This window comes from Burkholderia plantarii (genome assembly GCF_001411805.1).
Classification (GTDB): Bacteria; Pseudomonadota; Gammaproteobacteria; order Burkholderiales; family Burkholderiaceae; genus Burkholderia; species Burkholderia plantarii.
In genome coordinates, this window is sequence record NZ_CP007213.1 from 1373758 (window position 1) to 1430172 (window position 56415).

48 protein-coding genes and 1 pseudogene (1 of these 49 only partly in view) are annotated in these 56415 nt (G+C 70.5%); 26 read left to right on the plus strand and 23 right to left on the minus strand.

The genetic code is table 11. From position 1 onward, the window contains the following. The first annotated feature begins 474 nt into the window (after nt 1-474). From bpln_RS23165 to bpln_RS23180, 4 genes are all read left to right on the plus strand, one after another. The gene (locus bpln_RS23165; protein ID WP_055140121.1) at nt 475-1431 is read left to right on the plus strand and encodes a LysR family transcriptional regulator; all 957 of its coding nucleotides are present in this window, start codon (nt 475-477) and stop codon (nt 1429-1431) included. 166 nt (nt 1432-1597) lie between these two features. Next, complete coding sequence (locus bpln_RS23170) at nt 1598-2791, plus strand: CaiB/BaiF CoA transferase family protein (RefSeq protein WP_042627597.1); 1194 nt, start codon at nt 1598-1600, stop codon at nt 2789-2791. Nucleotides 2792-2817: 26 nt separating this feature from the next. After that, a complete protein-coding gene (locus tag bpln_RS23175) occupies nt 2818-3753 on the plus strand; it encodes a hydroxymethylglutaryl-CoA lyase (protein ID WP_055140122.1) in 936 nt (311 codons plus the stop codon). 195 nt (nt 3754-3948) lie between these two features. Continuing rightward, complete coding sequence (locus bpln_RS23180) at nt 3949-5283, plus strand: MFS transporter (protein ID WP_055140123.1); 1335 nt, start codon at nt 3949-3951, stop codon at nt 5281-5283. A 325-nt stretch (nt 5284-5608) separates the two neighbouring features. Here the strand turns inward: bpln_RS23180 and bpln_RS23185 are convergent, their stop codons facing one another. Next, entirely contained in the window at nt 5609-6775 is a 1167-nt protein-coding gene (locus tag bpln_RS23185) for a metallophosphoesterase (protein WP_055140124.1), read from the minus strand. Nucleotides 6776-7150: 375 nt separating this feature from the next. After that, complete coding sequence (locus tag bpln_RS23190) at nt 7151-7735, minus strand: malonic semialdehyde reductase (RefSeq protein ID WP_055140125.1); 585 nt, start codon at nt 7733-7735, stop codon at nt 7151-7153. A 154-nt stretch (nt 7736-7889) separates the two neighbouring features. Here bpln_RS23190 and bpln_RS23195 point away from each other — a divergent pair, with 154 nt between their 5' ends. Next, entirely contained in the window at nt 7890-8486 is a 597-nt protein-coding gene (locus bpln_RS23195; RefSeq protein WP_042627602.1) for an alpha-ketoglutarate-dependent dioxygenase AlkB family protein, read from the plus strand. A 243-nt stretch (nt 8487-8729) separates the two neighbouring features. Further along, nucleotides 8730-9344: a thioredoxin fold domain-containing protein gene (locus tag bpln_RS23200; RefSeq protein ID WP_226993767.1), complete on the plus strand. Its 615-nt coding sequence runs from the start codon at nt 8730-8732 to the stop codon at nt 9342-9344. A 342-nt stretch (nt 9345-9686) separates the two neighbouring features. Here the strand turns inward: bpln_RS23200 and bpln_RS23205 are convergent, their stop codons facing one another. Next, nucleotides 9687-10121 carry a universal stress protein gene (locus tag bpln_RS23205; RefSeq protein ID WP_042627604.1) on the minus strand — a complete coding sequence of 145 codons (435 nt, stop codon included), beginning with the start codon at nt 10119-10121 and terminating at the stop codon, nt 9687-9689. Between the two features lie 480 nt (nt 10122-10601). Between bpln_RS23205 and bpln_RS23210 the strand changes: the two genes are divergently transcribed. From bpln_RS23210 to bpln_RS23220, 3 genes are all read left to right on the plus strand, one after another. Continuing rightward, on the plus strand, nt 10602-12089 hold the full coding sequence (locus tag bpln_RS23210; RefSeq protein ID WP_042627605.1) for an amidase: 1488 nt from the start codon (nt 10602-10604) through the stop codon (nt 12087-12089). Nucleotides 12090-12375: 286 nt separating this feature from the next. Beyond that, nucleotides 12376-13161, plus strand: a complete 786-nt coding sequence (locus bpln_RS23215; protein WP_055140126.1) for a hypothetical protein — start codon at nt 12376-12378, stop codon at nt 13159-13161. Between the two features lie 202 nt (nt 13162-13363). Beyond that, nucleotides 13364-14236, plus strand: a complete 873-nt coding sequence (locus tag bpln_RS23220) for an arylamine N-acetyltransferase family protein (RefSeq protein WP_042627607.1) — start codon at nt 13364-13366, stop codon at nt 14234-14236. Between the two features lie 158 nt (nt 14237-14394). Here the strand turns inward: bpln_RS23220 and gcvA are convergent, their stop codons facing one another. Beyond that, a complete protein-coding gene (gene gcvA / locus bpln_RS23225; RefSeq protein WP_055140127.1) occupies nt 14395-15312 on the minus strand; it encodes a transcriptional regulator GcvA in 918 nt (305 codons plus the stop codon). A 186-nt stretch (nt 15313-15498) separates the two neighbouring features. On the opposite strand from gcvA, the gene bpln_RS23230 reads away from it, so the two are divergent. Continuing rightward, complete coding sequence (locus bpln_RS23230; RefSeq protein ID WP_042629349.1) at nt 15499-16275, plus strand: SDR family NAD(P)-dependent oxidoreductase; 777 nt, start codon at nt 15499-15501, stop codon at nt 16273-16275. Between the two features lie 447 nt (nt 16276-16722). On the opposite strand, the gene bpln_RS23235 is transcribed toward bpln_RS23230, so the two are convergent. After that, nucleotides 16723-17205: an Lrp/AsnC family transcriptional regulator gene (locus tag bpln_RS23235; RefSeq protein ID WP_042627609.1), complete on the minus strand. Its 483-nt coding sequence runs from the start codon at nt 17203-17205 to the stop codon at nt 16723-16725. 291 nt (nt 17206-17496) lie between these two features. Between bpln_RS23235 and bpln_RS23240 the strand changes: the two genes are divergently transcribed. After that, nucleotides 17497-18183 carry a LysE family translocator gene (locus bpln_RS23240; protein ID WP_055140128.1) on the plus strand — a complete coding sequence of 229 codons (687 nt, stop codon included), beginning with the start codon at nt 17497-17499 and terminating at the stop codon, nt 18181-18183. A 114-nt stretch (nt 18184-18297) separates the two neighbouring features. Here the strand turns inward: bpln_RS23240 and bpln_RS23245 are convergent. The 8 genes and pseudogenes from bpln_RS23245 to bpln_RS23280 all read right to left on the minus strand — a co-directional run. After that, nucleotides 18298-18504: pseudogene (locus bpln_RS23245) on the minus strand (4-oxalocrotonate tautomerase); the annotation flags it as partial. 94 nt (nt 18505-18598) lie between these two features. Next, nucleotides 18599-19384 (minus strand): class II aldolase/adducin family protein, encoded by a 786-nt coding sequence (locus bpln_RS23250; RefSeq protein ID WP_055140129.1) that lies wholly within the window; start codon nt 19382-19384, stop codon nt 18599-18601. Next, nucleotides 19362-20486 carry an urea transporter gene (locus tag bpln_RS23255; RefSeq protein ID WP_055140130.1) on the minus strand — a complete coding sequence of 375 codons (1125 nt, stop codon included), beginning with the start codon at nt 20484-20486 and terminating at the stop codon, nt 19362-19364. Before bpln_RS23255 ends, bpln_RS23250 begins: the two co-directional genes overlap by 23 nt. A 551-nt stretch (nt 20487-21037) precedes the next feature. Continuing rightward, nucleotides 21038-21835, minus strand: a complete 798-nt coding sequence (locus tag bpln_RS23260) for a hypothetical protein (protein ID WP_055140131.1) — start codon at nt 21833-21835, stop codon at nt 21038-21040. A gap of 315 nt (nt 21836-22150) precedes the next feature. After that, the gene (locus bpln_RS23265) at nt 22151-23089 is read right to left on the minus strand and encodes an alpha/beta fold hydrolase (RefSeq protein ID WP_055140132.1); all 939 of its coding nucleotides are present in this window, start codon (nt 23087-23089) and stop codon (nt 22151-22153) included. Further along, nucleotides 23089-23985 carry a metal-dependent hydrolase gene (locus tag bpln_RS23270; RefSeq protein WP_042627615.1) on the minus strand — a complete coding sequence of 299 codons (897 nt, stop codon included), beginning with the start codon at nt 23983-23985 and terminating at the stop codon, nt 23089-23091. The genes bpln_RS23265 and bpln_RS23270 overlap by 1 nt, the downstream gene beginning before the upstream one ends. Beyond that, complete coding sequence (locus bpln_RS23275) at nt 23982-24908, minus strand: SDR family NAD(P)-dependent oxidoreductase (RefSeq protein ID WP_055140133.1); 927 nt, start codon at nt 24906-24908, stop codon at nt 23982-23984. Before bpln_RS23275 ends, bpln_RS23270 begins: the two co-directional genes overlap by 4 nt. 15 nt (nt 24909-24923) lie before the next feature. Beyond that, nucleotides 24924-26522, minus strand: a complete 1599-nt coding sequence (locus tag bpln_RS23280; protein ID WP_055140134.1) for a flavin-containing monooxygenase — start codon at nt 26520-26522, stop codon at nt 24924-24926. A 445-nt stretch (nt 26523-26967) separates the two neighbouring features. On the opposite strand from bpln_RS23280, the gene bpln_RS23285 reads away from it, so the two are divergent. Both bpln_RS23285 and bpln_RS23290 read left to right on the plus strand, forming a co-directional pair. Further along, nucleotides 26968-27942: a LysR family transcriptional regulator gene (locus bpln_RS23285; protein ID WP_055140135.1), complete on the plus strand. Its 975-nt coding sequence runs from the start codon at nt 26968-26970 to the stop codon at nt 27940-27942. A gap of 160 nt (nt 27943-28102) precedes the next feature. Then, the gene (locus bpln_RS23290; protein ID WP_042627619.1) at nt 28103-28297 is read left to right on the plus strand and encodes a YqaE/Pmp3 family membrane protein; all 195 of its coding nucleotides are present in this window, start codon (nt 28103-28105) and stop codon (nt 28295-28297) included. A 166-nt stretch (nt 28298-28463) separates the two neighbouring features. Here the strand turns inward: bpln_RS23290 and bpln_RS23295 are convergent, their stop codons facing one another. Next, nucleotides 28464-28943, minus strand: a complete 480-nt coding sequence (locus bpln_RS23295; protein ID WP_042627620.1) for a nuclear transport factor 2 family protein — start codon at nt 28941-28943, stop codon at nt 28464-28466. Between the two features lie 518 nt (nt 28944-29461). Between bpln_RS23295 and bpln_RS23300 the strand changes: the two genes are divergently transcribed. Together bpln_RS23300 and bpln_RS23305 are read left to right on the plus strand one after the other, a co-directional pair. After that, nucleotides 29462-30799, plus strand: a complete 1338-nt coding sequence (locus tag bpln_RS23300) for an MFS transporter (RefSeq protein ID WP_042627621.1) — start codon at nt 29462-29464, stop codon at nt 30797-30799. Nucleotides 30800-30856: 57 nt separating this feature from the next. Beyond that, nucleotides 30857-31444: a LysR substrate-binding domain-containing protein gene (locus bpln_RS23305; RefSeq protein WP_244486989.1), complete on the plus strand. Its 588-nt coding sequence runs from the start codon at nt 30857-30859 to the stop codon at nt 31442-31444. Between the two features lie 73 nt (nt 31445-31517). Here the strand turns inward: bpln_RS23305 and bpln_RS23310 are convergent, their stop codons facing one another. Together bpln_RS23310 and bpln_RS23315 are read right to left on the minus strand one after the other, a co-directional pair. Further along, a complete protein-coding gene (locus bpln_RS23310) occupies nt 31518-32582 on the minus strand; it encodes an Ldh family oxidoreductase (RefSeq protein ID WP_055140136.1) in 1065 nt (354 codons plus the stop codon). 127 nt (nt 32583-32709) lie between these two features. Beyond that, nucleotides 32710-34281, minus strand: coding sequence for a UxaA family hydrolase (locus bpln_RS23315; protein WP_171907280.1), 1572 nt, complete (start codon nt 34279-34281; stop codon nt 32710-32712). A gap of 137 nt (nt 34282-34418) precedes the next feature. On the opposite strand from bpln_RS23315, the gene bpln_RS23320 reads away from it, so the two are divergent. Next, nucleotides 34419-35381 (plus strand): LysR family transcriptional regulator, encoded by a 963-nt coding sequence (locus bpln_RS23320; RefSeq protein ID WP_042627628.1) that lies wholly within the window; start codon nt 34419-34421, stop codon nt 35379-35381. A gap of 56 nt (nt 35382-35437) precedes the next feature. Here bpln_RS23320 and bpln_RS23325 read toward each other — a convergent pair whose 3' ends face one another. After that, nucleotides 35438-36145: a hypothetical protein gene (locus tag bpln_RS23325; protein ID WP_055141187.1), complete on the minus strand. Its 708-nt coding sequence runs from the start codon at nt 36143-36145 to the stop codon at nt 35438-35440. A gap of 619 nt (nt 36146-36764) precedes the next feature. Here bpln_RS23325 and bpln_RS23330 point away from each other — a divergent pair. The 3 genes from bpln_RS23330 (at nt 36765) to bpln_RS23340 (ending at nt 39279) form a co-directional block, all read left to right on the plus strand. Then, nucleotides 36765-37874, plus strand: coding sequence for a lactonase family protein (locus bpln_RS23330; protein ID WP_042627629.1), 1110 nt, complete (start codon nt 36765-36767; stop codon nt 37872-37874). Nucleotides 37875-38201: 327 nt separating this feature from the next. Continuing rightward, nucleotides 38202-38765 carry a GNAT family N-acetyltransferase gene (locus bpln_RS23335; protein ID WP_042627630.1) on the plus strand — a complete coding sequence of 188 codons (564 nt, stop codon included), beginning with the start codon at nt 38202-38204 and terminating at the stop codon, nt 38763-38765. Nucleotides 38766-38877: 112 nt separating this feature from the next. Beyond that, the gene (locus bpln_RS23340; RefSeq protein ID WP_042627631.1) at nt 38878-39279 is read left to right on the plus strand and encodes a VOC family protein; all 402 of its coding nucleotides are present in this window, start codon (nt 38878-38880) and stop codon (nt 39277-39279) included. Between the two features lie 37 nt (nt 39280-39316). Here the strand turns inward: bpln_RS23340 and bpln_RS23345 are convergent, their stop codons facing one another. Continuing rightward, a complete protein-coding gene (locus bpln_RS23345; RefSeq protein WP_042627632.1) occupies nt 39317-40483 on the minus strand; it encodes a porin in 1167 nt (388 codons plus the stop codon). Between the two features lie 266 nt (nt 40484-40749). Here bpln_RS23345 and bpln_RS36010 point away from each other — a divergent pair, with 266 nt between their 5' ends. The 3 genes from bpln_RS36010 to bpln_RS23355 all read left to right on the plus strand — a co-directional run bounded on the left by bpln_RS36010 (nt 40750) and on the right by bpln_RS23355 (nt 43915). Then, the gene (locus bpln_RS36010; RefSeq protein WP_148654138.1) at nt 40750-40953 is read left to right on the plus strand and encodes a hypothetical protein; all 204 of its coding nucleotides are present in this window, start codon (nt 40750-40752) and stop codon (nt 40951-40953) included. A gap of 97 nt (nt 40954-41050) precedes the next feature. Then, on the plus strand, nt 41051-41674 hold the full coding sequence (locus tag bpln_RS23350) for a hypothetical protein (RefSeq protein WP_148654139.1): 624 nt from the start codon (nt 41051-41053) through the stop codon (nt 41672-41674). A gap of 756 nt (nt 41675-42430) precedes the next feature. Then, entirely contained in the window at nt 42431-43915 is a 1485-nt protein-coding gene (locus bpln_RS23355; RefSeq protein ID WP_055140138.1) for a SulP family inorganic anion transporter, read from the plus strand. 197 nt (nt 43916-44112) lie between these two features. On the opposite strand, the gene bpln_RS23360 is transcribed toward bpln_RS23355, so the two are convergent. After that, nucleotides 44113-45186, minus strand: a complete 1074-nt coding sequence (locus bpln_RS23360; protein WP_082465407.1) for a sulfonate ABC transporter substrate-binding protein — start codon at nt 45184-45186, stop codon at nt 44113-44115. A 161-nt stretch (nt 45187-45347) separates the two neighbouring features. Beyond that, the gene (locus bpln_RS23365; RefSeq protein WP_055140139.1) at nt 45348-46241 is read right to left on the minus strand and encodes a MerR family transcriptional regulator; all 894 of its coding nucleotides are present in this window, start codon (nt 46239-46241) and stop codon (nt 45348-45350) included. Between the two features lie 335 nt (nt 46242-46576). On the opposite strand from bpln_RS23365, the gene bpln_RS23370 reads away from it, so the two are divergent. After that, nucleotides 46577-48130: a methyl-accepting chemotaxis protein gene (locus bpln_RS23370; protein ID WP_055140140.1), complete on the plus strand. Its 1554-nt coding sequence runs from the start codon at nt 46577-46579 to the stop codon at nt 48128-48130. Nucleotides 48131-48244: 114 nt separating this feature from the next. On the opposite strand, the gene bpln_RS23375 is transcribed toward bpln_RS23370, so the two are convergent. After that, nucleotides 48245-49903 (minus strand): ATP-binding domain-containing protein, encoded by a 1659-nt coding sequence (locus tag bpln_RS23375; RefSeq protein WP_042627637.1) that lies wholly within the window; start codon nt 49901-49903, stop codon nt 48245-48247. 215 nt (nt 49904-50118) lie between these two features. Beyond that, nucleotides 50119-50973, minus strand: coding sequence for a helix-turn-helix domain-containing protein (locus bpln_RS23380; RefSeq protein ID WP_042627638.1), 855 nt, complete (start codon nt 50971-50973; stop codon nt 50119-50121). Nucleotides 50974-51533: 560 nt separating this feature from the next. Here bpln_RS23380 and bpln_RS23385 point away from each other — a divergent pair. Next, entirely contained in the window at nt 51534-52862 is a 1329-nt protein-coding gene (locus bpln_RS23385; protein WP_042627639.1) for an NAD(P)/FAD-dependent oxidoreductase, read from the plus strand. Between the two features lie 329 nt (nt 52863-53191). Then, complete coding sequence (locus tag bpln_RS23390) at nt 53192-53968, plus strand: hypothetical protein (RefSeq protein ID WP_042627640.1); 777 nt, start codon at nt 53192-53194, stop codon at nt 53966-53968. Between the two features lie 13 nt (nt 53969-53981). Here bpln_RS23390 and bpln_RS23395 read toward each other — a convergent pair whose 3' ends face one another. After that, complete coding sequence (locus bpln_RS23395) at nt 53982-55358, minus strand: hypothetical protein (protein WP_148654140.1); 1377 nt, start codon at nt 55356-55358, stop codon at nt 53982-53984. Nucleotides 55359-55882: 524 nt separating this feature from the next. On the opposite strand from bpln_RS23395, the gene bpln_RS23400 reads away from it, so the two are divergent. Continuing rightward, nucleotides 55883-56415 carry the 5' portion of a DUF4118 domain-containing protein gene (locus tag bpln_RS23400; protein WP_055140142.1) on the plus strand. 259 nt of this gene lie beyond the right edge of the window, so 533 of the gene's 792 nt are visible here — the first part of the coding sequence; it begins with the start codon at nt 55883-55885; its stop codon lies off the right edge, out of view.

Genomic DNA, 56415 nt, shown 5'->3' on the forward strand with positions numbered 1-56415 from the left:
TTCGGCCGGCGGCGGAGGCAACGTGCGCATGGATCTCACGCGCTGCTGCGCGAAAACAGCTGGTGGAGATTGTGTCCAAGCGCAGACTGGCTGTCAACGACGCAGCGGGGCGCCCCGGAGCGCCTTCCGGTCGGCGAAACCAGGCCGCCGCCGCACTGGATCCGTGCGGCCGCCGGACCGGATCGACAGGCGCGCTGCCGCTGCCCGGCGGCGTTGCCGTTTGCGGCCGCGGGCCGTGGAGCCTCGCTGGCGCCAGTGCATGCCGCTCGCCGGCGGCGGGACGTCCGCGGGCGTCCACCACACGGCCGTGGCCCGCGAGGCTTCGTGCCGGCGCACGCCGCTTCGTATCGGATCGGGCCGCGCCGATCCCCGGGCGCCCCGGCGCCACCTCGCCCGCGCGCGCCGCAATGCCGGCACAATACGCCATCGCTCACGGCACGAACCCCGCATCCGCATCGGAATCCGAACCGCCCCATGCTGCTCAAGACCCTCCTGCGGCGTCTCGATCTGACCACGCTGCAACTGTTCCTCGCGGTCCACGAGGAAGGCACGCTCACGCGCGCGGCCGAACGCGAGGCGATCGCGGTCTCGGCGGCCAGCAAGCGCCTGCTCGAACTGGAGCAGGTGGTGGGCGCGGCGCTGTTCCAGCGCAACGCGCGCGGCATGACGCTGACGCCGGCCGGCGAAACGCTGCTGCACCACGCGCGCCGCGTGATGCGCGACATCGAGAACATCGGCGCCGAGCTGGCCGGCTATGCGAGCGGCGTGCGCGGCTACGTGCGGATGTCGTCGAACCTGTCGGGCATCGTCGAGTTCCTGCCCGAGGACTTGCGCGCGTTCCAGGCCGAGCACGAGCGCGTCAAGCTCGACCTCGAGGAGCGGCCGAGCGGCGGCGTGATCGAGGCGGTGGACGACAGCCTGGTCGAGATCGGCATCTGTTCCGAAGACGCCGACGCGCGCGACCTGCACGTCGAGCACTATCGCCACGACACGCTCGTGATCGTCGCGCGCGACGATCATCCGCTCGCCGCGCACGCGCGGCTGCCGTTCGCGGCCACGCTCGACAGCGATCACGTCGGGCTGCACGTGTCGAGCTCGATCAACATGCGCACGCATCTGGCCGCGCGCCAGGCCGGGCGGCCGCTGCGGCTGCGGATCCACGTGCCGGGCTTCGACGCCGTGTGCCGGATGGTGCAGGCCGGGATGGGCGTGGGCGTGCTGCCGAGGAAGGTCTACGAGCTGATGGGGCGCCCGCTCGGCCTCGCCGCGATCGCGCTCGACGACGGCTGGGCGCGGCGCCGGCTCGTGCTGGTGGTGCGCGACGTGGCTTCGCTGTCGCCGGTCGGGCGGCTGCTGTTCGAGCACCTGCGCACGATCGAGGCGCGCGAGGCCGCCGCGGCCGGCACGGCGTCCGACGATGCGCCGCGGTAATTCGATTCGGTAGACGGGGGCGGCCGACGGCGCGTGCCGTGCCGCCCACCCACGCCCGCCGAGCCTTCGCGGTTCGCGAACGCTCGTTGGCGAAATGCGGTTGGACGTTCGCCGGGCGGCAACCCTACGCTGTGCTCCATCAACGAATCAATCCGGAGACAGCAACATGAGTGGCCCGCTTCAAGGGATCCGCGTGATCGAGATCGGCACGCTGATCGCCGCGCCGTTCGCCGCGCGCCTGATGGCCGAATTCGGCGCCGAGGTCATCAAGATCGAGGCGCCCGAAACGGGCGACCCGCTGCGCAAGTGGCGCAAGCTGCACGAGGGCACCTCGCTCTGGTGGTATCTGCAGTCGCGCAACAAGAAATCCGTCTGCGTGAACCTGAAGTCGGCCGAAGGCGCCGACGTGGTGCGCCGCCTCGCGGCCGAAGCCGACGTGGTGATCGAGAACCTGCGCCCCGGCGCACTGGAGAAGCTCGGTCTCGGCTGGGACGCGCTGCACGCGCTGAATCCGAAACTGACGATGGTGCGCATCTCGGGCTACGGCCAGAGCGGCCCGTATCGCGATCGCCCCGGCTTCGGCGCGATCGGCGAGGCGATGGGCGGGATCCGCTACACCACGGGCGAGATCGACGGCGCGCCGGCGCGCGTGGGCGTGAGCCTCGGCGATTCGCTGGCCTCGCTGCACGGCGTGATCGGCGCGCTGATGTCGCTGCTGCGCGTGAAGACCGGGCAGGGCGAGGGGCAGGTGGTGGACGTCTCGCTGGTCGAGAGCGTGTTCAACCTGATGGAGAGCCTGGTGCCCGAGTACGACCTGCTCGGCCACGTGCGCGAGCGCAGCGGCGGCGCGCTGCCGGGCATCGCGCCGTCCAACACCTACCGCACCGAGGACGGCGCGTTCGTGGTGATCGCCGGCAACAGCGATCCGATCTTCCGCCGGCTCATGCAGGTGATCGGCCGCCCCGAGCTGGCCGACGATCCGGCGCTCGCGCACAACGACGGCCGCGTGAAGCAGACCGCGATGCTCGACGCGGCGATCGGCGCCTGGACCTCGCATCACGCGATCGACGACGTGCTGGCCGCGCTCGAGCAGGCCGAGGTGCCGTCGGGCCGCATCTACTCGGTGGCCGACATCGTCGCCGATCCGCACTACCGCGCGCGCGAGATGCTGATCCCGGCCACGCTGCCGGGCGGCACCTCGGTGACCATGCCGGGCATCGTGCCGAAGCTCTCCGACACGCCGGGCGGCGTGCGATGGCAGGGGCCGGCGCTCGGCGAGCACACCGCCGGCGTGCTGGCCGGCATCGGCTACGGCGACGACGAGATCGCGCGACTGCGCGCGCAGGGAGCGATCCGGTGAGCCACTTTCTCGACATACCCGGCGGCATGCCCGCCGACACGTTGGTGGTGCAGGAAGTCGCGCCGCGCGACGGCCTGCAGATCGAGCCGAAATGGGTGGAGACGGCCGACAAGATCGCGCTGATCGACGCGCTCTCGACGCTCGGCTTCACGCGCATCGAGGCCGGCTCGTTCGTCTCGCCGAAGGCGATCCCCGCGCTGCGCGACGGCGACGCGGTGTTCCGCGGCATCCGCCGCGTACCCGGCGTGACCTACGTGGCGCTGATCCCGAACGCGAAGGGGGCGGAACTCGCGCTGGCCGCGCGGGCCGACGAACTGAACCTCGTGATGTCGGCGAGCCAGACGCACAATCGCGCCAACCTGCGGATGAGCTGCGAGCGCTCGCTGGCCGGCTTCGCCGATATCGTCGGCCTCGTGCGCGGCGAGCGCGTGTCGCTGAACGCGACCGTTGCCACCGCGTTCGGCTGTCCGTTCGAAGGCCGCATCGACGAGGCGCGCGTGCTCGGCATCGTCGGCGCCTATCGCGAACTCGGCATCGGCGGCATCACGCTCGCCGACACCACCGGCATGGCAAATCCGCGCCAGGTCGCGCGGCTCGTCGCGCGCGTGCTCGAACGCGTGCCGGCCGCGGCGCTGACGCTGCATTTCCACGACACGCGCGGGCTCGGCCTCGCCAACGTGCTGGCCGCTTACGAGGCCGGTGCGCGCCGCTTCGACGCCTCGCTCGGCGGCCTCGGCGGCTGCCCGTTCGCGCCCGGCGCGTCGGGCAACATCTGCACCGAGGATCTCGTCAATCTCTGCGACGAGGTGGGGATTCCGAACACGATCGATCTCGCGGGCCTGCTGTCGCTGTCGCGCACGCTGCCGGCGCTGGTCGGGCACGAGGTGCCGGGGCAGGTCGCGAAGGCGGGACGCAACGCGGACCTGCACGCGGCGCCCGATCATGTCGCCGGGATCGCCTGAGGCGTCGCGCGGCGAAGCGGGTAGGGACAGCGGCAGGATTCATCCGCAACGGCGGCGCGGGCAGCGGCAGCGACGGTAGTGATGGCGGCACGCGCAGTAGCAGCAACCAACGCGAAACCCGGATCGCGAATCCGGGCGGCACCCCTTCATCAATTCGACCGGGCGGCATGGGCCAGCCCGGCGTGGAGACAAACCATGGCAATTTCCAGCGCAGTCGCACCGGAGCGCGAGCTGGGCGGCGAGACCGGCATCCAGGTGATTCGCAAGGTGGCGTGGCGGCTGATGCCGCTGATCATGATCTGCTACCTGTTCGCGTTCTTCGACCGCATCAACATCAGCTTCGCGAAGTTCCAGCTGCAGGGCGACCTCGGCCTGTCCGACACGGCCTACGGGCTCGGCGCGAGCCTGTTCGTGATCGGCTACGTGCTGTTCGAAGTGCCGAGCAACCTGTTCCTGTATCGCGTGGGCGCGCGGCGCTGGATCGCGCGGATCATGATCTCGTGGGGCATCGCCACCGCCGCGATGGTGTTCGTCCACACCGAATGGCAGTTCTACGGGCTGCGCTTCGCGATCGGCGCGATGGAGGCCGGTTTCGCGCCGGGCGTGCTCTATTACCTGACGCTGTGGTTCCCGCCGAGCCATCGCGGCCGCATCACCTCGCTGCTGTTCCTCGCCTCGGCGTTCTCGGGGCTGGTGGGCGCGCCGGCCGCGGGCCTCGTGCTCGGCCACCTGAACGGCGCGCTCGGCATGCCCGGCTGGCACTGGCTGTTCCTGCTCGGCGGGCTGCCCTGCATCGTGCTCGGGCTGCTGGTACTGATGCTGCTGAAGGACCGCATCGACGACGCATCGTGGCTCTCGTCCGGCGAGAAGGCCTGGCTCGGCGCGCAGATCGCGCGGCAGGGCCGCCATCCGGCCGGCGGCCATTCGCTGCTCGGCGCGCTGAAGACGCCCGGCTTCCTGATGCTCGGCCTCGTCTATTTCCTGATCCAGATCGCCTCGTACGGGCTCAACTTCTGGGCACCGCACCTGATCCGCACGGCCGGCACGCACAACCCCACCCTGATCGGCCTGCTGACCTCGGTGCCGTACATCGCCGGCGCGCTCGCGATGGTGGTGGTGGGGCGCCTGTCGGACCGCAGCGGCGAGCGCCGCAAGTACGTGTTCGCGCTGCTGATGATGGCCACGCTCGGCTTCTTCGCGGCCGGCTTCTTCGACCGACAGACCACGCTGCTCGTGATCGCGCTCGCGGTGATGGGCGCGGGCGTGGTGGCGTCGATCCCGGCGTTCTGGGCACTGCCGCCGAAGCTCGTGACGGGCGCCGGCGCGGCGGGCGGGATCGCGGTGATCAACACGCTCGGACAACTGGGCGGGATTGTCAGTCCGGTGATGGTCGGCCGCGTGCGCGACCTGACCGGCTCGACCACGCCGGCGCTCTACATGATCGGCGTGCTGAGCCTGATCTGCGCCGGGCTCGTGTGGTTCGCGCTGCCGCCGTCGCTGCGCGAGCGCGAGGGGCACGGCGAGGGGTGAGCGGGAGCGGGCCGCGTCGCGAGTGGGCGGCCGTTGCGCGAACGGCGTGTGCCGAGTCGGGCTCGCGTGATTCGCGCCGCCGCCGTCGCCGCGTGAGCGCGAATGGCCGCGTCGTGAGCTGGCGACGCGGCCCCGAAGCACCATGCGGGGCGGGCGTCGCGCGGGAGGGGCGCCGCGTGCGCAGCGTGCGGCGATCACGCCGGAGTTACCTCGGCACGGGCTGCGCGTCATGCATATCGTGTGCCGTGCCGCCGGGCTGCGCGGCGTGGCCTGGCGAGCCCACATCGAACGTCGGCCGTCGCCGTGCATCCGGCCACCGCGCGCATCAAGCGCCGGCCGTTCCCGCCACGAGCCGCACGCGCGTGATCTCCGACGGCGCGCCGAAGCGCTTCGGCGGCCCCCAGTAGCCGGTGCCGCGGCTCGTGTAGACCCACAGCCCGTGCAGGCGCGCGAGCCCGGCCACGAACGGTTGCTGCAGCGGCACGAAGAAATTCCACGGGAAGAACTGGCCGCCGTGCGTGTGGCCCGACAGTTGCAGCGTGAAGCCGGCCTCGGCGGCGGCGTTCGCGCTGCGCGGCTGGTGCGCGAGCAGCACGCGCAGCGGCACGTCGGCCGGCGCGCCGGCCAGCGCCGCGCGCGGGTCGCTGCGGTGCGCGGGATCGAAGCCGCCGGCCGAATAATCGGTCACGCCGGCCAGCACGAGGCGGGCGCCGTCGTGCGCGAGCGTGCGGTGCTCGTTCATCAGCACGGTCAGGCCGAGGCGGCGGAATTCGGCGACCCAGGCGTCGGCGCCCGAGTAGTACTCGTGGTTGCCGGTCACCATGAACGCGCCGTGCCGCGCGCGCAGGCCGCCGAGCGGCGCGGCGTGGCCCGCGAGCCGTGCCACGCTGCCGTCCACCAGGTCGCCCGTCACGGCGATCAGGTCCGGATCGAGCCGGTTCACCGCGTCGACGATCGCCTCCACGTAGCCGCGCTTGATGGTCGGGCCGACATGCACGTCGCTGATCTGCACGATCGTGAAGCCGTCGAGCGCGGCGGGCAGGCCGTCGATCGGCACGTTCACGTCCACCACGCGCGCGAGCCGCCGCGCGTTGAAGAAGCCGATCGCGCTGGCCGAGAACGCGAGCAGCGGCACCGCGACGGCGCTCGCCGAGCGCCAGGTGGCGAGCGGCACCGCGTGCGGCACGAGCGCGTCGATGCCCAGCAGCACCACGAGCAGCACGTCGCGCGCGAGCGTGAGCACCAGCAGCGACGAGAAGAAGCCCATTTCCAGCAGGCCGATCCAGGCCACGCGGTCGCCGAGCGGCTGCCGCTCGAAGGTGCGCGAGAGCATGCCGAGCGGGATCACGAGGCACGACGCGACGAGCCACAGCACGGCGACGACGCGCACGGCGGGCGAGGTGAATTCGGGAATCAGGCGCAGGCCGACGTAGACGTGGAACAGCACGCCGAACGTGATCAGCCGCAGCAGGAAAGCGGAAATGCGTCGCATGGTTGGGGCAGCGGAAGCGAAACGGGAAAGGGAGCGACGACGGCGCGCCAGGCGCGGCGGCGTCGCGACGACAGGGGCCGGCCGGACCGGCGGGCATGGTCGGGCCGGGTTGGGCGCGGCGGTGCCGGCGGCGCGTGGGTGGCGCCGCGAGCGCGATCTGAAGTGGTGTCGGGACCGCGCCGCGAGGCGCGAAACGGCGGCAGCGACGACGGCCGCCGCCCGGCCCGGCGACTGCGACCATGCCCGCGTTCGGCGGCGGCCCGGCCAGCGCCAATCGTCACGCCGGTCCGGCCGATGGTCGACGACACTCTCGCCGGCACCACCTCACCGCCTTTTGCCGGCCGCCGCACGATACCGCGCACGCCTTCGCGCCGCTTACTCGATGCGGGCGGCCTCGTCGAACGCAAAGCGCGGGCTGCGCGGGAACAGGCCCTTCTCGTCGCCGTAGCCGAGGTTGACGAGGAAGTTCGCCTTGATCTGCGTGCCGGTAAAGAACTCGGCCTCCACCTTGGCCGCGTCGAAGCCCGACATTGGGCCGGCGTCGAGGCCGAGCGCGCGCGCGGCGAGGATCAGGTAAGCGCCCTGCAGCGAGCCGTTGCGGAACGCGGTCGTCTCGATCAGGGCGTCGTTGCCGGCGAACCAGCTGCGCGCGTCGGCATGCGGGAACAGCTTCGGCAGGTGGTCGTGGAACGCCAGGTCCATGCCGATGATCACGGTGACGGGCGCGCTCATGGTTTTCTCGAGGTTGCCCTCGGCGAGCGCCGGCTTGAGCCGCGCCTTGGCCTCGGGCGACTTCACGAACACGAAGCGCGCGGGGCTCGCGTTCGCCGAGGTCGGGCCCCAGAGGGTCAACTCGACGAGCTGGCGCAGCAGCGCGTCGTCCACCGGCTTCGGCAGCCAGGCGTTGTGCGTGCGGGCGGTGCGGAACAGTTGGTCGAGGGCGGAATCGGAAAGCATCATCGGCGTATCGGGTCTCGGAGGTCGCGGGGATCCCGGGCGGGCATGCGGCCCGGGTTGCGGGAAAACAGGATGTGGTGCGCGGCGCGGGCCCGGCGGCCTTGCGGCGGCGGCACCATCCCGCGATGATAGCCGGATGTGACGATTCCTTCCGATCATGGACGATTTGTTCGACCCCCGGCCCACGCCCGAACTCGACTGGTATCCCGACTGGCTGCCGCCCGCCGACGCCGATGCGCTGCTCGCGCGCGTCCTCGTGGAAGTCGCCTGGCGGCAGGACGCGATCCGCACGCCGCGCGGCACGATCCCGCTGCCGCGCCTCACGGCGTGGCAGGGCGAGCCCGATGCCGTCTACGTCTATTCGGGCATCCGCAACGAGCCGGCGCCGTGGTCGGCCGCGGTGGCCGAACTGCGCGAGCGCGCGCAGGCCACCTGCCGCGCGCGATTCAACAGCGTGCTGCTGAATCGCTACCGCACGGGCGCCGACGGCATGGGCTGGCACACCGACGACGAACCCGAACTGGGCGCCGCGCCGGTGATCGCCTCGATCAGCCTCGGCGCGACGCGCGTGTTCGATCTGCGGCACGAGGCGACGCGCGTCGTGCAGGCGTACCGGCTCACGCACGGCAGCCTGCTCGTGATGCGCGGCGCGACGCAGCGCGACTGGGTTCACCGCGTGGCGAAGGCGCCGGCCGTGCAGGGCGAGCGCGTCAACCTGACGTTTCGCCTCGTGACGCCGCGCGACAAGCCATGACCGGCCATCTCCACGCCGCTGCCGGCTCCCGCCGCGCCGCCTGACGAACTTGACGAACCTGACGCCGCCGTCATCGAATCGTCAGCCGGCCGACCCGCGCGGGCCGGTATCGTCGCGCGGACGGGTTGGCCAGCCGGCCCGGGCGCGCACGCCCGGATCGAACGGGCGAGAATGCCCCCACGCCGCCGCGCACGGCGCATGCCGGACCCGCGCGGTTTTCCATCGCATCACGACGAGGTTTTCATGAAGACACGGATCAGCATCGCCCTGGCCGCCGCGGCCCTGACGATCGGACTGACGAGCCAGGCGGCCGAGCCGCCGCCGCCCACCCTGACCGGCGCGCAGATGCTGCGCGTGCAGGCCGCCCCGGCGATCGTCGAGGGCGCGAGCGGGGCGCAGGTCAAGTCCACGCTCTACGTGTTCATGGACCCGAACTGCATCTACTGCCACCTGATGTGGAAGGCGCTGCGGCCCTACGAGGCGGCCGGCCTGCAGGTCCACTGGATTCCGCTCGCGTTCCTGAAGCCTGATTCGGCCGGCAAGGCCGCCGCGCTGCTGAAGGCGCCCGACGGCGGCGTGGCGCTGCTCAACACGCTCGAGACGAAGTATTCGGAGAAGGACGAATCGGGTGGCATCCCGCCGCTGATGGTGGTGCCGGCCGACGCGAAGGCGAAGCTCGACGCGAACGCCGCGATGTTCAAGGATCTCGGCTTCGACGGCACGCCCACCGTGGTGTTCCGCACCCAGGACGGCAAGTGGCTCGGCCTCAACGGCCTGCCGCGGCTGAGCACGCTGCCGGGCATCCTGAACATGGCCGAGCAGCCGGTCACCGATCCGGAGCTGCAGCGCTACCGCTGAGCGCGGCCGCGGCCTTGACGAGCGCGGGCGCGTGATGCGAGGAATCGTTTCCAGCGGGGTGCGTTGGTCAGGCCGATGATGGTTTTGTCGTTGTCGCGCCGGCTGTCGAGGGTCAGCGCGCCCGGTATCGACAGCGTGGCCGGTTTCGCCGTTGCAGCTGTTGCAGCCGTTGCGGCCGCGAGCGTGGTAGCGCGGCCGGTTCAATCGGTCCCGCATCGCGCGCATCGGCGCGCTGGCCGATGCCTTCCTTCCGCCGGATCCATCCGGCGCGCGGCTCCGCCCGGCGCGCCGGGCTTCTTCTCTTCGCATCCCGCCAGGGCCGCGCATGGCGGGCCCGCGCGTTCAGCGCACCATCGTCACCGGCAGCTTCGTCAGGCGCATCAGCCGGTCGTTCAGGCCGAGGCCGAGCAGGCGCGCGAGTCCGTGCAGCGGATTACGGCGCGGCGCCGTGACGACGATCTCGTCGCAGCCGTGTTCGAGCGCGCAGGCCGCGATCACGTCGGCGGTCGCGCCGAACTTCATCGTGATCGAATGCATCACGCCTGCGTCGCGCAGGATCATGATCGCCGCCGCCAGATCGTGTTCGGCGGCGGCATGGCCGATCTCGTCGAGTTCGCGATGGGTGTGGAACGCATCGGCGCGCGAACCGCCGAGCGGCGGCTGAACGTTGACGAGCACGACTTCGGAGGCGCAGCGCTCGCGATAGAGGAAGGCGGCGTGGCGCACGGCTTCCAGCGCGCGGGGCGAGTGACCGACGGGGACGAGCAGTTTCAGCATGGCGGCATGGCCTGTGGAATGCGATGCCGGCAGCGTAAGCGCAGCGCGGTTTCGGTTTCGTAAAGACTGCGGCGCCCGGCATCAAAATCGCATCAAGATCGCCGCCGGTGCATCCTGCATAACGTGTAAAAGAAATCAAAAAAATATAAGTTTATGCGCATAAACGGTGCGATCCGGCGGCGAGCCGCCGCGTGGCGGCGGGCTGGCTCATGTCGCACGCATCGTATGATTCAGCGCGAATCGCAATGAATCGCGCAAAATAATTCATGAAATGACGGCAATTCAGCGCATTCTTTGCACAAGCCCCGTTTCTATAATGGCCATGCGCCGTCGCGGCCGGCTTCGGCCCGACTCCCCGGCCGGCGCCCGCCCCGGGGGCGGCACGCTTTCGCGCCAGCGGCGCCCGCGCCGTTGGCGCCCACCTGCGTTACCCACGCCGTTCGGCGCGGGTGCCCGCCCCATTCGTTCCTGGAGTTCCGCATGAGCGTCAACGATTCCTCGTCTTCGTCTCCTTCCCGGACTGCCGCGCGCCTCGATCCGATCGTCGCGATGCCCGCCCACGCGCTGTCGGCCGCGATTCGCGGCAAGGCCGTGTCGTGCGTCGAGACGATGCGCGCCTATCTCGACCGGATCGAGCAGGTGAACGGCCGCGTCAATGCGATCGTTGCGCTGCGCGAGCGCGCCGTGCTGCTCGACGAGGCCGCGCAAAAGGACGCGGCGCTCGCGCGCGGCGAATGGCAGGGCTGGCTGCACGGCATCCCGCAGGCGCCCAAGGATCTCGCGATGACGAAGGACATCGTCACCACCATGGGCTCGCCGATCTTCCGCGATTTCCATCCCGCCGAGGACACGCTCAGCGTCGCGCGGATGCGCGCGGCCGGCGCGATCTTCGTGGGCAAGACCAACACGCCCGAGTTCGGGCTCGGCTCGCATACGTTCAACGAGGTGTACGGCGCGACGCGCAACCCCTACGACCTGGCGAAGAGCGCCGGCGGCAGCAGCGGCGGCGCGGCCGCGGCGCTGGCCGCGCGCATGCTGCCGGTGGCCGACGGCAGCGACTTCGGCGGCTCGCTGCGCAATCCGGCCGCGTTCTGCAACGTGTTCGGCTTCCGGCCGTCGGCCGGGCGCGTACCGCGCTGGCCGTCACCGGACGTGTTCTACCAGCAGTTCGGCGTGGAAGGGCCGATGGGGCGCACGGTCGTCGACGTCGCGCAGCTGCTCGCGATCCAGGCCGGCTACGATCCACGCGATCCGCTCTCGTTCGCCGACGATCCGGCCCGTTTCACGCAGTCGCTCGACGCGGACCCGCGCGGCAAGCGCATCGCGTGGGTCGGCGACTGGCGCGGCCATCTCGCCATCGAGCCCGGCGTGCTCGCGCTCGGCGAGCGGGCGCTCGACACGCTGCGCGCGCTCGGCTGCGACGTCGACGCGGCCTTGCCCGACTTCGACCCGGCGCGGATCTGGCGCATCTGGCTCGCGCATCGCCACCTGATGTCGGGCGGCAGCCTGCTCGCGCACTATCGCGACCCGGCCCGGCGCGCGCTGCTCAAGCCCGAGGCCGTGTTCGAGGTGGAAGGGCTGCTGGCGATGACGGCCGATCAGGTGTACGAAGCAAGCGTCGCGCGTACCGCGTGGTATCAGGCCGTGCTGGCGATGTTCGAGCGCTGCGATTTCCTTGCCGCGCCCACGGCGCAGGTGTTCCCGTTCGACGTCGAGGCGCGCTGGCCGGCCTCGATCGCGGGGCGCGAGATGGACACCTACCACCGCTGGATGGAGACGGTCACGCCGTGGACGCTGGCCGGCTGCCCGGTGATCAACGTGCCGGCCGGCTTCAACGAGGCGGGGCTGCCGACCGGCATCCAGCTGATCGGCCGGCCGCGCGACGATTTCGGCGTGCTGCAGCTCGCGCATGCGTATCAGCAGGCGCGCGACTGGGTGGCCGAGCGGGCGCCCGTGATCGCGGGTTGAGCCGGCACGGCACGTGCAGTCGCGGCGCCGTCGCGATGCGGCGGGGCGCTGCGGTGAGCGAAGGAGAGCAACGGCAGGCGTCGGCATGCCTGTCGGCGTACCGCGGTCGAAGGTGAGGCGATAGGCGGGCGACCCGGGAGCCTCGCCCGCCGCCCGAGTGCCGCATGACGGGCGATGCCGGCGCGAGCCCGTTTCGCGCGATACGCCTCGCGGCCCGGCAGCCGATACGTTTCGAGATGTATCGGCAGTTGCTTCCGGCGCGCGTCGGCGCGGAAAATTTCCGACCATGAGTACGCAGACGAAACGCCACAAGATCGCGCGGGCCGCGAAGGCCCACGCCCGTGCCGCCTTCATGGCTGCGGCCGGGCTCGTCGCGAGCGCGGCCGCGCACGCCCAGCACGCGTCGGCGCGGCAGGCGCCGCCGTCGCAGGCTTCGCAATACGTGCCCGTCGCGCCCGTCGCGCCCGTGCGGCTGTCGCCGCCTGGTACGTCCGGCGGTGCGACCGGTGCGTTGGTCGCCGCTCCGGTGGCCGGCACGCTGTCCGGCGCGCGGGTTTCCTCGTCACCGGCACCCGCCGCCTCGCCGGCCTGGCACGCCTATCTCGACGCGAATCGCCGCGTGCTGGCGGGGCAGGCCGATCTGGCCGCCGCGATGGGCCTGACGGGCGCGGCCGGTCAGGCCGCCAACGCGGCCGGCACGCTCGGCGACGACGACGCGGCCGCCTTGCGTGTCTCGAACACCCTGCTTTCGCGGATCGGCGGCGCGCAGCAGTCGATCGCGCTCGCGCTATCGCAGGCATTCGCGTCCACCCCGGGCGCGCCGCTCGATCGCGAGGCGTTCCGCACCGGCCTGACCTCGCTCGGCGAGGGCCTTCAGCGTTTCGAGGGCCTGCGGCAGGGCGGGCCGGCTCCCGCTTCGCTCGACGCCGCCTCGTCGAGCATCGCCGGGCATGCGCCGGACCAGATCGACGCCGCCGCCTCGACGCTCAGCGACGCGGTGCGCTATGCGTCGCTGCATGGGATCGACGTGCCGCCCGTGGCGACTTCCGCGCTGCGTCGCGTCACGCGCTGAACGGGCCGGCGAGGGATCCGTCCGGCGTTCGCGGGGCCGGTTCTCGCGACGCGAAACGATGACATTTACATGCCGCGTTTGCGAAAAAATGCCACCGCGCGCCGCCCCCGATGCCGCCGTCGGATTCCTGCGCCGATCGCCGCGTGATGCTAAGGTAACGCCAGCCGCCGAACCGGCTTCCTCTTCCACGGGCACGCACCGCATGTACGACGATCTGGATCTTCCGCACTACCTCGAACGTATCGGCTATCGCGGCACCCCCGAGCCGACGCTCGACGTGCTGCGGCAACTGCATCGTCTGCATCCGCAGGCGATCGCGTTCGAGAATCTCGATTCACTGACGGGCTCGCCGGTGAAGCTCGATCTGCTGCCGATCGCCGCCAAGATGGTCGCGCGGCGGCGCGGCGGCTACTGCTTCGAGCACAACCGGCTGTTCCGTGCCGCGCTCGCGCAGATCGGCTTCCGCGTCACGCCGCTGCTCGCGCGCGTGCGCTGGCAGCAGGCGCACGACACCGTCACGCCGCAGACGCACAAGCTGTTGTGCGTCGAGATCGACGACGAGGTCTGGTACGTGGACGTCGGGTTCGGCACGGTCACGCAGACGGCGCCGCTCGCGGCCATCCCGGGCCTCGCGCAGCGCACGCCGCACGGCGAGTACCGGATCGTCGTCGCGCCGGCGCCGGTGGCCGAGGAATTCGACCTCGAATGCCGGACGGCGAAAGGCTGGCAGACCGTCTACCGGTTCGGCACGAAGCGCGCCGAGCGCGTCGATTGCGAGGTGGCCAACTGGTACACCTCCACGCATCCCGATTCGAAGTTCGTCAACGACCTGATCGTGAGCCGCGTGCTGCCGGACGGCCGCGCCACGCTGCTCAACGACGAGCTGACGCTGCGCGACGCCGACGGCGTCGCCACCCACACCGAACGGCTCGCCGACGCGTCCGCGTGGGTCACCTGCCTGACCGAGCGCTTCGATCTCGACCTCGACGGCTTCGAGGTCGGCGGCCTGTTCGCGCGCGTGCAGGCGCGCAACGCGGCGCTCGACGCGCTGGCGCAGGCGCAATCGCCGCGCTGATGGTGCTTTCGGGCGCTTTCGGGCGCGTTCCGCTCATATCGACCTGATCCGGAGGCGTCGCATGCCACGGCGCCGTTTCCGCATTCGCGGTCTTCCGTCCCGCGCCAAGCCCGGGCCAAATCCCCCGCGGCACCCGCCAGCGCGGCGGCGCCACTTCCTCATTCCCCCTGCGCCGCCTCCCGCATCAGCCATTCGCGGAACGTGACGAGTTTCGGCAGCGTCGCGCGATCGGCGCGATACACCACGTAGTAAGCGAGCGCCGACGCATGGCGGATCGCTGGAAACAGCGGCGTGAGCCGGCCCGCGGCGACGTCGTCGGCGGCCATCACGCTGCGCGCGAGCGCGATGCCGTGGCCGTCGATCGCGGCCTGCAGCACGGCCGCCGAGTTGTTCACCTGCATCCCGCGCCGCGCTTCCACCTCGCTGGCGCCGGCCTGCTCCAGCCATGCCTGCCAGGACGTGAAGCCGGCATGCGTGTCCATCGACAGGTCATGGATCAGCGGCTTGCCGGCCAGCTCGCGCGGCGATGCCAGCGCGCCGTGCTTCGCGAGCCAGCCCGGCGAGGCGACCGGGAACACCCATTCGTCCATCAGCTTCTCGGCGACGAGCCCGGCCCAGCTGCCGCGCCCGTAGCGCACGCCGACGTCGATGCCGTGCATGACGAAATCGACCGGTTTCAGGTTGGTGTCGAGCCGCACGTCGGTCTCGGGGCACTGCGCGTGGAAGCGCTCGATGCGCGGCAACAGCCACTTGGCGGCGAACGCGGGGCTGACGGCGACGGTCAGCGCGCCGGCGATGGTGCCCTCTCGCAGCCGGCCCAGGCCCAGCGACAGCCGCTCGAAGCCGGCGCGCAGGTCGGGCAGCGCGCGTTCGGCGGTGTCGGTCGGCACCAGCCGCGCGCGCCCGCTGGTGCCGCGGTGGAACAGCGGCGCGCCTAGCCAGTCCTCGAGCGATCGGACCAGCTGGCCGACCGCGGCCGGCGTCACGTTCAGTTCGGCCGCGGCGGCCGAGAAGCTCTGATGGCGCGCGCTCGCTTCGAGGGCGCGCAGCGCGTTGAGGAACACGGGAGTTTTCACGGCCAGCTCCGGCGCGGTCCGGCCACGGCGGCCGGGTCGCTATCGATAAAGTTTTTGTTTTAATGCGGCACACATTATCTCGTTTGCGGGCCGGCGGCGTGCGGCCAACAATGGCTGCATCGACCCAACCAATCGCGAGGAAACACGCGGCGGGCGGGACATCCAACGTAGCAGACGGGAGTAATCATGCATGGTTTTTCTTCCAGGGTGGCGATCGTCACCGGCGGTGGTTCGGGGATCGGCCGTGAGGTCGCGGCGCGGCTCGTGCAGGCGGGGGCGAGCGTCGTGATCGGCGGGCGCGACGAGGCCAAGCTGAAGCAGGCGGCGGCCGCGATCGACGCGACGGGCGAGCGCGTGCGCCATCTCGCCGCCGACATCGCGAAGCCGGCCACGGGTGCCGCGCTGGTGGAGCTGGCCACGCAGGCGTTCGGCGGCGTCGACATCCTCGTCAACAACGCCGGCGTGTTTCGTCCGAAGCCGTTCGTCGACGTGGACGAGGCCGAATACGACGGGTTCCTCGACACGATCCTGAAGGGCAAGTTCTTCATGGCGCAGGCGGCGGCCCGGGCGATGCGCCTGCGCGGCGGCGGCGCGATCGTGCAGACCGGCTCGCTGTGGGCATTGCAGGCGATCGGCGCGACGCCGTCGGCCGCGTACTCGGCGGCCAATGCGGGCGTCCACGCGCTGACGCGCAACCTCGCGATCGAGCTGGCCGCCTCGAACATCCGCATCAACACCGTGGCGCCGGCCGTGGTCGAGACGCCCGTCTACCACACGTTCATGTCGGACGAGCAGGTGAAGGCGACGCTGCCCGGCTTCAACGCGTTCCATCCGCTCGGCCGCAACGGCCAGCCGGCCGACGTCGCCGAGGCGATCCTGTTCCTCGCCTCGCCGAACGCGTCGTGGATCACCGGCACCGTGCTGCCGGTGGACGGCGGCGTGATGGCCGGCCGCCAGGCTTGAGCCGGTCCCGGCGCGAACCGTGACGCAACTTGCAACGCAAACCGCAATGCAAGCCGCAAGCCGCAAGCCGCAAGTCGCAAGTCGCAAGTCGCAAGCCGCAAGCCGCAAGCCGCAAGCCGCAAGCCCGCAACGCGGCGGAGGCGGCGGACGCGGCGCCACCACTGCCGCGAGCAGCTCACGCGCCTGTCCGGCCCACTTGTGGCGGCCCCGAGCGTCTCGTTCGTTCGCGACCGGGCGCGCGTGCCGACCACGGCGTCGGCGGCCGACCGCCCCGGCACCGCGGCCCGTGGCGCGACCGGCTGGTGGGGATCGCGAGCGAATGGTCGGCGAGCTTTCCCGGCTACGTCGCCGGCGCGGTCGAGGCGGCCTGCCCTGGCGTGGCCGCGCTGGCCGCGATCGAGCGGCAGCGGTAACCGCCAGGAGCAGGCCTGCCAGCCGCGCCGGCCCTTACACCTGCATCGACGACACGTCCTTCATGCAGCGCAGCGCGAACATCGACCGGCTGTGGCGAATGCTCGAAATCCGGTAGAGCTTCTCGCGCAGGAAGCGTTCGTAACCGGCGGTGCCGTCGACGGCCACCTTGATCCAGTAGTCGTATTCGCCCGACACGAGGTAGGCCTCGAGCACCTCGGGCAGCGCGGCCAGTTCGGCGCCGAAGCGCGCGAGCGCGTCGTCCTCGTGGCGGTCGAGCGTGACCTCGAGGATCACGATGTCGGCGAAACCGAGCATGCGCTGGTTGACGAGCGCGACGTAGCCGTCGATGTAGCCGTCGGTTTCGAGCTGGCGCGTGCGGTTCCAGCAGGCGGTGGCCGACATGCCGACCTGTTCGGCCAGTTCGGCGTTCGACAGGCGTGCGTTGGTCTGCAGCGCGCGCAGGATCTTGCGGTCCTGATTGTCGAGTGGGCGGGGAGGGCGTTCGCGGCTAACCATGATGGTCGGAATTTTGTTCGGGAAATGGTGATTTTATCTGAAGAAGCTTCTGGTTCTTGATGAGATTGGCTGGAGAATAGAAAGCCTTTTCCGACTCGCGGCAGGTATATTTTCTCCATGCCTTGAAGCCCGGCACGAACGATGCGAGCAACCATTCGCATCGCGTCGTCACCGCGATCACGAGTCGCGGCGCCGGGCGAGACGGGCATCCCGGCCACCCGCCCCCGTCCGCACGAAAAGCCGGCGCCACCGCGCCGGCCGTCGTTTTTTTCCCGTCCGTCCTGCCCCGTCATGTCGTTCCAGCTCTATCTGTCGTTCGTCGCCGCCGCGCTCGTGCTCGTCTATGCGCCCGGTCCCGTCAACCTGCTCGCGATGAGCCATGCGCTGCGCGCCGGCTGGCGCCGCGCGCTGCCTTGCGTGTGGGGCGGCACGCTGGCCGTGCTGCTGCAGCTGGTGTTCACGGCGCTGTGCCTCAATTCGCTGCTGCACGTCGATGCGCGCGCGCTCGGCGTGCTGCGCTGGGTCGGCGCCGCCTATCTGGTCTGGCTCGGCTATCGGCAGTGGCGCGGCGGCGCGCTGGTCGGGCCGGAGCAGGCGAACGAACCCAATCAACCCAACGCTCCGAACGCCTCGGCCGAGGCCGCCGCGCTCCCGTCCCTGCGCGACGAGCGCGCTGCGCAGCGCGGCCTGTTCTGGCGCGGCGTCGCCACTTCGGGCTTCAACCCGAAGACGCTGCTGTTCTTCCCGTCGTTCTTCCCGCAGTTCATCGGCAGCGACGCGCACTGGAGCGTCAATCAGCAATACCTGCTGCTGGCCGTGACGTTCGCGCTGCTGTTCGCGGGCGGGGTTGCGTCGATGGCGCTGTTCTCGCAGCGGCTGAGCCGGCTGTTGCGGCGGCCGACGCGCGTGCGCGCGCTGAACCGGCTGATGGGCGGCCTGCTCGCCGGCATGGGCGCGATGATGGCCGGCTGGGGTTGAGCACCGCCGGCCGGGTACTCATGGAAGAAACGCGCCGCGAATTCGCGGCGCGTTTTTCATCGGGGCGGCGCAACGAGGGTGGGTGGGCTTTGCCCGAGCGCCGCGCGGCCTGCCTCAGCCGGCGTCCTGATCCGACCACAGCTTGCCGGCCGTCGCCCAGTTCTCGCGCTTCACGTCGTGCAGGATGATGTCGACGGACGACGGCGGGCAGTCGAGCGTCTCGCAGGTCACGCGCGTGATCGCCTCCACGAAGCGGCGTTTCTGTTCGAGCGTGCGGCCTTCGAACAGGTCGATGTGAAAAGTGGGCATCTCGGTTCTCCCGGGTTGAACGAAATCGGAAACGACAAAACGACAACAGCAACAGCCAGCACAGTCACCGCAACCGCAACCGCGAGCTGGTCAATCGGCCAATCGGTCAATCAGCATACGACGGCCCGCCGGCGCGCGCATGGCGATCGAGCCGGCGCAGCAGGGCGGGCCATTCGAGTTCGCCTTCCAGCGCGCCGCCGTCGCGCAGCTGCCCGGCCGCGCGCGCGGCGGTGGCCGGGGCGGGCAGCACCGGCTGGATGCCGCCCGCCAGCGCGGCCAGCTGGATCTCGCAGGCCTTCACGAGCGTGACCATTCGCACATAGGCTTCGGCGACCGTGCGGCCCACCGTCAGCAGGCCGTGATTGCGCAGCAGCATGGCCGACTTGCCGGCAAGCCGTTCGACCAGCCGCGTGCCCTCGGCCGGCGTGAACGCGAGCGCCTCGTAGTCGTGGCAGGCGAGGTCGCCGTGAAAGCGCAGCGCGTGTTGCGAGGCGGGCAGCAGTCCGGCCGGCTGGATCGAGACGGCGATGGCGGCCGTTGCATGCAGGTGGATCACGCAGGCGGCGTCGGCGCGCGCGGCGTGGACGGCCGCATGCAGCGCGAAGCCGGTTGCGTTGACGTCGTGCGGGCCGCTGCCGATCCGGTTGCCGGCCAGATCGATCTTGACGAGATTCGACGCGCACACTTCCTCGAACGCGAGTCCGAACGGATTGATCAGGAAGTGGCCCGGTTCGCCGGGCACGGCCACGGACAGATGCGTGTAGATCAGGTCGTCCAGGCCGTCGAGCGCGACCAGCCGATAGGCGGCCGCGAGATCGATGCGCGCGCGCTGTTCGGCGGGCGAGGGCGGGTGCGCGGCGGCGCGTGGGTCAGCGCGGTGGACGAACGACATGGGTGGCTCCGTTTGCAGCGGGGAGACGCGCGCCGGCCGCGTCATCGGCATTGCCGTTAACGCCCTCGTCATGCGACGGGGCGCGCGAGCGGCGCACGGCTGAGACGAGGCAGGCGGCGAGCGCGAACGGAGCGCTGAGCGGCGGCAGGCCGGCATGCAGCGCGAGCAGATGCAGCGCTGCCGCGAGCGCGGCGGCCCCGAGCGCGGCACGCGCGCCGGCTGGCGCGAGCGCGATGGCCGCCAGCGCGCCGTTGTAGCCGAGCAGGCCGGCCGCGCAGGCGGCGGCGCCGGCGGCGGCGCCGGCGTGGGCGCCGCCCGCCATCAACAGCACCGAGGCGAGCAGCGCGCCGGCCACGGCGAGGCCGGCCGCGCGCGGCGAGGCCAGCGCGAGCCCGGCCAGCAGCACCGCGCCCGGCAGCCGGCCCGAGGCGAACACCGCCTGCGCGAACGAGGCCAGCGCGGCACCGGCGAGAGTGGCGGGGGCGTCCGACGGCGCGGCGGCGAGGCTTGCCGTGCCCGGCACGACGAGCGGCAGCCAGAGCAGCGTGGCGAGCACGGCCGGCAGCGAATAGGCGGCACCGCCGACGCGGGCGAGCGCGCGCGAAACGGGGCGATAGAGCACGCCGGCCACGCTCGCCGCGATCAGCGCGATCGCGAAGGCGGTCGAGCGGTCGGGAATCAGCGCGACGGCCGCGAGCGCGGCCAGCGTGCCGCTGTAGCCGTGCAGGCCGCGTTGCAGGCCGGCTTGGGCGGTGGCGGGAGCGGCCGTGCCTGCGACGGCGATTCGCGCGTGCGTCGGGGAGCGGGGGCCGGCGTGTACGGTGGCATGGGTGCCTGCATCGGGCATGGCTTCGCGCGGAGCGGGCGCTGAAGGGGCGGCGCCTTGCCCGCGCGGCGCGCTCGTCAGCAGCGCGGCGAGCGTGGCCGCCGCCGTGCCGGCCAGCGCGGCACAGGCAAGTGCCGGGTCCGCGAGTGCCAGCGCGGCGACCACGCAGGCGCCCGTACCCGCGTGCGCCTGCAGGACGACTTGCCCGACGCCGCGCAGCAGCGTGAGCAGTTCGGGCGGCAGCGCGAACGGGGGGAGACGGCGGCGGGCGAGCATCGTCGGCGCGGGCAGGCATGAGCAGGGAAAGGTGCCGCGAGCATAAGGGATCGCCCGGCATGCCGGGATGAGCGGCGCCGGATACCGGTTATTTGCGGTTCGACGCGCGTGCGCGTGGCATGGGCCGCGTGGGGCGAGGCGAATGCATTGCGGAGCGCGAGCGGATCATGGCGGGGCGCTGGGGCGAGACGCGGACGGGTCGCGCTCGCGGCACGGCCGGATCAGGCGGCCGGCGTCGGGAGTGCGCGGCCGCACGCGAATGACCTCGATGGCTCGCACGCCTGCTACGCGCATCCGTTCGGCCGGAGTTCGGGTGTCGGCCACGATGCGCGCTTTCGCGGGATCTGAGGAACGCATCGCCGGCCGCTACGGGTCAATCCGATCGATGGCGTCCGACATCGGCCCGACCCGCAGACAGGCATCGTGCGCGCGGCCGGTCAATGATCACGATGGCTCGCGTGCTCGCTCCACGCATCCGCTCGGCGGGACAGCGGTACGGGCCATGAACGCCTTCACGGCATCTCGGGAAGGTACCGCCGGCCCGCCAAGCATCAATCCCGCTCGATGGCATCCGACACCAGCCCGACCAGCAGATACGCATCGAGCGGCCCGAGCTTGTCGCGGAACAGGCGGTCGAGATCGGCGTCGCCGGTGGACGGCAGTGCATCGTAAAGCTCGTCGACCATCGTATAGGCATTGCGCAGGACCAGGCTGCCCGGTTCGAGCAGTTCCGCCTGTCCGAGCCAGGCCGCCAGCTGCCGGCCGCACTCGAGGATCCCGGCCGGCACGCTCGCGCCGACCTGCGGATACAGCTGGTCGCCGCCCAGCACCTTCCTCAGCAGCTTGTAGAAGATCGGGCTCTCGCTGCGCGCGGTGGCGAACAGCTGCGGCGTGGTCGCCTTCAACCCGGCGCGGGCGAGACGCAGCCGCGTGCGCAGCAGCTGGCGCATCACGCCGCCCGATTGGCGCGACGGCACCATGCCGGTCGAATCGATGTAGAGCGTGACGAACGCGTCGGCGCGAATCACCGAGTGGCCGGTCCATCCCACCATCTGCCCGCGCGCATCCTCGATGACGGTGAACTCCCGCAGCCGGGCGAAATAGCCCTGGTCCTTGCGGAAGCGCCAGTAGGGCGTCATGTCCGCGCCGAAGGCGCGCGTGGTCACGGGCACCAGCGCGCCGTAGATCGCGTCGCGGGTGGCTTCGGAAAAGTGCTCGCCGGGATCGCGGCAGCAATGCGCCACCAGTTCGCCGGGCAGCGAAAGCGTTTCCGCGGTACGGATCGCCTCGCCGAAGATCTCGCTCACGAGGGGATAGGTGAACGAGTCGATCGGACTTTCCACTGACATGTCTGCTCTCTCCGCGCAGGGTGTGGGTTCGTGGCGGTCCGGATCGCGAATGCGGGGCGGCTCATCGAGGGGCTGACGGCGACCGATCGCGGTTGTGCATTCGGTGACGAAACGGACACGCGGAGCATACCGTCAATCGGCGGCGTTGGGGCTCGCCGTCACGCGCCGGTCTCGATTCACGGAGCAGGGAAGGCATGTGGTGGCCGTCGCGTTCATAACGGAACGAACGGAACGACGTGGCAGGAAACGGCACCATCGAACACGGCAAAACCGACAGCCCCGCCACGCGCGCATCCAGGCGCGGGCGCCGCGCGCTCAAGCGCTGGCGCGTGGCGAAAGCGGCGGGCCGCCCGGATCGTTCGCGGCCGTCGACCGGCTCGCGAACGACGGCTCATACCGCGAGGCGAAGCGGTCGATGCGCTCCGCGATCAGCGCCGCCTCGCGCAGCACGGTCCAGTGCGACGCGTCGATCAGCTCGCGTTCATGCGCGCCGAGCCAGCGTTCGAGGTTCTCGGTCAGCACGGGCGTGACGTAGCGGTCGCGCAGCGGCACCAGGATTTGCACCGGCGCCTGCGCGTAGCGTTCGCGCGGCTGCCGCGCGCGGGCGATGAAATTGGCGCGGTAGAGCCGGATGCCGTTGACGCCGTTGCGCAGCTGCAGCGGATCCGGTTCGACGCGAATCCGCTCGGTGCGGCGCAGCCACCATGGCCACAGCGCGGCGCCGCCGAGCCGCCAGAACAGCGCCGGCAGCAGCGGCAGATGAAAGAACGCGATGTACCACGACTTCAGCGACTGCCCCAGGCTGAACGGCGCGCGGAACACGTGGTCGAGGCACGGCCCCGAGATCGACGTGTACGACAGGATGCGCCCGCGCATCGCCGGATCGGTCACGGCCTCCCAGCTCTGGATCGAGCCCCAGTCGTGGCCGACCAGATGGAACGGCCGCCGCCCGCAGGTCGCGCTCGCCACGGCGCCGAGGTCGCGTTCGAGCTGCGCGAGGCGATAGGCCGAAACCGGCTTCGGCGCGTCCGACCCGCCGGCGCCGCGCACGTCGTAGGCGATCACGCGGTAGCGTTTCTCGAGCGTCTCGCGCATGCGGTCCCAGACGCGCGCGGAGTCGGGGTAGCCATGCACGAGGATCACGGGCGGCGCGTCGCGCGGCCCGCTCACGTGTACGGCCAGCCGCACGCCGTCCGAGTCCACCGTGAGCGTCTCGCGGCCGGCCGCTGTCGCGATCTCCAGCGCGGCATCCATCACGGATGCGCGACGTGGGCCGCGTGCAGCGGCACGCGCCGCGGCGCGGCCTCGGCCGCGTAGCGCGCGTTGGTCTCGTCGATCCGGGCCAGCAGGCTGTCGAGTTCGCCGAGGTAGCGGCGGTTGTCGTAGTCCCACGGATGGAAGCCCGGGCGGAAGAAGCCGAACCATTCGCGCGCGATGCCGGGGAATACGCCGCCGCGCGGCGAGTACAGGTACTTGACGAGCGCCCACATGCCCGAGAAGCGGCCGTGGCGGCGCCGGTGCGCGAGCATCAGACGCACGTGGTAGTCGAACACGATGGTCCAGAAGATCGCGGTGGTCAGCAGCATCGTGCCGGTGCGCAGCAGGTAGCGGCCGAGGCCGGGCCGCGTCACGCGCAGCCACACGTCGTAGGACACCGACTTGTGCTCGGTCTCCTCCATCGCGTGCCACATCCACATCTGCGTGTAGCCGTCCACCGAGCCGTCGATGCGCGTCTCGTGCCCTTCGAGCAGCAGGTTCGCGAGCATCGCCGTGTAGTGTTCGAGCGCGATCGTGATGGCGAGCTGCATCGCGGGCGGCAGCGTCTTGCGAAACAGCCCGAGGATCATCCACAGCCGCTTGTCGAGCTTGTGCGCGGGCAGGCCGGCGGCCTGCAGCAGGTCGTTGTACTCGATGTGCTCGCGCGTGTGCATCGCCTCCTGGCCGATGAAGCCGGCCACCTGCTTCTTCAGTTCGGGATCGTGGATCTGGTCGCGGTAGTGGCGCACCGAATCCATGAAGAAGCGCTCGCCGGCCGGGAACAGCAGCGACAGCGCGTTCATGAAGTGGGTGACCGGCACCCCCTTCACGTGCCAGTCGCACGCGCGGTCGGGGGGCATGGCGAAACGGATGTCACGGCGGACGGGCATCATGACGGTTCTCCCTGATTGCCTGCGTTGTGGTACGTCGACGAGGCGGGCGCGAGTTCGCCGCGCGCGGCGCGGCGGCGTGCCCTGGCCCGTTCCCGTTTGGTGGCGAGCACCACCAGCGCCTGGTAGGCGGCCGGCAGCGTGCGCGCGAGCCAGTCGGCCCCGCGCGCGTCGCGCCCGATCAGCACGCGGCGCCGGTTCTTGCGCACGCCGTGCAGGATCACGCGCGCGGCTTCGTCGGCGGTGGTGATGAAGAACTTCTCGAAGTCGTCCTTGCCCTGCTGCTCGCTGTCCACCATGAAGCCAAGCATGCTCTGCGAGATGCGGCTCGACTGCGCGATGTTGGTCTTGATGCCGCCCGGGTGGACGCAGGTGGCCGACACCCCGCACTTCATCATGTCGAGTTCCTGGCGCAGCGATTCGGTGAAGCCGCGCACCGCGTACTTGGTCGCGTTGTAGGCGCTCATGCCCGGCTGCGCGAAGATGCCGAAGATGCTCGAGGTGTTGATCACGTGGCCGTCGCCGGACGCCTTCAGATGCGGCAGGAACGCCTTGGTGCCGTGGACCACGCCCCAGAAGTTGATGTTCATGATCCATTCGAGGTCGGCGTACTCCATGCCCTCGATGGTGCTCGACAGCGCGACGCCGGCGTTGTTGAACACCAGGTTCACGCGACCGAACTCGCGCGCGGTGTCGTCGGCCCAGCGATGCATGGCCGCCCGGTCGCCCACGTCGAGCACGCAGGTGCTCACGCGCACCGCTGGCGCGAGCGCACGCACGATCCGCTCGGTCTCGGCGAGGCCCACGCCGTTGCGGTCCGCGAGCGCGACGTGGCAGCCCGCCTGCGCGAGCTGCAGCGCCAGCGAGCGGCCCATGCCGGAACCGGCGCCGGTAATGGCTGCCACCTTGTCGTGGAATGATTTCATGAGGCATTCTCCTTGTCAGACGGCCGGCGCGCGCTGGCCCGATGCGTCGTCGGCGGCGGCCGGCGTGGCCGCCTGCCCGGTGGCGATGCCGGCGACCGGCTGCGCGTCGTGGCGCGCGGCCGCGTAGGCCTGGTAGTCGGCGATCGAGAAGTGCGCGGTGGCCTGCCGGAAGCGCCAGGTGAAGCCGGGCCACAGCGTGGTGTTCCTGCCGGTGCGCGGGTCGAGATACCAGCTCTTGCAGCCGCCGGTGGACCAGATCGCGCGCCCGAGCCGCTGCTGCAGCCGCCGGTTGTAGTCGGCCTCGACCAGCGGGCGCACCTCGAGCGCCTCGGCGCGCTCGCGCGCCATCGCATCGAGCGCGCCGAGGATGTATTCGATCTGCGACTCGATCATGAACACCATCGAGTTGTGGCCGAGCCCCGTGTTCGGGCCGACGATCATGAAGAAGTTCGGGTAGCCGGGCAGCGTGGTGCCAAGATAGGCGTGCGCGCCGTCGCGCCACGTATCGACGATGTCGACGCCGCCGCGCCCGCGGATCACGCCGCGCGGGAACGGGTCGGCCACCTGGAAGCCGGTGCCGTAAATCAGGCAGTCCACGGCGTGGCGGCGGCCGTCGGCGGTGACCACGGCGTCGGGCTCGATGCGCGCGATGGCGTCGGTCACCACCTCGACGTTCGCGCGCGTGAGCGCCGGGTAATAGTCGTTCGAGATCAGCACGCGCTTGCAGCCGAGCGTGTAGTTCGGCGTGACCGCCGCGCGCAGCGCCGGATCGGCGATCTGCTTGCGGATGTGGCGCTCGGCGAGCTTCTGCACGTTCTTCATCAGCGCCGGATGGATCGCGAAGCCGAGCACGCGCGATTCGAGCATCCAGTAGCGGCTGGTGCGCGCGAGCTTCTGCGTGAATGGCAGCGCGCGGAACAACCACTGCTCGAAGCGGCTCAGCTGGCGGTCGGGCTTCGGCATGATCCACGGCGGCGTGCGCTGGAACAGCGCCAGCTGCGCGACGCGCGGCGCGATCTGCGGCACGAACTGGATCGCGCTCGCGCCGGTGCCGATCACGGCCACGCGCTTGCCGGCCAGATCGTAGGCGTGGTCCCAGTGCTGCGAGTGGAACGCGTGGCCCGCGAACGACTCGATGCCGTCGATTCGCGGCAGCGCGGCCCGCGACAGCCCGCCCATGCCCGACACCAGCACGCGCGCCGAGACGCGCCGGCCGTTGGCGAAGCGCAGCTGCCAGCGGTGGGCGGATTCGTCGTATTCGGCGCTGGCGAGTTCGTGACCGAAGCGCAGGTAGCGGGCGATGCCGAAGCGCTCGACGCAGTGTTCCAGATAGGCGCGGATTTCCGGCTGTGGTGCGAACATGCGCGTCCAGCGCGGGTTCGGCGCGAACGAGAATGAATAGACGTGGGATTGCACGTCGCAGGCGCAGCCGGGATAGTGGTTGTCGCGCCAGGTGCCGCCCACCGTGGCGGCCTTCTCGAACACGGCGAAATTCTCGCGGCCGGTCTGTTGCAGCCGGATCGCCATGCCGAGGCCGGCGAAGCCGGTGCCGATGATCGCGACGTCGACGGCTTCGGGTTGCCCGTCGGAAGCGGGCAGGGGGCGAGCAGTCATGCGATGTCTCCGTTCCGGTTCATTTTTAAATGTGACATTGAGTGATGTAACGATAGTCGGTGGCGGGGGAAATCGCAACCGGATAGACGATCGCCTCTAACCGGTCCGGACGCCTGCGCGGATGCGTGCCGTCGGGCGCAAACGCCCGTCAGTCGAGGCTGACACGGCAAAGGGAGGGGGCGCCGGGCGCGGCTCGGTGAAAACACCGAGTGCCGTCGCCCAGGCAAGGGATCGCCAAAACGCGCGAGACCGGGCCACCCAACGGAGCGTCCAACGGAGCGCTCGACGGATGCCATACGGTTACCAAACGTCGAGCAAACGGATCACCGACGCCGCGCCGTGATTGATCGCGCCGCGCGAATAATCGCGGCTGGCCTTGAATCGCGACGGCGTGCGGCTCTATCCTGCTCCGTTGGTCGTTCGAAAGCAGAAATAGGGGGAAGTCATGGACCGTTTACAGGCGATGCAGGTTTTTACGCGCGTGGTCGATGCCAACAGCTTCACGCGGGCCGCGGAGACACTGTCGATGCCGCGCGCGTCGGTCACGACCATCATCCAGAACCTCGAGGCCTTGCTCGGCGTGCGGCTGCTGCACCGCACCACGCGCCGGCTGTCGCTGACGCCCGAGGGCGCGGGGTATTACGAGCATTGCATCCGGATCATGTCCGAGATCTCGGAGGCCGACGCGAGCTTTCAGGTCGGCAACCGCAAGCCGCACGGCACGCTGCGCGTCCACATGCCGTCGCTGCTCGGGCGGCGCGTGGTGCTGCCGGCATTGACGCTGTTCCATCAGCGCTATCCGGACATCGAGCTGCATTTCGGGCTTTCGGACCGGCCCGTCGACCTGGTGCGCGACGGCTTCGACTGCGAGATCCGGGTCGGGCCGCTCGAGGATTCGTCGATGGTGGCGCGGCGCGTGGGCGTGATGAACCGCATCAGCTGCGCCTCGCCCGACTACCTGGCACGCTTTGGCCAGCCCGAAACGATCGAGGCGCTGGAGCAGCACCGCGCCGTGAATTTCGCCTATGCGAGCGGCGGCCGGCCGATGCCGTGGACCTTCCTGATCGACGGCAAGCTGCACGAGGTGCGGATGAACTCGGTGGTGACCGTCAACGATTCGGATGCCTACGTGACCTGCGCGCTGGAAGGTTTCGGGCTGATCCAGCCGACGCTGTTTTCAGTGATACCGCACCTGCTCGACGGCTCGCTCGTCGAGGTGCTGCCGGGCGTGTATCCGAAGCCGAAGCCGATCTCGATCGTCTATCCGCACAACCGCCATCTGTCGATGACGGTGCGCGTGTTCGCGGACTGGGTGGCCGAGCTGTTCGCGTCGGTGCCGGCGCTCGAGAGCGTGCCGGGCAGGGCCGTGCCGGTGCCGGGCACGGCGGCGCGCAAGCAGCACGGCGCGGTGGCGGCCTGACGCCGCCGCCGGGATCGGGCGCGGTGGCGGGCGCTCCCGCTGCCGCGCCTGCCGCCGTCCGCTTCCGGTGTCATCGCACTGCACTACAATCTGGCGCGCCGGCCTGTTCCCTGCCCGGCGCGATCCATACCACGACATCACCACCCGCGAGGCTCCGACCATGCGTCTCATTCTTGCCATCATCCTGCCGTGGCTCCAGTTCTTCACGATCGGCCGCCCGTTCGCGGGCATCATCTGCCTGCTGCTGCAGATCACGCTGATCGGCTGGATTCCGGCCGCGATCTGGTCCGTCTACGCGCTGAGCCAGTACAAGACCGACCAGAAGATCGCGCGCGCGATGGGCGGGCGCGGCTGACGGCAGCCGCTGAAGGCGGCGGGCCGGCCACGCATCGGGAGGGCCGGTCCTCGCCGTTGATGCAGCGCGGCCTGGGCGCTTTCGTGCCGGTGTCCTGGTCGGGCGAGGAACGAGATCGAATACGCGGCGTGGCCTGGCCCGCGGTTTTCCGGTCCGGGCGCGCCGCTTACGGTTTCGGCAGCGGCACGGCCTGCCGCGCGAGCAGGCGCCAGCCGTCGGCGTGATGCTTCCAGACCTGCAACACGCCGATGTGCGAGGTCGTGACCTTGCCGTCCGGCTGGTTGTTCTCCGAGTCGAACGTGTGGCGCACGATCGCGTTGTCGCCGACCACGCGGATCGTCTGGTCGGACTGCGTGACCGACTTGAACGCGTGCGTGCCGACCAGATCCTTCAGGAATTCCGCGCGATCCTCGATATGGGCCGACGAATGGCCGTAGCTGAGCTGCGGCTCGGTCAGCTTCTTCAGCGTGGCCTCGTCGCCGGCCACCATCGCCACGCGCAGCTGTTCGACCGCCTTCGCGACGGCCGCGTCGGCGCCCGACGGCGTGGCCGCGGCGGCGGCAAGGCTGACGGCGAGGCTGACCGAGGCCAGCGTGGCGCCAAGCGCGGCGCGCAGCGCGAAACTTCCGCGTTTCTGAAACAGCATGGATCGTCTCCTGGGGTGATTGAGGTTTCGGGCGTGGGTGCGCGAGCGGTCGTTCATCGCACGTCTGACAAGTTTTCGGAACGTTATTCCATTTTTATTCGGTGCCGAATCGCGGTTAACCCTGCCGATGGTGGCGGAATAGGCCAAGCCGGCACGGGCCGGCTATCGCAGAAACCACGAGTACGGAACGATATTCCCGCCTTGCGGGGCGCGTGACCGGCAGGCCGGCAAGGCACCGGCGATACGGCTCGCGGCCTTGTCGTCAGGGCTGACCCGCAACGGGTTAGCCCCTAACGCGCGATAAAGAAATGGAATCGCTCCCCCGTAAAATTTGATTGGATTTTCATCGCGCGGCGCTTGTATGTTGTCGGAACCGGTACCGTGCGGGCGAGGCGGCCCGCGCCCGGCGTCCGCGTCACGCCCCGGGCGCCGCGATGCCGGCTGCTTTCCAGGTTCGAGAAAATCCGCCCGGCCCACCGGGCGGCCATAAGCTGAACGAGACTGCCAGGAGACACCCGATGAAGCCTTCCACCCCCGCCGCGCTGCCGGCCGATGCCGCGCCCGAGCTCGCGAGCGATGCCGCCTCGCCGCGCATCCGGCGCATCCAGCGCACGGCGCTCACGCTGCTGCTGATGAGCGGCGTGGTCAACTACCTCGATCGCGCCACGCTGTCGATCGCCACGCCGCTGATCCGCCACGACCTCGGTTTCTCGGTGCCGCAGATGGGGCTGCTGCTGTCGGCGTTCCTGTGGGCCTACGCATTCGCGCAGTTGCCGGCCGGCATGATGATCGACCGGCTCGGCGCGCGCCTGACGCTGGCCACGAGCCTCGGGCTCTGGTCGATCGCGCAGACCTTCGGCGGCATCGTCAACGGCTTCTCGACGTTCTTCGCCGCGCGCATGGTGCTCGGCGTCGGCGAGGCGCCGCAGTTCCCCACCAGCGCGCGGATCGTGCGCGACTGGTTCGCCAAGCACGAGCGCGGCACGGCCACCGGCATCTGGAACAGTTCCTCGACGCTCGGCACGGCGATTTCCGCGCCGCTGCTCACGGTGCTGATGCTGAACGTGGGCTGGCGCTGGATGTTCGTGGTGATGGGCGCGGCCGGGCTGGTGCTGGCGGTGGCGTTCTACCTGCTGCACCGCGACCCGCGCCACGTCACGCTGACCCACCGCGAGCGCGCCTATCTCGACGACACCGACGGCCTCGCCAACACGCGCCCGACCTGGGCCGACTGGCGCCACCTGCTGCGCTATCGCACCACCTGGGGCATGCTGCTCGGCTTCTTCGGCACGATCTACGTGCTCTGGCTCTACAACGCGTGGCTGCCCACCTATCTGCAGATGGAGCACCACCTGACGATCGCGCGCACCGGCTGGGTGGCCGCCGTGCCCTACGTGTTCGGCGTGATCGGCAGCCTCTCGGGCGGGCGGATCTGCGACGTGCTCGCGCGTCACGGCGTCTCGACCATCAACAGCCGCAAGTATCCGATGGTCGCCTCGCTGCTCGGCATCGCGGTGTTCACGACGCTGACCGCGCTGACCGACAACACCACGCTCGCGGTGGTGTTCATCTCGGTGTCGATGCTGCTGATGTACATCTCGTCGAGCGCGGCCTGGGCGATGGCCTCGGTGGCCGCGCCGGCCAACTCGACGGCCTCGATCGGCGCGATGCAGAACTTCGGCGGCTACTTCGGCGGCGCGCTGGCGCCGGTCGTGACGGGCTTCATCGTGGCCGCCTCGCACTCGTTCAAGCCGGCGCTCTACGTCGGGGCCGTGGTGGTGGTGGTCGCGATGATCGGCTACTGGGTGCTGGTGGGCGAGCCGGTGCCGCCGCGCGAGGCGCAGGCGTCGAACTGAGGTGTCGTACCGCGCGCGGCGCATGCGATGCCGCGCGGTGTCCCGCGATGTTCCCGAATGGTGAAGTCGCTCGCGCCGGAGCCCGGCGCGAGCGGTCCGGTCCGCCGGACGCGGCGCGAATGCATGGTGCGCGTCACCAGCGGTAGTTCATCCCCGCGCGCCACGGCCGACGTCCAGGAAACCCAGCTGTTCGCCGATCCCTACGTGATCGCCGTGCGCAAGGGCCACCGGCTGGCGCTGCAGCGGACCATCGCCGCGCGCGATCTGGCCGCGTTCGACTGGGTCGTGCCGCAGCGCAACGTGCCGCGCCGCGCCGTGATCGACGCGCTGCTCGCGCGGCTGCCCGACAAGCCGCCGCTGGTGGTGGAGACGAGTTCGCTGCCGATGATGATGGCGATGCTGGTGGAGAGCGACTGCATCACCGTGCTGCCGCGCTCGCAGATCGACGAGCTCTATCCCGGCAGCGCGATGGCCGCGCTCGAACTCGAGGCGCCCGAGGCGAGCCGCGTGGTGGGTTACACGCAGCGGCCCGACTGGCTCGGCACGCCGGTGCAGCAGGCGTTCGTCGAGTTCTTGTGTGCCGAATGCGCGGGGCAGCGGCGGAAGCCTCGCGACGGCCCGGGTCGGGCCGCCGGCCGCGGGTAGCCGGGCGCATGGCGCGCCCGCGCGGCGGCGATGCGGGTCGATGCGCCCGGCTTGCCGCCGGGCGTCGTGTACGTCACTTGCTACGCGCGGCCGGCGGCGTCAGCCCGTAACGCCGCGCGCAGGCCGCGAGCGCCGGCGCGATCGCCGGATGCAGGCGCACGCCGTCGCGCAATTGCTCGCGCTTGCGCGCGAGCCCGCGGTCGCCGGGCATCCGCACTTCGCTGAAGCCGTCGCGCGGCGGGTTGTTGCGGCAGGCCTCGGCGAGCCAGTCCATCTGCCGGCGGAACCCGGCCTCGCCGCCGAACGCGGACGGATCGTGCAGCGTCAGGTACACCGTCGCGCCCCAGCCGTCCGGCGGATCGGCGCGGCCGTGGCCGCCCAGCCCGCCCGTGAGCGCCTCGATCATCAGCGCCAGTCCGAAGCCCTTGTGCCCGAACGGCAGGCCGCCGAGCGGCAGGATCGTGCCGGGCGGCTCGGTCGAGAGCACGGCCGGGTCGCGGCTCGGGTTGCCGTCGGCGTCGATCAGGCAGGCTTCCTCGAACTGCTGCCCGGCCTTGTGCAGGCGCGAGCTCATGCCATTCGTCACCAGCGACGCGGAGATGTCGATCAGGAACGGCGTACCCGAGGTCGGGATGCCGGCCGCGATCGGGTTCGGCGTGAACACGGCGCGCGTGCCGCCGAACGGCGCGACGCTCTTCGCGGCCGGGTCCGAGCTGCCGAGCACGATCAGGAAGCCCTCGGCGGTGGCGCGCTCCAGGTAGCTCGCGAGACAGGCGATGTGATGGCTGCGGCGGATCACGAGCGTGGCGCTGCCGTACTGCCGCGCGCGCACGGCGAGCGTGTCGATGCCGCTTCGCACCAGCGACGGGCCGGGCAGCCGGTGGCCGTCCCACAGCAGGCTCGCGCCGCGGTCGGACAGCACCTCGGGCTCGCCGCTGCGGGCCATGGTGCCGCGCTCGAGTTCGCCGACGTAGGGCGCGAGCAGCGCGAGGCCGTGCGTGTCGTGGCCCATCAGGTCGCCGTCGACGAGCGTGTCGGCGACGGCGCCCGTATGTCGGGCGTCGAGGCCGGCGGCGCCGAGCAGCGCGCGGGCGAAGTCTTGCAACTCGGTGGCGGAGTAACGGGCGTCGGGGGTCATGGAATCGTCGGGATGGGTCGTGGGGACGGGTTGTGAAGACGGGTTGCGAGGACAGGTTGCGAGGATGGCTTGCACGCGGCTCGGCGCGAAACGGCAAGCGCCGGCCGGGCGCGCGGCGCGCCGTTCGTCACAGCGTCGCGCCGATGTGCCAGGGCACGAATTCGTTCTGCCCGTAGCCGTGCAGCTCGCTTTGGGTGGGCGCGCCCGAGGCGGTGGCGAGCATGCGCTCGAAGATCCGCTGGCCGAGTTCGTCGATGCTCGTCTCGCCGTCGAGGATGGTGCCGCAGTTGATGTCGATGTCCTCGGCCTGGCGCCGCCACAACGCGGTGTTGGTGCCGAGCTTCAGCGACGGCGCCGGCGCGCAGCCGTAGGCCGAGCCGCGCCCGGTGGTGAAGCAGAGCAGGTTCGCGCCGCCCGCCACCTGGCCGGTGGCCGACACCGGATCGTAGCCGGGCGTGTCCATGAACACGAGGCCCGCCGCGCGCACCGGCTCGGCGTAGAGATAGACGTCGACGAGGTTGGTGGTGCCGGCCTTGGCGACCGCGCCGAGCGATTTCTCGAGGATCGTGGTGAGGCCGCCGGCCTTGTTGCCGGCCGAGGGGTTGTTGTTGAGGTCGGCGTTCATGCGCCGGCAATGGTCCTCCCACCAGCGGATGCGCGCGAGCAGCTTTTCGCCGATCTCGGCCGACACGGCTCGGCGCGTGAGCAGGTGCTCGGCGCCATAGATCTCGGGTGTCTCCGACAGGATCGCGGTGCCGCCGTGCATGACGAGGCGGTCGACGGCCGCGCCGAGCGCCGGGTTCGCGGTGATCCCCGAATAGCCGTCCGAGCCGCCGCATTGCAGGCCGACGGTGAGGTGCCGGGCGTCCACCGGCTCGCGCCGCGCCGCGTTGGCGGCCGGCAGCATGGCCTTGACGGCGGCCACCCCGGCCGCGACGGTGGCGGCGGTGCCGCCGTTGGCCTGGATCGTCATGGTCTCGAGCGTTGCGCCGCGCTCGATCGACTGGTCGCGCATCAGCGCATCGATCTGGTTGGTCTCGCAGCCGAGCCCGACGACCAGCACCGCCGCGAAGTTCGCGTGTCGCGCGTAGCCGCCGAGCGTGCGGCGCAGCAGCGTGATCGCCTCGCCGTCGGTGGAGGTCGCGCAGCCCAGGCCGTGGGTCAGCGCCACCACGCCGTCTACGTTCGGATAGTCGGCCAGCGCCTCGGGATGCACGTCGCGGCGGAAGCGGTCGGCGATCGCGCGCGCGGCGGTGGCCGAACAGTTCACCGAGGTCAGGATGCCGATGTAGTTGCGCGTCGCGACGCGGCCGTCGGCTCGCACGATGCCGTCGAACGTGGCGCGTCCGGTGCCGGGCGCGGTCGGTTTCGCGTCGACGCCGATCGCGCCGTCACGCTCGAAGCTGCCCATCGACAGGTTGTGGGTGTGGACGTGCTCGCCAGGCTCGATCGCGCGCGAGGCGAAGCCGATGATCTGCCCGTAGCGCCGCACCGGCGCGCCGGCCGCCACCGCACGCCGCGCGATCTTGTGGCCGGCCGGCACCAGCCCGCGCACCGCCAGCCCGCCGTCGATGGTTGCGCCCGCAACCAGCTGATGGCGCGCGATCGACACGTCGTCGTCGGGGTGCAGCGTGAGCACGCCGGGCAGGGCGGGGGACACGGATGCGCCGGAGGCCGGGGGAGCGGTGTCGGGCTTCATGGGAGGTCTCGTTCGGATCGGGGAAGGGGGGATGGGCCCCGCATCGCTGCACTGTATGGTTGCCATCGATAAACGTCCAATCGAAGAATTGCTAGACTCGATTCCATCCGGTTATCGCCGAATTCAGGTTTACCCTCATGTCCCGACAAACCCTGCTGCTGCCCGCCACGCTGCCGTCGAAGCTGCGCTTTCGCCACCTGCAGCTGCTCGAACTGCTCGGCCGCACGCGCAACCTGCGCGCGGCGGCCGAGCAGATGCACATGACGCAGCCGGCCGCCACCAAGATCCTCGGCGATATCGAAACGATGCTGGGCGCGCGGCTGTTCGAGCGGCTGCCGCGCGAGATGCGGCCGACCGACCTGGGCCTGCTCGCGATCCGCTACGCGAACACCACCATGGCCGATCTCGGCAGGTTCGCCGGCGAGTTCGTCACGCAGCAGGGCGGCGGCTACGGGCACCTGACGGTGGGGGCGATTTCGGCCTCGGCCGCGCAGCTCGTGATCGCGGCGATCCGCGAGATCCACGGCCGGCGTCCGCGGCTCGTGATCAAGCTGGTCGAGCAGAGCAGCGATCAGCTCACGGCGTGGCTGGAGCAAAAGCAGCTCGACCTGATGATCGGCCGGCTCACCGAGCCGCGCCATCATGCGATCTTCGATGCGATTGCCCTGTCGGACGAGCCGGTCTGCTTCGTGGTGGGGCGCCACCATCCGCTGCTGGGCGCGCGCCGCGTGGACATGGCCGATCTGGGCCAGTGGCCGTGGATTCTCTATCCGCCCGCCACGGCGATTCGCCAGCTGTTCGAGGAAACCTTCGCGAGCGCGGGACGGGTCGCGCCGGTCGGCATGGTGGAGACGCCGTCGATCTTCTCGACGCTGGAGCTACTGCAGTCGACCGACATGATCTCGCTGCAGCCGATGGCGGTGGTGCGCAAGTCGCTCGACGACGGCGTGCTCGCCTGCCTGCCGATCCCGGTGCGCCGCAGCATGAGCCACTACAGCGCGATCACGCGCAAGAACGAGCCGCTGCCGCCGGCCGTCGACGAATTCATCGCGATCCTGCGGCGGCGCGCGAGCGAGCGCGCGGCGGCGCAGGAAGCGTAGCGCGCGGAGGGCGCGCTACGGGCGGCGGCGGGCTGCCTGCGTGGTATCCGCCGGGTTCAGGACACGTTCGCGCTGCAGCTCGGGTACGGCGCCTTTTCGCCGGCCACGATCGGGCAGACCTTCAGCGGCATCAGGTTGCGGATCCGCTGCAGCCACATCTCGGCGTCGATGGTGGTGGGCTTGGTGGCCTGCGGGCCGCGCTGCGCCCATTGCAGCGTGTACAGGTCCTTGGCGCCCTTCACGACGGTGATCGCCGTGGTCTCGCTGTGGCCCGCGCTGGCGGCGGCGTTGCCGCAGCTGACGACCATCGAGAACGCATCGCTGCCGTTGAGCTTGCCGTCGAAGATGCCCTTGGCCGCGAAGCTCTGCGGGCAGGCGCGCTGGAAGCCGGCCGCGATGCTGGTCGCATAGCTCTTCGCGTTCGCTTCCGGGTGCTTGGCGATGACGTTCTGCGCGCCCGTGAGCGTGATCATCTGCGTCCAGTTCGCATTGGTTTCGCCGGGCAGCACCCATTCGTGCGCGTAGTCGTCGGCATGCGTGCCTTCGTAAATCGACACGAAGCGCGTGGGCAGGCGGAAGTAGACGAGCTGGTTGAAGATCGGGGCGATCGTTGCGATCACCGGCAATACGGGTTGCGTCGACTGCACGCCGGCGGGGGCCGCGGGCGCGCTGCCTTGCGCGTGGGCGCCGATGGCGAGCGTCAGGGTCAGCAGCGAGCCGGCGACGAGCGCCGCGGGGCGCGCATGGGATCGGTTAACACGCATGATTTCCTCGTGATGGTGGGCATCGGTTTCGGTGGCGGCGTGCCTTAGCTTGCGAATGTAGCGCAAACGCGTCGCATCGGTCGATGGTTTTACGCTCTGCAACATGTTGCAGAGCAGGCGCCGCTGCGCTGCGGCATGGTGCGGACACAATCTTTCGGCGCGTTGCCAATGCGTGCCGACGTGACGGGCGGGGCAGGTTGGCCGGCCGTCGTGATGCGGGCATGGCAACCGAACATGGCGGTGTCGCGGGGAAATGGTTGTGCGTGCATCGATACCGGGAAAGCGGTTTGATTCGCATGACTGAATGATTGGCGAGACCATTGCAGGTTCGCCGGTGTTCGTCGAAGCGGCCTGAGTCGGTGGCCCGGAGGCGCGGCGTCGTCACCGGGCCATGGGTGATCCGAGGCACCGCCTGTTCGCGGCGGCATGATGGCGGCCGGACCGGGATTCGGGTCGTGGAGCGTTGTGTCGCGTTCCTTCAAGAGGTACGATGTCGCTTGACACAAATTACAAACCGCCATCACGGTACGGAATGCATGCCCGCCATGTCATGAAGAAACAGGGTGTTCTGCGTAATTTAGTTGTCTGACGACAGTTGAGATAGAGGAGGAGAACCACGATGAAGAACCGACGCGCGCCGCGCGTGCTGGTCGCGGCGATTTCCCTGGCCAGCACGCTGGCCATGGTCGCGGCCGCCCATGCGGCCACTTACGCCTACGTGTCGAACGCCGACAGCCACGACATCTCGGTGCTGCGGCTCGATACCGGCTCGGGCGCGGTGACGCCGGTCGAGACGGTGGACGTGGGCGGCACGGTGATGCCGATGGCGCTGTCGCCCGACCATCGACGCCTCTACGCGGGCATCCGTTCGCAGCCGTACCGCGTGCTCAGCTTCGCGCCGAATCCGCTCGACGGACGCCTCACGCAGCTCGGCAGCGCGCCGCTCGCGAACAGCATGCCGTTCATCTCGACCGACGCCACCGGCCGCTACCTGCTCTCGGCGTCCTACGACGGCAACCTGCTCGCCGTGAATTCGATCGGCGCGGACGGCGTGGCGGGGCCGGTGCAGCAGACCATTCCGACCGGCCCGAAGGCGCACGCGATCCTGACCACGCCCGACAATCGCGTGGCGTTCGCCTCGGTGCTCGGCGCCGACGCCTGGCTGCGGCTCGGCTTCGACGCGGCCACCGGCCGGCTGACGCCCGACGCGACGCCCGGCTACGCGCTGCCGCCGCACTCGGGGCCGCGCCACTTCCGGTTCGCGCCGGACGGCCGCTTCGTCTACCTGATCGACGAACTCGACGGCAAGCTGCACGTGCTCGCGTTCGATCGCGACCACGATCGCGCCCGGCCGGTCCAGACCGTGTCGATCCTGCCGGCCGGCTTCGGCGCGCAGACGCCGTGGGGCGCCGACCTGCACCTGACGCCGGACGGCCGGTTCCTCTACGTGTCGGAGCGCACCTCCAGCACGCTCGGCATCTATCGCGTCGACCAGGGCAACGGGCACCTGACGCGGATCGGCACGGTGCCGACCGAGAAGCAGCCGCGCGGCTTCGCGATCGATCCGTCGGGCCGCTACCTGCTCGCGGTCGGGCAGCTGTCCACCGCCCTGCGCACCTACCGGATCGATCGGGCCACCGGCGCGCTGACGGCGCTCGGCGAGACGCCGGTGGGCAAGGGCGCGAACTGGGTGGAGATCGTCGACTTCCCGGGTTCGAACGCGGACTGATCCGGTCGGTAAGGATGCCGGCATGCACCGCCGCGGGGCGGCGCGGCCGGGAGCCGGCATCGGGGAGCCGGAGGCCGGGCTTCACTGTTCGCGAGCCGGTATCCAGTAGTCGGCGTGCGGGCTTCGGCGTTCGGGTGTCGGCATTCCGGAGTCGTCGCGCAGGCGTCGGCCAGGCTTCGGCGTCCGGCCGGGATCCGATTCCGCCGCAAAAGCGCGACCGTCATCAAGGCCGGGTACGATCGGGGCTGGCCTTGCCCGCGGCCGCCGTGCGAGGATCTCGCATCCGGCCGATCCCTTGTCCACGCCGTTCGCGGCCCCCGATCCACGATGACTCCGCTCGACTCCTTTCCCCGCCTGCAGACGCGGCGGCTCGTATTGCGCGAGCTGGCGCCGGCCGACGCGGCGGCGCTCTACGCGATCCACGGCGACGCGGAGGCGATGCGCTGGTACGGCTCCGAGCCGATGACGGCGCCGGGGCAGGCGGCGCGGCTGATCGATACGTTCACGGCGTGGCGCATCGCCGGCACCGGCGTGCGCTGGGGCATCGAGCGCCGCATCGACGGCGCGCTGATCGGCACCTGCGGGCTGTTTCGCTGGAGCCGCGCATGGCGCAGCTGCACGATCGGCTATGAACTCGCGCGCGGCGCGCGCGGGCAGGGCTTCATGCGCGAGGCGCTGGGCGCCGTGCTCGAGCATGGCTTCGACACGATGGGACTGAACCGCGTCGAGGCGCGCGTCCACCCCGAGAACGACGCCTCGCTGCGGATCCTGGCCGCGCTCGGGTTCGCGCGCGAAGGCTATCAGCGGCAGGCCGGCTACTGGAACGGCGAGTTTCGCGATCTCGTTCAATACGCCCTGCTGCGCGACGAATACCGCGCGCCGGCGGCCTGATCCACCGCGCTCGCCGGCCGAGCCCCATGCCGACGGAACTGCCCCACGCCACGGCGCCGCGCGCGATCCGCGCTTATCATCGGCGTTTCATCTCCGACACGAGGCAGATCCGATGCGAACCCTCATGCGCGTGGCCCGGCCCGTGGGCGATCTCGAACGGGCGGCGCGGATGTATCGCGAGGCGCTCGCGCTCGACGTCGTCGGCCGCTTCGCGGCCCATGCCGGCTTCGACGGCGTGATGCTCGGCCGCGACGGGCTCGACTACCACTTCGAATTCACGGTCTGCCGCGCGCATCCGGTCGCGCCGGCGCCGACCGTCGACGACCTGATCGTCTTCTACCTGCCCGACGCGGCCGACTGGGCCGCCGCCTGCGCGCGCTTCGAGGCGGCCGGCTTCGCGCGCGTCGCGTCGTTCAACCCGTACTGGGACGCGCAGGGGCGCACCTACGTCGATCCCGACGGCTACCGCACCGTTCTGCAGCGGGCGGCATGGCGCGGCGGGCGCGCCGAATGAGCCGCGCCGCGCCCGCCGCCGCCGCCGCTGTGCCGGCTTAGAACGTGTGGCGCAGGCCCACCGTGACGGCCACCTGCGTGTCGGTGGACGACGGCGAGAGCGTGTTGATCATCGCGTGCGAGAGCACCGAGCCCGCCGGCGCGCCGTGGACGTTCTGGTAGACGCCTTCCAGATAGACGTCGGTGCGCTTGCTGAGCGCGTAGTCGGTCTGCAGCATCGCGGTGTTCCAGCCCGGCGACGCGCCGTCGTAGGCGCCGCGCGTGTAGGTGTAGGCACCCGACACGCTGAGCGCGCTGGTCAGCGCGTACTTCGCGTTGACCTCGTAGTTGTCGAGCCGCAGCGTGCCGTTCAGGCCGCCCGCCGAGCTGTCGCCGGCGCCGAGATAGGTGCCGGTGCCGAACGAGAACACGCCGGTGGCGTCGTCGATCTGCGTGTGGCTCCAGACCAGCCCGACGGTGGCCGCGCCGAACGTGTAGTTGCCGCCGAGCGACCAGATCCGCTGGCGCCGCGCGACGAAATTCGCGCTCGCGTCGCTGGCCGTGATCGCGCCGGCGCCGCTGCCGGCGTTGGCGAACTGCAGGTAGCCGGCCGCGAGGTTGACGGGGCCCTGCGCATACGACAGCGCGAAGCCGTAGGCGCGGTTGTCGGCGAAGCTGCCGGCCTTGTTGCTGAAGCCGTACATGGTTTCGAAGGTCAGGCCGCGCCAGGTCGGGCTCGCGTACTTCACGGTGTTGTTCACCACCACCGAGTTCGCGGCCAGGTTGTCGTTCTCGAACGGATGCGCGGCGATGCTGCCGCCCCAGGTGTTCAGTTCCGCCGTGAGCGGGCCGACCAGATCGTTCAACACGTCGAACTGGCGGCCCAGCGTGAGCGTGCCGGCCTGGTCGCTTTGCAGCCCGACCCACGCCTGCGAGCCGAAGCCGTCGCCCGAGAACGCCTGCGCGCCGTTGTTGAGCAGGAAACCCTGTTCCAGCTTGAACACCGCGTGCAGGCCGCCGCCCAGATCCTCGCTGCCCTTCAGGCCGAACACGGTGTTCTGCGTGGAGCTGCTGTTCTCCTGCCAGTTGCTGTGGCCGAGCTGGTTGTTGGTGTAGACGAGGCCGGTGTCGATCAGGCCGTAGAGCGTGACGCTGCTTTGCGCATGGACGGATGCCGAGGCGGCGAGCGCGCCGACGAGCGCGGCGCTGATCAGGGTGGGTTTCATCGAAAAGGCTCCAGTTGGACGATGACGGTTCCGGAATCGGCCGGCCGCGCCATGCGGCGCGTAATGCGGGTTTCACATTGCGCCGGGAGAGGCGCGCGCCGGCATTCGGAAAATGGACGAAAGCGCGAATCATTCGCCACTCGGCGCAGCGTTTTCGTCAATTGCCGTCGGACCGGCGACAGGCTTGCAGGGCGGCCTTGGCGCGGCAATCCGGCGCGATTCACTGAATTGGCAACGGGTCGCATCTTAGAACGCCGAAAATAAAAATGGCATTCAAAACAGCCGGTCGTGGTATCAAAAAAACAGAACGATTTTTTATATTTTTTATTCGGTACCGCCTGATTCCGGCGGATTCCGCTTTTTGTGAAACCCCGGCAATCGGCGTGGCGGCATGGCGAGGCTTTCATGATGTTTGGAATGGGTTTGCGCGTGGCTTTCACGATTGCCGGGGCCGCATGCCGATGCGATGATGTCGCGCGTCGCGTATCCGTGTCCGTATCCGTCGCCGGCTGTTCCGCTCGCGCCGCTTGCGCCGTTTCATTTCCGATCCACCGAAGGAGCGCACGCTTGCATCCCGTTCCGTCTCCCGCCCCGCGCCGGCGTTCATTCCGACTTCCGGGCCTGCTCGTGCCGGCGCTGGCCGCCGCCGCGCTGCTGTCGGCCTGCGCCGGCGGCGCGCCGCGCGAGCTGCCGCCGCCGCCTTCGCCGCCGATCCCGGCCGGCATGACGGGCGCGCAGCTGCTGCCGCGCGGCTACGTCTGCCAGGACTGCGCGATCGATTTCCTGCTCGGCGCGATCACGCCGCCGGCCCACGGGCTGATGCTGGTGCGCGGCGGGTTCATGACGCCGCAGGCGATCTGGATCGTGGTCGATTACGACGCGCGGCGCGTTTCGCGCATCGTCACGGCCGCCTCGCAGGACGCGCGGGGCCGCTTCGCGCTGCGCGCGCTTGCACGCAACGACGGGCCGCTGAGCACGGGCGAGCTCTCCGGCATCCGCTCGGACGCCGACGCGATCTGGATCTCGACCCACACGCTGCGCTCGAAATCGGCCGCCGATACCACCTGGAGCCTTTATCTGATCGACGGCGGGGCGGTGCGCCACGAGTTCGGCATCGGCCAGCCGGGCGAGGGCGCGGCGCGGCTCGCCGACGATCTCGACGGCATCGTGCGGCACGCGATCGGCGGCTGAGGCGGCGCGGGCCCGCTGAGCCGGCTGGGCGGCTTGGGCCGTCGGGGCGGCGCAGGCGGCTTGGGCCGACGGGGCCGCTCCGGTGGCCCGGATTTCCGGATCGTGAGGACAGCCTGGACCGTCGGGCCTGCTCAGGCAGTCAGCCTGCCCAGGCAGTTCAGCCTGCCGTGTCCGCGACGGCCGTTCGGGCCGCCGGATCGGCCGGTGCAGCCTGGCTCCGCGCATCGGTCCGGGCCCGCCAAGGCGATCGGGGCAGTGCGGCACGCCTGCGTGCGATGCTTTCACCCGCCCCCCGAGCCGCTTCCCCGCCGGCCGTCTCGCCCGGGTTTGCCCGAGCTCCGGCGATGCGGTTAGAATGCCGCACCGCAGCACCCGTTCCCGCCGCCCGCCCGCAGCTTGCCGGCGCGCCGGCCGTGCGCGTCGTCCTGTCCGTCCGAATCGACCCCGCTACGACCCCGCTACGACCCCGCTACCCATGTAATCGCTCGCGAACTCCCCTCCGTCGTCTGTTCATTCGCCCGACCGATCGGGGGTTCGCGGACCGATGTCGCCCGTGCCGTCCGCCTTGCGCGGCACGCCCGGCGCCGTCCCGTCCAGCCGTGCTCTCACACGAACGCCTGCCGGCGTCCACGCATCCGCTTGCCGGGTGCCGCGCGCCGGCGGCACCGGATGCCGTCCGCGCCCGAAGGCCGGGCCGGCCGCGCGAGCCCCGACGCCGCGCGGCACCGCCCCCAACGCTCCACCCTGGAACCCGCCATGCATGCCCGTACCCTACGCCACGAGTGGTTTGGCAACCCTCGCGGCGATCTGCTCGCCGGCATCGTCGTCGCCCTCGCGCTGATTCCCGAAGCGCTCGCCTTCTCGATCATCGCCGGCGTCGACCCGAAAGTCGGCCTCTACGCCGCCTCCGTGATCGCCGTCGTTTCCGCGATCGCAGGCGGCCGGCCCGGCATGATCTCGGCCGCCACCGGCGCGGTCGCACTGCTGCTCACCTCGCTGGTGCGCGACCACGGCGTGCAGTACGTGCTCGCCGCCGGCATGCTGGCCGGCGTGCTGCAGATCGGCGCCGGCCTGCTGCGGCTCGGCGAGCTGATGCGCTTCGTGTCGCGCTCGGTGATGACGGGCTTCGTCAACGCGCTCGCGATCCTGATCTTCCTCGCCCAGCTGCCGCAGCTGCGCGGCGTGCCGGTCACCGTCTACGGCCTGCTCGCGCTCGGCCTCGCGATCATCTACCTGCTGCCGCGCGTGACGCGCGCGGTGCCGTCGCCGCTCGCCTGCATCGTCGTGCTGACCGCGCTGGCGCTGGCCTGCCACCTGCCGCTGCGCACCGTCGGCGACATGGGCGCGTTCCCCGACGCGCTGCCCGGGTTCGCGATCCCGCACGTGCCGCTCACGTTCGACACGCTGCGCATCGTGCTGCCGTACTCGATCGGCATCGCGGTGGTGGGGCTGCTCGAATCGCTGATGACGGCCGCCATCGTCGACGACTACACCGACACGCCGAGCGACAAGAATCGCGAATGCCGCGGCCAGGGCTGCGCGAACATCGCCGCGGGCCTGCTGGGCGGCATGCCGGGCTGCGCGATGATCGGCCAGACCGTGATCAACATGAAGTCGGGCGGGCGCGGGCGCCTGTCGACGTTCGTGGCCGGCGCGTTCCTGCTGGTGCTGGTGGTGTTCCTCGGGCCTTGGGTGCGGCAGATCCCGATGGTGGCGCTGGTCGCGGTGATGGTGATGGTGTCGATCAGCACCTTCAGCTGGAAGTCGATCGCGAACCTGCGCACGCATCCGGCCAGCTCGTCGGTGGTGATGCTGGCCACCGTGGCGATCGTGGTGGCCACCGGCAACCTGGCGATCGGCGTGTTCGTCGGCGTGCTGCTCTCGGCGCTGTTCTTCGCCTCGAAGGTGCGGCGCGTGCTGGCGGTCGACGGCACGCTCGACGCGGCCGCTGGCGAGCGGCGCTACACGGTGCGCGGGCAGGTGTTCTTCGCGTCGTCGGAGGCGTTCGTCGCGCAGTTCGATTTTCACGAGCCGGTCGCGCGCGTGCGGCTCGACGTGTCGCATGCGCACTTCTGGGACATCACCGCGATCGACGCGCTCGACCGCATCGTCAACAAGTTCCGCCGCCGTGGCGTGCAGGTCGAGCTGTTCGGGCTCGATCGCGCGAGCGCGTCGATGATCGACCGGTACGCGACGCACGACAAGGCGGGAGCGGGAGGCCAGACGGGGCTGCCGCACTGATGGACGCCGCCCGGGACGCCACCGCCGCGCGTCGGCGCGAGAGCGCCGGCCTCATCGACTTCATCGACCTCGTCGCCCCCGGCTTGCCGGTGCCGCGCGTCGGCTTCCCGCCGCCCTGACCGGGCGCCCGGGAGCGAGCCGGGGCGGGCGGCCCGGCGTCCGCTTTTTTCTCGATACCGGCGGCGTGCCGCCGGCCCTCACTTCGACGCGAGCGCCGCCTGCACGGCCGGATCGCGCCAGACCGCGGCGGCCACGTCGAGTTTGGCCGGAATCAGCTTCACGCCGTAGAACGCGTCGGCCACGGCCTGCTGCGAGGCGACGATGCGCTCGTCCACCGGTACCGCGCCGAACGGCACGCGCCTGAACCACGCCTCGACGAGCGCCGTGTCGAGGCCCACCTTCGGCGCGATGATCGCGGCCGTGTCGGCCGGATGCGCGTTGACCCACCGGCCCGTCTCGCGGAGCTGGCGCAGCACGGCCGCGACGATGTCGGCATGCGCGCCGGCGAAGTCGCGCGTCGCCTCATAGAAGTTGTACGAAGCGACGAGCCCCGTGTAGTCGGACAGCGTGCGCACCTTCAGCGCGCTCTGCGCGGCCGCGTAGTACGGATCCCAGACCACCCAGGCGTCCACGTCGCCGCTCTCGAACGCGGCGCGCGCGTCGGCGGGCGCGAGGTAGACGGGCTGGATGTCGCCGTAGCGCAGCCCGGCCTTGTTCAGCGCGGCGAGCAGCAGGTAGTTCGAGCTGGAGCCCTTCTGCAGCGCCACTTTCTTGCCGCGCAGGCCGGCCACGTCGCGAATCGGCGAGCCCGCCTTCACGAAGATCGCCTCGTTGTGCGGCGCGGGCGGCTCGGCGCCGACGTAGACGAAGCGCACGCCGCCCGCCTGCGCGAACACGGGCGGCGGCGCGCCGGTGTAGCCGAAGTCGATGCTGTTGGCGTTCAACGCCTCGAGCAGTTGCGGGCCGGCCGGGAATTCGAACCATTTCACCGTGTAGCCGAGGGCCGCGAGCCGCGTCTCGAGCGCGCCCTGCGCCTTCACCACCGCGAGCAGGCCGGCCTTCTGGTAGCCGATCCGCAGCACGTGGCCGGCGCCCTGCGCGGCGGCGCTGCCGGCGAAGCCGGCCGACAGCGCGGCGGCGGCGAGCAGCGCGGCGAGCCGGGCGGTCAGCCTGGACGCGGGGCGGGCGGGAGCGGACGGACGGGCGGAGCGGGAGGGCGGCAGGAAGCGGGCGGAAGCGATGAAGCGGACGAAGCGGGCAGTGCTGGGCATCGGGCGATCTCCGGAGCGGTCGCCGGCATGCGGCGAGATTCGACGGGAGCGGCGGCATGCCGAACCATGCCGCCGCAGTCGAAAAATCGTCGCATGGGCATCCGCCCGGCCCAACCAAGCATTGCCGAAATCAATATGACGGCGGCCTGACTAAGGTTTTTCTAAGGTTTTTCGCGCTTGCCGTGCGCCGCCCCGGCGGTCTCGCGCGCGCCGTCGGCCGGCGTCGCGCCCGGCTTGCCGGCCTTGTCGGCTTCGTCGCGCGCGGCGCCGCTCAGCTGCTTGTCGAGGATGGTCGCCACGCGCCCGCCGAGGTAGTCGCCCGAGGCGGCCTCGAGCGCGCGGTTCATCTCGCCCTCGACGAAGGTGGCCGACAGCGGCCGCACGCGCCAGATCGCCTCGACCAGCGCCGGCACCTCGGTGACGGGCGGCAGCGAGCCTTCGTCGTAGCGGTCCAGGCGGCGCACCACGAGGTCCACCAGCACGCGCGCGATGGCGTCGAAGTGGGGCCGCGCGATCATGATCGCGTCCACCAGCTCGCGCACCGGGATGCCCTCGCGCGCCATCGCGGCGGCGGCTTCGATCAGGCCCGGCGTCTTCGCCACGAACGACAGCCCGCGCCGCTCCAGCAGCCCGAGTTCGGTCACGCGCGCGAGCGAGGACGGCGTCTGCGGGCCGAACATCGTCACCAGGTCGGCCAGCGAATAGGTTTTCGGCCGCTCGTGCGACCAGCGCCCGCCGATCGCGTTCTCGAGGCCGAGGATCGAGCGCAGGTCGTGGCCGTCGTCGATCGCCTTGATCAGGTCCTGGATGTTGGCGAGCGTGTAGCCGCGCGCGAGCAGGTGGTTGATCACCTTGAGCCGCGCCACGTGCGTGTCGTCGTAGATGCCGACGCGGCCGCGCTTGCGCGGCGGCGTGAGCAAGCCGCGATCCTGGTAGGCGCGGACGTTGCGCACGGTCGTGTCGGTCACGCGCGCGAGCTCGTCGACGGTGTACTCGTTGGAGGCTGCGCCGTCGGGCGACGCATCGGCGGGAGAGGGCGGGGTCGATGTCGGCATGCGCGGATTTTAGCGTGTGTGCGCGCCGTCGTCGCGCGCTTCGGACGGTTGCTTCGGGTGGCCGCTCATGTCGTCATCTCGCGCCGGCCTCGCGGCGGGCGGCCCGGCACGAGGGGCCTGGCCGTGATGGAGGGCGCCCGAACCACGCGGCGGACCCGGGCACCGGATGCCAACCTTGGCCATAAGCCTGCGCAAGATCAAGAATCTGGACGAAACCGCCCGAATCGGGGTGATTCCCCGATCCGAAATACTCAAGTTTCCCAGTTCGGAACCGTAATTATCGACAGCAAAAGTCGTGCGCGCGAGCGCCATTGAATCCCGTCGACCGGTCAGCCATGAACGCTTTGTTTTCCCGTTTCTCGATCCGTACTCGCCTTTATTCGACGCTGGCCCTGGCCGCCGCCCTGCTCTGCGTGACCGGCCTGATCGGCCTGTTCGGCATGCAGGGCTCGAACGACGCGCTGAAGGACGCCTATACGTCCCGGCTCGCCGCCAAGATGGCGCTGGCCTCGGCGAACCTGAACCTGACGATCGTGCGCACCACGCTCGATCGCGCCATCCTGCATCCGGACCGCCCGGACCTGCAGTCGGTGGTCGACAAGGCCGAGTCGTACCTGTCGATTTCCGACAAGGCCTGGAAGGACTACATCGCGCTGCCGCGCCAGGAAGGCGAGCAGCCGTTCGTCGACGCGGTCGCCGGCGCGCGCGGCGCGTTCATCTCGCAGGCCATCCAGCCGATGATCGACGCGCTGCGCGGCAGCCACGCCGACGAGGCCGACCGCCTGATGATGACGGTCTCGCCGTCGCTGTCGGTGGCGCTGTCCAAGGCCACCAACGATCTCGACACGTTCGCCCTCGACAACGGCCGCCAGCAGTACCAGCGCGCGCAGCAGCGCTTCTCGACGCTGCGCCTGGTTGCGCTGGCAACCATCGTGATCGGCCTCGGCGCCTGCCTCGGCTGCGCGATCGGGCTGCACTACGCGATCACGGCCCCGCTCTCGCACCTGCTCGAACACTTCCGCCGGCTCTCCGACGGCGATCTCACGCGCGAGCTGCAATGGACCTCGCGCGACGAGATGGCCGAACTCGTGAGCGGCGTCACGCGCATGCAGCGCAATCTCTCGGAGACGGTCCGGCGCGTCGCGCACGGCTCCGAATCGATCGCCACCGCCACGCGCCAGATCTCGGCCGGCAACACCGATCTCTCGCAGCGCACCGAGGAACAGGCGGCCGCGCTGGAGCAGACCGCGGCCAGCATGGCGCAGCTGACCACCACGGTGCGCCAGAACGCCGACCATGCGCGCGACGCGCGCGAATCGGCCGACGACGCCACGCGCATCGCCTCGCAGGGCGCCTCGGTGGTGGGCGAGGTGATCGGCACCATGAACGACATCGATCGCAGTTCGCAGCGCGTGGCCGACATCATCGGCACCATCGAGGGCATCGCGTTCCAGACCAACATCCTGGCGCTGAACGCGGCCGTGGAGGCGGCGCGCGCCGGCGAGCAGGGCCGCGGCTTCGCGGTGGTGGCCGGCGAGGTGCGCACGCTCGCGCAGCGTTCGGCCAGCGCCGCCAAGGAGATCCGCGCGCTGATCGGCGAATCGGTGGAGCGCGTCGCGGCCGGCTCGCGGCTGGTCGGTTCGGCCGGCAACACCATGAACGAGATCCGCGATGCGATCACGCGGGTCAACGACAGCATGGCCGCGATCGCGGCCGCCTCCGACGAGCAGCGCGACGGCATCGAGCAGGTCAGCCGCGCGGTCGCGCAGATGGACGAGGTCTCGCAGCAGAACGCGGCGCTCGTCGAGCAGGCCGCGGCCGCGGCCGCCGCGCTCGAGGAGCAGGCCGACGGGCTGCGCGAGGCGGTGCGCGCGTTCCACGTGGCCTGAGCGGCCCGAGTGGCAGGACCGGCCTGGGGCCCGCGCGGGCCGCGACGGTCCGGAAAACGCAAGGGGCGCGATCTATCGCGCCCCTTGTCGTTTGGGCCCACGTCGCCCGGCGCGTCAGTCGCCCGGCGCAATCCGCGCGGCGGCGCGCTGCGAGGCCACCACGATCAGCTTCATGGTCGCGCGCGTGGCGCCGACGAACAGCTTGCGCGCCGCGCGCGCGTCGAACGTCTCGAAATCGACCTCGGTCAGGATCACGCAGGGCGCGGCCTGCCCCTTGAAACGATAGATCGAATCGAGCAGCACCTCGCCTTCCTGGTACTCGGGCGTGCCGAACAGGTCGTACTTGCCGGTGAAGCGGCGCACGCGGTGCGGGCCGAGCTGGTCGAGCGGCGTGAACACCGAGCTTTCGCGGCCGCGATAGGACAGCACGGCGATGTCCTGCTTGCGAAAACCCAGCGACAGCGCCTGCGTGATCGCGCGCTTGGTGGCATCGATGCAGGCCTCGCCGGTCGCGTCGCCGTCGTCGTAGACGTTGAAGCTCAGCTCCGAGCCGTCGAGCGGGCTGCCCGATTTCAGTTCGGCCGCGAGCGGCTCCAGCTCGCCCACCACGCGGCGCAGGTAGTGCAGCACGTCGCGCGGGCTGCGGTAGTTGGTCAGCTCGCGCAGCGTGACCCAGCCGTCGAACGGCACGTCGTCGCGCGCGTAGAGCGCCTGCAGCGGATCTTCCAGCCACCACCAGGCGCCGTCCGGCGTCAGCAGCCGTTCGAGCGCGGCGGCCCAGTCGGGCTGGAAGTCCTGCCCTTCGTCGACGATCAGCACGTCGAAGCGCCAGCGCTCGGGCACCGGGGTAGCCGCGAAGCGCGCCGCGAGCCGCGTGAACGCGTCGGGCTCGGCGAAGTCGGGCGTGTGGCCGGTATCGCGCAGCACCGCGTCGCAGAACTGGTGGTAGTTGGCGATGGTCGCGCCTTCCGGGGCCAGCCGCTTGATCGAGTCGGCCAGCGGGCGGTTGAAGCAGACGTAGAGCACGCGCCGGCCGGCGGCAACCGCGTCGCGCATCACGCGCACCGCGAGCTGGGTCTTGCCCGAGCCGGCGGTGGCGATCACCCGCAGCCGGAACGGCGCGAACTCGAGCCGGCGCGCCCAGGTGGCGAGGCCGGCCGACAGCCGCGTGACGAGCGTGTCGGCCTGGCCGACCAGCGCGCTGGTGTCCGGCGCGAGCGAGAGCTCGTCGGCGAGGAAGTGGTGGATCTTCGCGGCGCTCGCGAACGGCGGCTCGTCGGCCGGCAGCGCGGCCTCGATCACGGCGGCCAGCTGGTTGCGGCGCGTCGCGTCGACGATGCGCTCGGGCGGCAGCCCCGCGATCGCCGGGTTCGTGACGGTGTGGTCGGGGCAGTAGAGCAGCGCGTCCACGCCGTACTCGCCCGCGCCGAACGCGGCCGTCAGGCGCCGGTGCAGCGTCTCCTGCATGTGCGCGAGCTGGATCGCGACGTTGCGCTCGGTCTTCATGTAGACCTTGGCGAGCCCCTTCGGCGTCTCGCGCAGGAAGCCCGCCTTCTGCTCGACCAGCAGCACGCGCCCCGACGGGCTCACCACCACGAAATCGGCCTCGCCGAACACCGAGAAATGGTGGTCGGGGCGCGTCCAGTGGACGCCGTGATAGATCGTGTAGGCATCGGGCAGCGCGGCTTCGAGCATCGTCAGCGTGTCGCGCTCGCGCTGCGCCGCGCCGGTGGCGGCGACGCTCTTCCAGTCGTCGGGGATGATGCGGGCCATGAAGGGACTCGGAGGTGGAGGCGTCGGCTATTGTACGCACGCACCCCGGGTCGCGACACGTGATGTCGCAGGCGCGGGCCGCCGCCGGAACGCTTCCCGCGTGCCGCGGCAGCGCCGGCCCGGGCGGTGCGCAAGGAGCGGGTGCGGCGCGCTTGCGCCGCCACGGTCAACGCCGGGCCGCGAGGCGCCGGGTCAGCACCGCGCGGGCCGCCGGTTCAGTGCCGCGCGAGCCGCTTGGCCAGATCGGCGCAGAGCAGCGCGAGGCGCGCCGGCTTCTCGTAGCAGACCACGTCGAAGGTGCGCATCACGTCGCTGATCTCGGCCTCGCTGACGTGGCCCGAGAGCAGCGCGCCCGTGAGCACGAAGATCGGCGCGCCGGGGTTGTCGGAGGCGCGCACGGCGCGGATCACCGGCGTGGCCGGCCGCTCCTCGAACAGCCATTCGGTCAGCACCGCGTCGAACGCCTGGTTTTGCAGCGCGTCGATGAAGGCCGGCAGCTTGTCGAAATGCACGGTCGCGAAGCCCTGCTCGTCGAGGTAGCGGCAGACCAGCTCGGCGGTGCCGAGATCGCTGTCGACCACCGCCACCAGCAGCCGGTCGTTCTCGACGCGGCGCGGATAGATCTCGATCTTGTGGACGTCGTAGGCGTTCTGGTAGAGCACGCCGCTCTGGCGCAGCACGCGCCAGCGGCCCTGGTTCTCGTAGGCGACGAACTCGGGGCGCGCGCCCGGTTCGAGCTGCGCGCCGATCCAGACCGTGCAGGGAATCTCGGCGACGCCGGCGAACAGGATCGCGTCGTGCGCGCTCGCCCCCACCATGCCGGGGTCGAGCGACTGCGCGCCGAACAGCTGCGCGGCGGGTTCGCCATAGGCTTCGGCGACCTTGCGGATCTGGGAGAGGGTCCAGGGGCTGCTGCCGCGTAATTTGCGGTGGCCCTGGGAAAAGCTCAGATCGAGAATCCGGCACAGTTCGGTGGTCTGTTGCCGTTTCCCGATGCCATTGCGGCTCATCAGCTCGCGCACGCGTTCGGCGACGGCCAGGGAGTCCGTGGTCACTGCTTCATTGGTCATGCTTGCGAATGCGATCGGGTCGAGAGGGTGTCGCTTTACGACGTTGGGTTCATGTCGGACAGGGCCGCTGAGGGGTAGAGCGAGCCGACCGGCCACGCACGCAAACGTTAACTTTACCGCAATTCAGAAATCGCTCTGTCGACATTTACACTGGCGAATGGGAAAGCTGTAACGAAACATTGCGATGTGTCGCGCGCGCCAACGCGCGAGCCCCGATGGACGGGGCGTTCAAAACATGCGGGCGCGGCGGTCGGCCCGCGGGCGGCGAGATGGCGTGGCGCTCGGTGTTCCATGGTGCCTGCGTCGAGTGGTGGCGCGATGCCGTTGAACCGGCGACGGCCGCCGGGGCGGCCCTCGTCTCCATAACATAGACGAGCGATCGTAGCCGCGCCAGTGGGGCTAGCGCGGGGGCGGCGCGCGACTGTTTCGTGCATTTTTGTGTTCGCGCGCCGCCGGCCGAGCGCCACCGGCGGGGCGGGCGGCCGGTAGAATGGCGCGATCGCCGAGGCGGCATCCCGCCACCTCGCCACCACCGCCTTCCAGACTGCCAGACGCTTCGCATGACCACCACCTATCCGTTGTACCGCGCGTTTTCCCGCGCGGACGAACCGTTCCCGACCGAGGCCGACGTCGTGATCGCCGGCGCCGGCATCATGGGCTGCGCGGCGGCCTACTATCTCGCCCTGCGCGGGATCCGGGCCGTGGTGTTCGACAAGTCGCGGGTGGCCGGCCAGCAGTCCACGCGCGCCTGGGGCTTCGTGCGGCAGCAGGGGCGCGAGGCGGCCGAGGTGCCGTTGATGATGGCCGGCATGCGGATCTGGGAGGGGCTCGAGGCCGAACTTGGCGCCGATCTCGAATGGCGCCAGGGCGGCTGCCTTTATCTGGCCGATCACGACGAGGACTGGGCCTCGTTCCAGGACTGGCTCGGCGTGGCGCGCGAGCACGGGCTCGACACGCGCGCGCTCGCGCCCGCCGAGGTCGGGCGCCACGTGACGGGGCTCGCCGCGCCCGTACTCGGCGGCCTCTACACCGCCACCGACGGGCAGGCCGAGCCGCGGCGCGTGGCGCCCGCGTTCGCCGCGCGCGCGATCGAGCGCGGCGCGCGCTTCTTCGACGGCTGCGGCGTGAGCGCGATCGAGACGGCCGGCGGCGCGGTGACGGGCGTCGTGACCGAGCGCGGCCTCGTGAAGACCTCGCGCGTGATCTGCGCGGCCGGCGCGGCCAGCTTCCGGCTGCTCGACGGCGTGGGCATCCGCCTGCCGCAGCAAACCGTGCGCGGCACCTGCATCCGCACCAACGCGCTGCCGGCCGTGTCGGCGGCGACCATCTGGGGCCACGGACTCGGCATTCGCCAGCGCGCCGACGGCGCCATCAACCTCGCCGACGACATGACCGTCGACGTCGACCTGACGCTCGGCCACCTGCGCGGGCTGTCGATGTTCATGCCCGAATTCTGGAAGCATCGCGAGAAATTCCGGATTCACCTGAACGGCGCGCTGCCCCGCGACCTCGCGCGGCGCCTCGCGGGCGGCCTCGACGCGATCGAGCCGCGCGAGCCGCAGCCGCGCCCCAATCCCGCGCAGGGGCCGCGCGCGCTGGCGCGGCTCAGGAAGATCTTCCCGGCGCTCGCGGCGGCGCAGGCCGTCGAGAGCTGGGCCGGGCTGATCGACGTGCTGCCCGACGGGATTCCGGTGATCGACGCGCCCGACGCGGTGCGCGGGCTCGCGATCGCGACCGGCTTCTGCGGGCACGGCTTCGCGATGGGGCCGATCGTCGGGCGGCTGCTCGCGGAACTGGTCGATACCGGCGCGCCGTCGCTCGAACTGGGCGCGTTTCGTGCGCGCCGGTTCGTCGACGGCACCATGAAACGGCCGCGCAGCATGCTGTAAGGCAAGCGGGCGAGGGGATCGTCCCGGGCGCCCGCTTGCCTCGTTGCAAGGCTTGGATACGCCGGGCGGGTGGAGCGGGGCGAACGCGTCGGAAACGAAACGGACACCCGCGCACCGACGTCGATCGCGCAGGCCGTGGCGCGCCGCCGTCCCCGGGCCGCCACGGACGCCCGCGCGAGGCGTCCGCCGCGCCGCCGGACGCGCGCCGGGCCGACTTCCGCGATGCTTGGCAAGCCCGCCGCTTGTCGGCATGATTCAGGGCCAGTCATCTGCGCCGCCCCCATCGAAGGGCGGCGCCTTCCGAAGGAGCGCAGCGCCACGCTGCAACGATGAAGTCCACGCGCCGTTGGTTCCCTTTCCATGCCGCCCGACGGGCCGTCTTTCCGGCGCCGGCCGCGTTACGCCGCGCCGCGGCGTGGGGCTCGGCGCTGGCCGCCACCGTCACGCTGGCGGCGGCGCCGACGGCCGCCAGCGCCGGCGCCGATGGCGTGGAACCGGCCGCGGCGCGCTTCCAGGCGCTGCTGGCCTGCGCGCCGGGCGCGCGGGCGCCGGGTCCGGCCGAGCGGGCGGCATGGCGCGCGGCGGGCGTGTCGTTCACCGGCTACGCGCATGACGGCGGCGTGCTGCTCGACGACCGGCACGACGCGCCGTCCGACGCCTGGGAGGAAATGCGCGTGCGGTTTCCGCGCCCCGTGACGATCGAGGGCAGCCCGGTGACGCTGATCCATCTGGCCAGGCAGCAGAGCGGGGACGCGGCCACCGATACCGACCTCACCGTCTATGCCGAGACGGCGGGCGAGATCGGCGCGTTCGCGGCCGCACGCCGGCTCGCGCCGCTGCCGGCGGCGGTGCCGGCGGGGCTCGACATCGAGGGCAACGCCGAGGACGGTCACGCGGCCCTGTTCCATGCCGGCTACCTGCGCTGGGCGATGCCGCTGTCGAAGCAGCAGGCCGATGCGCTGAGCGAGCCGGGGAGCCTGTATCTGCCGGGCGCGCACCGGCTGCCGTCGGCCCGCTTCGCCGGCGCGCTGGTGGGCGAGCCGGGTCGCTTCGCGTTCGGCTGCGTGGTGTTCGGGCCGGACGTGACGCCGGTGGACGGCATGTGAGGCAGGGCGGCGCTCACCATTTCGGGATTTCCGGATGCTTCCCCCGGGCCGCCGACACCGTGTCGATTACCTCCGTGTATTGCGCCTTGACGGCCTCGTCCTGCAGGAACGCGATGATCCTCGCGTTGAAGGCCGGGCGATCGGTGAACGATTCCCTGCCGATGAAATCGACGACGTCCTTGATGGCTTCATAGATTTTCTGGCTCGATGCCTCCGGACTGCTCGACAGGTCCTCGAAATGCTTCGCGTCATGCACGAGCGGATTTCTGACATCGGCGTAGAGCGCGTCGTAATCGGTCAGCGTGGCCTTGAATCGCCTGGCGTTGCACTGGCTGATCGCGGCGGCCACGAAGGTCCGGTGCTTCCAGCCGCGCCATTTCGGATCGGGGCTGATCAGGCCGTCGAGCGCGAATACCAGCGAGAGAAACTGCGCCTCCGGAGCGATCGCGTAAAACGCATATCGGCAGGCCCGGATCGCGATAAACGACGCGTCGATCAGCGGCCCGGCGATCGTGCCGGCCAGCATCGCCGCCAACACCGGCAATTCGGGCGAAAACGGCACGTCGACTTCAGGCCCGAGCCAGTTGTTGTTGGCGGAAATCGGCCGGCTGATTCCCGACAGGATCTGCGGCTTGAAATACGTGGTGCCGTGCGGCTCCACATGAATGCGATACACGCCGTCCGTGCATTGTCCGGCCGGATTCGGCGTGTACTCGATCCGGTCGAAGCGGCTGCAGGTGGTGCGAATCACGTCGAGCGCCGTTTCGGCGTGATTGAGGACGCGATTGATCAGCCGATTTTCCGCATCGATCGACACCGCGGTTTGCAGCAGCTCCTGGTTCGATACCGTGAGTTCGAACTCGACGTATTCCCGATCGAATTCGTCGACGCGCTCTTGGTCGGCGGCTTCGTCGCTCGAGCGACGCGGGAAAAACCGGTAATCGGCGATGTTGAACGGCGCTTCGATGAAAATCTTGTCGAGCGGGACCGCGAACGTGCAGGGGATCATGCGATCGCCATCGAGTTCGGCCAGTTCGGCATGCGTGTTCGATCCGGTCTTCAGTGAAATATCCAGCCAGGTAAAGGCGGCGCGGAAATGCTCGAGCATGTCCGCGTCGCTGGTGCCGGCCGGCACGGCAAAGACCACGCCGTCGCCGTCCGGAAAGGCGCTTGCCCAATAGCCGAGTGCCGTCAATTGCCGGCAGGCGTCGTCGATTTCCGTGGCGAGACCGGCGTGCTCGCCGGTATTCCAGAGCAGATTGCCGTGATGGTTAGCCTTCGGCGGGAGAAGCGAGGCTTGCATGGGTCGTTTTCTCGTTGATTCGGGCGGGATGGCCCGCCGGATTATTTTCGGTTGCCGCTGCCGGTCTGGTAATCGGCCGTCAATCAAGCGGATTGGCCTTCACCGGATCGACGATAAGGGTTTTCAGCAGGTCGCCGGGCCATTTGACTTCGGTGACTGCCTGGTTTTGCCGAGGCCGACGAGTTTTCCCGCCATGATGCCGGGCCGTTGCCTGTCTCTGCGCTAATTTTTCTCGCGTATGAGTTCGCGGATGGCGCGGTGATGCGAGGCAATGCATCGCCGTCCGGCCCCGGACTGGATTCGTGAATCGACTGGAAATGGCGACAGGGCAGCAGCGACGGCAATCGGCGGTACCGCAGGTAGGCAACCGAACCCGCTTCGGCGCGAGGCCGGCGCGCCCGCGCGGCACGTCCCGTGCTTGCGAGGCTTGCCGGCGAGACCGGCGACGTCGGTGCCAGGGCGCCACGCCGCCCGGTTCCCCGACCGCGCGACGGGAGCCACCGCTGCCAGCCGGCCCCACGCCGCCCCAAGTTGAAAAACATCGTGTCGCGCTCGCCACGCCGCGTTCGAAACTCGGTACCATTCACCGTTTTTTGAAATATCCGGTAAACATGAAAGTTCGAAATGCGAGCCTTTGGGCTCCGGCGGGCATGCTGCGCTGGGCATATGCGGCCGGCGCGCTGGTGCTCGCGATCGCCGTGCGGCTCGCGTTGCATCCGCTGCTCGGCCCGATCATGCCCGGCACCGCGTTCGCGATCGCGGCGGTGCTGGTCGAATACTATCTGGGGCTCGCGCCGGCCCTGATGGTGATGTTTACCGGCCTGCCGATCGCCGACTTCCTGTTCGTGCCGCCTTACGCCTCGCTCGACGAATTCCTGACGGTCGATCGCGGCGACATCGTCCTGCTGGTTTCGTATCCGCTCGTCACGCTGCTCGTGATCACGCTGGTGGAGCGGCTGCGCCGCGCCCAGTTTCGCGCGCAACTGGTCACCTCGGTCGCGCAGTCGCGCTACGAGATGCTGCTGCGCCAGGACAACGACCGCCTGCTCGCGCGCCGCGCCGTGGACGAAACGCATCGCCTCCTGCGCCACCTCGCCCAGCACCAGTCCCAGCTGATTCTGATCAAGGCGCTCGAACGCGACGC

Coding starts and splice junctions, on each gene's coding strand:
- bpln_RS23380 (WP_042627638.1), bottom strand. CDS start 50,973: ATGACCAATGAAGCAGTGACCACGGACTCCCTGGCCGTCGCCGAACGC.
- bpln_RS23180 (WP_055140123.1), top strand. CDS start 3,949: ATGGCAATTTCCAGCGCAGTCGCACCGGAGCGCGAGCTGGGCGGCGAG.
- bpln_RS23300 (WP_042627621.1), top strand. CDS start 29,462: ATGAAGCCTTCCACCCCCGCCGCGCTGCCGGCCGATGCCGCGCCCGAG.
- bpln_RS23320 (WP_042627628.1), top strand. CDS start 34,419: ATGTCCCGACAAACCCTGCTGCTGCCCGCCACGCTGCCGTCGAAGCTG.
- bpln_RS23365 (WP_055140139.1), bottom strand. CDS start 46,241: ATGCCGACATCGACCCCGCCCTCTCCCGCCGATGCGTCGCCCGACGGC.
- bpln_RS23195 (WP_042627602.1), top strand. CDS start 7,890: ATGGACGATTTGTTCGACCCCCGGCCCACGCCCGAACTCGACTGGTAT.
- bpln_RS23165 (WP_055140121.1), top strand. CDS start 475: ATGCTGCTCAAGACCCTCCTGCGGCGTCTCGATCTGACCACGCTGCAA.
- bpln_RS23370 (WP_055140140.1), top strand. CDS start 46,577: ATGAACGCTTTGTTTTCCCGTTTCTCGATCCGTACTCGCCTTTATTCG.
- bpln_RS23305 (WP_244486989.1), top strand. CDS start 30,857: ATGGTGAAGTCGCTCGCGCCGGAGCCCGGCGCGAGCGGTCCGGTCCGC.
- bpln_RS23360 (WP_082465407.1), bottom strand. CDS start 45,186: ATGCCCAGCACTGCCCGCTTCGTCCGCTTCATCGCTTCCGCCCGCTTC.
- bpln_RS23220 (WP_042627607.1), top strand. CDS start 13,364: ATGTACGACGATCTGGATCTTCCGCACTACCTCGAACGTATCGGCTAT.
- bpln_RS23325 (WP_055141187.1), bottom strand. CDS start 36,145: ATGCGTGTTAACCGATCCCATGCGCGCCCCGCGGCGCTCGTCGCCGGC.
- bpln_RS23200 (WP_226993767.1), top strand. CDS start 8,730: ATGAAGACACGGATCAGCATCGCCCTGGCCGCCGCGGCCCTGACGATC.
- bpln_RS23175 (WP_055140122.1), top strand. CDS start 2,818: ATGCCCGCCGACACGTTGGTGGTGCAGGAAGTCGCGCCGCGCGACGGC.
- bpln_RS23310 (WP_055140136.1), bottom strand. CDS start 32,582: ATGACCCCCGACGCCCGTTACTCCGCCACCGAGTTGCAAGACTTCGCC.
- bpln_RS23205 (WP_042627604.1), bottom strand. CDS start 10,121: ATGCTGAAACTGCTCGTCCCCGTCGGTCACTCGCCCCGCGCGCTGGAA.
- bpln_RS23235 (WP_042627609.1), bottom strand. CDS start 17,205: ATGGTTAGCCGCGAACGCCCTCCCCGCCCACTCGACAATCAGGACCGC.
- bpln_RS23355 (WP_055140138.1), top strand. CDS start 42,431: ATGCATGCCCGTACCCTACGCCACGAGTGGTTTGGCAACCCTCGCGGC.
- bpln_RS23260 (WP_055140131.1), bottom strand. CDS start 21,835: ATGTCAGTGGAAAGTCCGATCGACTCGTTCACCTATCCCCTCGTGAGC.
- bpln_RS23265 (WP_055140132.1), bottom strand. CDS start 23,089: ATGGATGCCGCGCTGGAGATCGCGACAGCGGCCGGCCGCGAGACGCTC.
- bpln_RS23345 (WP_042627632.1), bottom strand. CDS start 40,483: ATGAAACCCACCCTGATCAGCGCCGCGCTCGTCGGCGCGCTCGCCGCC.
- bpln_RS23250 (WP_055140129.1), bottom strand. CDS start 19,384: ATGTCGTTCGTCCACCGCGCTGACCCACGCGCCGCCGCGCACCCGCCC.
- bpln_RS23375 (WP_042627637.1), bottom strand. CDS start 49,903: ATGGCCCGCATCATCCCCGACGACTGGAAGAGCGTCGCCGCCACCGGC.
- bpln_RS23285 (WP_055140135.1), top strand. CDS start 26,968: ATGGACCGTTTACAGGCGATGCAGGTTTTTACGCGCGTGGTCGATGCC.
- bpln_RS23275 (WP_055140133.1), bottom strand. CDS start 24,908: ATGAAATCATTCCACGACAAGGTGGCAGCCATTACCGGCGCCGGTTCC.
- bpln_RS23210 (WP_042627605.1), top strand. CDS start 10,602: ATGAGCGTCAACGATTCCTCGTCTTCGTCTCCTTCCCGGACTGCCGCG.
- bpln_RS23290 (WP_042627619.1), top strand. CDS start 28,103: ATGCGTCTCATTCTTGCCATCATCCTGCCGTGGCTCCAGTTCTTCACG.
- bpln_RS23230 (WP_042629349.1), top strand. CDS start 15,499: ATGCATGGTTTTTCTTCCAGGGTGGCGATCGTCACCGGCGGTGGTTCG.
- bpln_RS23385 (WP_042627639.1), top strand. CDS start 51,534: ATGACCACCACCTATCCGTTGTACCGCGCGTTTTCCCGCGCGGACGAA.
- bpln_RS23215 (WP_055140126.1), top strand. CDS start 12,376: ATGAGTACGCAGACGAAACGCCACAAGATCGCGCGGGCCGCGAAGGCC.
- bpln_RS23315 (WP_171907280.1), bottom strand. CDS start 34,281: ATGAAGCCCGACACCGCTCCCCCGGCCTCCGGCGCATCCGTGTCCCCC.
- bpln_RS23190 (WP_055140125.1), bottom strand. CDS start 7,735: ATGATGCTTTCCGATTCCGCCCTCGACCAACTGTTCCGCACCGCCCGC.
- bpln_RS23185 (WP_055140124.1), bottom strand. CDS start 6,775: ATGCGACGCATTTCCGCTTTCCTGCTGCGGCTGATCACGTTCGGCGTG.
- bpln_RS23270 (WP_042627615.1), bottom strand. CDS start 23,985: ATGATGCCCGTCCGCCGTGACATCCGTTTCGCCATGCCCCCCGACCGC.
- bpln_RS23335 (WP_042627630.1), top strand. CDS start 38,202: ATGACTCCGCTCGACTCCTTTCCCCGCCTGCAGACGCGGCGGCTCGTA.
- bpln_RS23280 (WP_055140134.1), bottom strand. CDS start 26,522: ATGACTGCTCGCCCCCTGCCCGCTTCCGACGGGCAACCCGAAGCCGTC.
- bpln_RS23340 (WP_042627631.1), top strand. CDS start 38,878: ATGCGAACCCTCATGCGCGTGGCCCGGCCCGTGGGCGATCTCGAACGG.
- bpln_RS36010 (WP_148654138.1), top strand. CDS start 40,750: ATGGCATTCAAAACAGCCGGTCGTGGTATCAAAAAAACAGAACGATTT.
- bpln_RS23240 (WP_055140128.1), top strand. CDS start 17,497: ATGTCGTTCCAGCTCTATCTGTCGTTCGTCGCCGCCGCGCTCGTGCTC.
- bpln_RS23170 (WP_042627597.1), top strand. CDS start 1,598: ATGAGTGGCCCGCTTCAAGGGATCCGCGTGATCGAGATCGGCACGCTG.
- bpln_RS23330 (WP_042627629.1), top strand. CDS start 36,765: ATGAAGAACCGACGCGCGCCGCGCGTGCTGGTCGCGGCGATTTCCCTG.
- bpln_RS23255 (WP_055140130.1), bottom strand. CDS start 20,486: ATGCTCGCCCGCCGCCGTCTCCCCCCGTTCGCGCTGCCGCCCGAACTG.
- bpln_RS23390 (WP_042627640.1), top strand. CDS start 53,192: ATGAAGTCCACGCGCCGTTGGTTCCCTTTCCATGCCGCCCGACGGGCC.
- bpln_RS23295 (WP_042627620.1), bottom strand. CDS start 28,943: ATGCTGTTTCAGAAACGCGGAAGTTTCGCGCTGCGCGCCGCGCTTGGC.